The sequence below is a fragment of the Microbacterium phycohabitans genome (assembly GCF_032464935.1).
In the GTDB taxonomy this organism is placed as follows: domain Bacteria; phylum Actinomycetota; class Actinomycetes; order Actinomycetales; family Microbacteriaceae; genus Microbacterium; species Microbacterium phycohabitans.
In genome coordinates, this window is record NZ_JAWDIT010000008.1 from 1 (window position 1) to 49,469 (window position 49,469).

The window sequence follows — 49,469 nt, forward strand, 5'->3', positions numbered from 1 at the left end:
CGGGGCGGGCGCGGGGCGGGGCGGGCGCGGGGCGGGGCGGGCGCGGGGCGGGTGCGGCGCCCGGCGCGGGTCGACCGGGCGCGCGCGAAAAACGCCGTGCGTGCCGAGACACGCGGTGGGGGCGCGAGTCTCGACAGGAACGGCGTTTATCGGTGGGGGTGGGGCCTCAGGCGTGCAGGGCCTCGTTCAGCGTCACGCCGACGCCGGCACGGGCCGAGGCTTCGACGGCGCCGGTGAGGGAGTTGCGGCGGAACAGGATGCCGTTGCGGCCCGACAGCTCGCCGGCCTTGACCGTCTGGTCGCCGACGCGCACCTTGGTTCCGGCCGTGACGTAGAGACCGGCCTCCACGACGCAGTCGTCGCCGAGCGAGATGCCGATGCCGGCGTTCGCGCCGAGGAGTGTGCGTGCGCCGATCGAGACGCGGTGCGTTCCGCCGCCGGAGAGCGTCCCCATGATCGAGGCGCCGCCGCCGATGTCGGTGCCGTCGCCGATGACGACGCCCTGCGAGACGCGTCCCTCGATCATCGAGGAGCCGAGCGTGCCGGCGTTGAAGTTGACGAAGCCCTCGTGCATGACGGTCGTGCCGGGGGAGAGGTGCGCGCCGAGGCGCACACGGGAAGCGTCGGCGATGCGCACGCCTGCCGGGAGCACGTAGTCGGTGAGGCGCGGGAACTTGTCGAGCCCCTGCAGCTGGATGCCGTGACGCTTCAGCAGCGCGAGCGTGCGCGCCGCTGTGTCGGGGTGCATCGGACCGGCGTTCGTCCAGGCGACGTTCGGCAGGTGGCCGAAGATGCCGTCGAGGTTGATCTCGTTGGGGCGGACGAGCAGGTGCGACAGCGCATGCAGGCGGAGATAGGCGTCGACCGTGGAGGCGGGTGCGGCATCCGCGTCGATGGTGAGCGTCACGGTCTCGACGACGACGTCGCGCCGTTCGTCGGCGCCGGCCGAGGATTCGAGCGCCGCAGCGGCGGCATCCAGGTCGTCGGAGACTCCGAGGACGGGCTTCGGGAACCAGGCGTCGAGCACCGTTCCGTCGGTGGTCCGTGTCGAGAGGCCGGCAGCGCTGATGCGTCGTTCATTACTCACAGGCCCAGGCTACCGGCGCGACCTCGTGTGAAAGGATCGGTGGCATGACCGCGCTCGAGCTCACCTCGTCCTCCGTCGACCTCACGCGGGCCATCTGCGACATCCACAGCGAGTCCGGCGACGAGACCACGCTGGCCGACGCCATCGCGTCCGCCGTGTCGGCGTACGACCACCTCGAGGTCATCCGCGACGGCGACACGATCGTGGCGCGCACGAACCTCGGCCGCGCGCGTCGCGTCGTGATCGCGGGACACATCGACACCGTCCCCATCAATCGCAATCTCCCCGTCGAGGATCGTGAGATCGACGGCGAAGCGTTCCTGTGGGGCCGCGGGACCGTCGACATGAAGGCCGGAGTCGCGGTGCAGCTGAAGCTGGCCGCCGAGCTCACCGAGCCCGGCGTCGACATCACCTGGATGTGGTACGACCACGAAGAGGTCGACTCCTCACTGAACGGACTCGGCCGCCTCTCGCGCAACCGCCCCGACCTGTTCGAGGGCGACTTCGCGATCCTCGGCGAACCGAGCAACGGCGAGGTCGAGGGTGGATGCAACGGCACGCTGCGCGCGCTCGTGCGCACCGCGGGCGTTCGCGCCCACAGCGCCCGCTCGTGGATCGGCGAGAACGCGATCCACAAGGCGGCGCCCATCCTCGCCCGCCTCGCCGAATACCGGGCGCGCGAGATCGAGGTCGAGGGCCTGGTCTACCGCGAGGGGCTGAACGCCGTCCGCATCACGGGAGGGGTTGCCGGAAACGTCATCCCCGACGCGTGCGAGGTCGAGGTCAACTACCGCTTCGCCCCCAGCCGCGATGCGGCGGCCGCCGCCCGCGTCGTGAACGACGTCTTCACGGGCTTCGAGGTCGAGATCGTCGACATCGCCGAGGGCGCGCGTCCCGGCCTCGACGCCGAGCTCGCGAGAGAATTCGTGGATGCCGTGGGCGCCACACCCACACCCAAGTACGGCTGGACCGACGTGGCGCGCTTCTCGGCCCTCGGCATCCCGGCCGTCAACTACGGCCCCGGTGACCCGCACCTGGCGCACCACGACGAGGAGCGCGTGCCGGTGGCGCAGATCGACGCCGTGGAGCGGGGCCTGCGGGCCTGGCTGAGCGGGTCGTGACGACCGCGGCCACGATCCCCGCGCCTGTGGGGGCGTGGCGGGCACTGCCCGTGGCCGCCCGCATCGCGGTGATCTACGTCGCGGCGCGGCTGGTGACCACGGGCTTCTTCCTGCTGGCGTCGAGTCTGTCGGGTCCCGGGTCGCGGTACGGCATCTCGCCGTCGCTGGGGGAGCTGGCCCTCGGGTGGGATGCGCAGTGGTACTGGTTCGCCGCGGTGTCGGGTTATCCCGCGCACCTGCCGATCACCGCGACGGGTGACGTGGCCGAGAACGCGTGGGCCTTCATGCCGCTCTACGCGTTCCTGTCCGCCGGCCTCGGGTCGCTCCTCGGCTCCTGGGGAGCGGGGGCGGTCGCGATCTCGCTCGCGTCGGGATACGGGGCGAGTGTCATGCTCTACGCGCTCCTGCGCGAGCGCATCGGCGGGTCCGCGGCGATGTGGGCCGTCGTCTTCTTCGCGAGCGGGCCGCTCGCGGCGCTGTTCCAGGTCGGCTACGCGGAGTCGATGTTCCTCTTCCTGCTCTTCGTCGCACTGTGGTGCGTCCAGCGGCGACGGTGGGGGTGGCTCTACGTGCTCGTGCCCGTCATGGGGTTCACCCGGCCCGGCGCCCTGGCTTTCGCGCTCTTCCTGGGGCTCTACGGCATCCATCGCTTCCTGCGTCGGCGCACCGATCCGCTGCCGGTCTCGGAGATCGTGCACATCGTCGCGGTGGGCGTGCTGTCGAGCGTGGTGGGGTTCGCGTGGCAGGCCATCGCGGCGGTGGTGACCGGGCAGCCGGGCGCGTACCTCGCGACCGAGCTGGCCTGGCGTCGCAACTGGATCGCGGATGCGAGCGGTGCCTTCGTCCCCGTCGAGGGATGGGTGCAGGGCGCGCAGTTCTGGTTCACGCAGTGGGGGCTCGGGCCCCTCGCGGGGGTGATCGCCCTGGTGCTGCTGGTCGGCGGTGTGACCGCCGCGCTCGTGATGCTGCCGCAGGTGCGCACGCTCGGCGTGGAGGTGCGCCTCTGGTCGGCGAGCTATCTGATCTACCTGCTGCTGGTCTTCTTCCCGCAGTCGAGCATCTTCCGTCTGCTGGTGCCCGTGTCGCCGCTGTGGGGAGCGCTCGCGGTCCCGCGCTCTCGCGCGTGGCGTCTGGGCGTGCTCGCCGCGGCCCTGCTCGGTCAGTGGTGGTGGATCTACAACATGTACGCGCTGGGGAACACCTTCTGGCAGATCCCCTGAACGGGTCGCACAGTCCGGCAGATGACGGACGGGGACGGCGATACGACGAGCGCGCGCGCTGACACAGTAAACTACTTCACAGACCAACGAGGAAAAGGGGGCCGCGATGGCAGCCATGAAGCCGCGTACCGGCGACGGACCGATGGAGGCCGTGAAGGAGGGCCGGTTGATCATCGTGCGCGTGCCGCTCGAGGGCGGCGGGCGTCTCGTCGTCTCGGTGAACGACGCCGAGGCGAAGGAACTCTACGACGTGCTCGGTGGTGTCGTCGGCGCTGCCTGACGATCATCTCCGCACGAAGGCCGGTCCCCGCGGGGGCCGGCCTTCGTCGTATCGGTGGGACGGTGAGCGTCGTGCTCTCGGGCGCGGGACGTCGGGCCTTCCACCGCCTGGACGTCCCGGAACGTTGCCGCGGAGCGCGGCATCCGGAGTCGTTCGCTCTTCAGGCGTCGGTGGAGCGCGTCGTGAGCTGCAGCAGGCCCTCGCCGGTCGTGGAGAGGGCGCCGATGACGGCGGGGGAGGCCTGGACCTCTTGGATGAGGGAGCGGTACGCGGTCGTCACGGCGTCGCGGCGAACGGGATCGGCGACCGCTCCGCCCGCCAGCACGCGCGGGATGAGCACGGTTCCGCCGGCGCGGACGAGGCGCAGACCGTGCTCGACGTATTCGATGACGCCCTCGGGGTCGGCGTCGATGAAGACGATGTCGTACGACGCCTCGTTCATGCGCGGGAGCACGTCGGAGGCGCGGCCCGTGATGAAGCGGGCGCGAGCCGCGGGGACCCGCGCGTCGAGGAAGGCCTGACGAGCGGCGCCGAGGTGCTCGGGCTCGCTGTCGATGGTCGTGATCGTCGCGCGCGGGGATCCGTGCAGCAGCCAGAGTCCCGAGACGCCACCGCCGGTTCCGACCTCGACGATGTTGAGCGCGCGCGATGCCGCCGAGATCACGGCCGCCTGTGCACCGACCGCGGGGCTCACGGGCGCAGCGCCGAGTTCGAGCGCGTGCGCCCGAGCGCGAGCGATGTGCTCGGGCTCGACCGTCGACTCCTGCACGAACCGTTCGTTCGCCTGTTGACCGCTCACGTGGACCTCCTCGACTCAGGCTAGACGGCCGAAGGGTGCGCGCCCCCCAGGCGCGGCCGGTAATCTAATGCCATGTTCTTCGGCCTCACGATCGAGAAGCTGCTGCTGATCGGCGTGATCGCCGCGGTGCTCGTCGGTCCCGAGCGGCTCCCGCGTTACGCGGAGACGCTCGCCAAGTTCACCAAGCGCGCGAAAGAGACGCTGCAGGGTGCCCGGACGCGCATGCGCGACGAGATGGGCCCCGAGTTCGACGACGTCGACTGGAAGAAGCTCGACCCGCGCCAGTACGACCCACGGCGCATCATCCGCGAGGCGCTCCTCGACGACACCCCGACGGCGACCATGCGCGCGGCGGGCGCCGCGGCCCTCGCGGCCAAGCCCAAGCCGACGGTGCCGCCGTTCTCGCCCGGCGAGCGTCCCCCGTTCGACGACGAAGCGACCTGAGGCCCACCCTCGGGCGCCGGGGCCGGTGAGCGCGAAGGGTTCCCGACCCGGGCAGGTTCCTGAGCTCGGCGAAGGGACCGGTGCGTGGGCGGGGCCCGGTGGCTTCGACAGGCTCAGCCACCTGGCGATGTGCGTGCGCGGGACCCGGTGGCTTCGACAGGCTCAGCCACCTGGCGGTGTGCGTGTGCGGGTCTTGGGCTTCGAGGGCTCGGCAGACTGGGGGTGCGGCGTCGTCAGACGCTCAGACGCAGGGGCTTGCCCGCGAGGCCGCGGGGGCGGATCGCGAGGGCCGCGGCGGCCGCGTCGATCGCCCGCGCGGCGGGGTCGTCGGGGTTAGAGAGCACCACGGGTCGGCCGTCGTCGCCCCCCGTGCGCAGCGCCGGGCTGAGGGGCACGGATGCCAGCAACGGCACCGTCGCCTCGTCGGTCGACAGGGCACGGGCCACCTCCTCGCCGCCACCGGCTCCGAAGAGGTCGAGCACGGTGCCGTCGGGGAGGGTCATCGCGGCCATGTTCTCGATGACGCCGATCGGGCGCTGACCGGTCTGGCGCGCCACGAGACCCGAGCGCACGGCCACCTCGGCGGCGGCCGCCTGCGGAGTGGTCACCACGAGCACGTCGGCGTGGGGGAGCAGCTGGCCCACCGAGATCGCGACGTCGCCCGTGCCGGGCGGCATGTCCAGCAGCAGGACGTCGAGGTCGCCGAAGAACACGTCGGTGAGGAACTGCTGCACGGTGCGGTGCAGCATCGGCCCGCGCCACGCGACCGCGCCCGCGGCATCCTCTCCGGGTCGACGCAGGAACATGCCGATCGAGATCACCTTCACCCCGTAGGCGACGGGCGGCAGGATGAGGTCGTCGAGGCGGGTGGGTGCGGGCGGCAGGCCGTCGGTGTCGACGAGGCCGAGCAGACCCGGGATCGAGAATCCGTGCACGTCGGCGTCGACGAGGCCGACCCGCAGCCCCCGGGCCGCGAGCGCGACGGCGAGGTTCGCCGTGACGGTCGACTTGCCGACACCGCCCTTGCCGCTGGTGACGGCGATGACGCGCGTGAGGGAGTCGGGGCCGAACGGCATCTCGCGTTTCGCCCGCCCCCCGCGCAGCTTCTCGGTCAGGGCCTTGCGCTCGTCGGGCGACATGACGCCGACGCGCACGTCGACGGCGTCGATCCCCGCGACCGAGGCCGCGGCATCCCGTACGTCGCGCTCGATGCGGTCGGCGGCGGGGCACCCGACGATCGTCAGGGCGATGCCCACCTCCGCCACGCCGTCGCGCACGGCGATCTCGCGCAGCATGTCGAGCTCGCCGAGGGGGCGGCGCAACTCCGGATCGGTGACGCCGGCGACCGCGTCGCGGACGCGGGCGGTCAACTCCGCCGTCACGGGGTCGCCCGCGATGAGCTCGGACGTGCTCCCGCGTCGGGCTGGTCGTCGAGGCGCTCGAGCAGCGCCTTGAGCTCGGTGCGCAGCGTGTCTTTCGTGATGACCTCGTCGGTCAGGTCTTTCACCGCCATGCGCAGCGCAACGATCTCGCGCGCGAGGTATTCGGTGTCGGCGAGGTTGCGTTCGGCGCGCTGGCGGTCCTGCTCGATCTGCACGCGGTCGCGGTCGTCTTGCCGGTTCTGCGCCAGCAGGATGAGGGGAGCCGCGTACGACGCCTGCAGCGACAGCACCAGGGTGAGCGCCGTGAAGCCGATGGCGGCCGAGTCGAAGCGCCAGTCGTCGGGGGCGATGGAGTTCCACCCCATCCACAGCACGCAGAACATCGTCAACGACAGGAGGAAGGTCGGGGTGCCCATCGCCCGCGCGACCCACTCGGTGAAACGGCCGAACCGATCGCGCGAGGGCTGCGGCGTGCGAGGCGCGAGCACGCCCGTGCGCCCGCGAGGCGCATCGAGGGCGGGCGTCTTGTTGTTACGTGCCATCAGCGCCTCCTCGGGGTCTGCGGGATCTGGGTGGGGATGCTCTGCGTCTGCAGCGGTCTGACCGGGGTCGGGGGTTTCGGATCGTCGCTGTCGTGCGTGCGCCAGTCGTCGGGCAGCAGGTAGTCGAGCACGTCGTCGACGCTGACGCAGCCGACGAGGCGGTGGGCCTGATCGACGACGGGCAGCGACACGAGGTTGTAGCTCGCCAGCAGGCGCGCCACCTCGGCCGCCGTCGCGTCGGCGGGCACGGGCTCGAGCGTGTCGTCGATGATCGCGCCGAGGCGCTCGTGCGGGGGGTAGCGCAGCATCCGCTGGAAGTGCACCGTGCCCAGCAGACGCCCGGTGGGCGTCTCGTAGGGCGGGAGGGTGATGAACACGGATGCCGCGAGGGCCGGGTGCAGCTCGTGGCGGCGGATGAGGGCCAGGGCCTCCGCGACCGTGGCATCCGCCGACAGCACGATCGGCTCGGGCGTCATGAGACCACCGGCGGTGTCGGGGCCGTACTGCAGGAGGGCGCGGACGTCGTCGGCCTCCTCGGGCTCCATGAGCTCGAGCAGCTGCTCCGAGCGCGACTCGGGCAGCTGACCGAGGAGGTCGGCCGCGTCGTCGGGCTCCATGGCATCCAGGATGTCGGCGGCGCGCTCGTCGCCGAGCTGCTCGAGGATGTGCACCTGCTCGTCTTCCGGCATCTCTTCGAGGGCGTCGGCGAGGCGGTCGTCGCTGAGCTCCTCGGCGACCTCGATCAGGCGCTCCTCGGGCAGGTCGAGCAGGGTGTTGGCGAGGTCGGCGGGCTTGAGCTCGGAGTAGGTCGCCACGAGCTGTTCGGCGGACTGCGCCTCGCCGGGCGTCTGGTTCTCGCGGACCTCGCCCCAGGCGGCGAAGGTCGTCGCGCCCTTGGCGAAGGGCGACGCGCTCGTACGGGGGCGACGCAGGAACAGCTGCCCCACGTCCCATTCGCCGAGGCGGTTGCGTTCGATCGCGACGTCTTCGATCACGGCGCTGCCGGAGCCGTCGACGAGGCTCACGCGACGCCCGAGCATCTCGGCCATCACCCGCACCTCGCCGCCGCGCTGCTGGAAGCGGCGCACGTTGATGAGGCCGGTGGTGATGACCTGGCCGGCCTGGATGGAGGTGACGCGCCCGATGGACACGAACACATGTCGGCGCCCGGGGATCTCGACGACGAGGCCCACGACGCGCGGCGCCGCCGACGCGCGGTAGATCACCACGACGTCGCGCACCTTGCCCAGACGGTCTCCCGCCGGGTCGAACACCGTGCAGCCCGCCAAGCGGGCGACGAAAACCCTCTGCGTGCTCACCGGTCCAGCGTAGTCCGCGCCTCATGCGCAACACCTCGGAACGCTCCAGGCGCGCGTGACAGGATGGTGAAATGAGTATGTTCGCGCAGCGTCCGGGTGCCGGTCGAGACGAGGTCGGCGAGAAGGTCGCCTCGTTCCCGACGTACGAGCAGGCCCAGAAGGCCGTCTCGTCGCTGATCGCGGGAGAGGTGCCCGCCCGCGACATCGCGATCGTCGGCTCGGGCCTCCGGTCGATCGAACGCGTGACGGGGCGACTCGGTTACGCCACGGCGGCCCGCTCGGGCGCGCTGAACGGGCTCATGCTCGGCCTGCTGTTCGCGTTCATCTTCGTGCTCGGCCAGCCCACCCTGCAGATCTCGCTGTTCGTGGGAGTCCTGCTCGTCGGTATGGCCCTCGGCATGCTCCTCAGTCTCGGGACCTACTCGATCGTGCGTCGCCGACGCGACTTCGCCTCGGTGATGCAGGTCGCCGCCGATCACTACGACGTCTGCGTCGCCGCCACCAGCGTGCACAAGGCGCGGGGGATCGTCGGGCCGTCCGGAGCCGCGCGCACGGTCGTGTCGCGTCCGACCGCCTCGCCGTCCGACCCGCCGCAGTACGGCGAGCGCGTGGCCCCCGGCTCGACCCTGCCCGCCGCTCCGCCGCGGCCGCCCGCGCCGACCGTCGCGCCGTCGGACGACGAGCCGCCGCGCTACGGCGAACGCATCGCGCCGAAGGCGCCGGAGCCGCGGGGTGACGCGTCGGCGGACGGCGGAGCGCGCGATGACGCGGGGACCGCGGGCGAGTCGACTCCCCACGTGCGCCCGGACGACGCCACCGACGCCGACGACGGCTCCCGACCGACCGAGCGGTGAGCGCCGAAGCGGTTCCCTCCGTCGAGTCCGTCCGCATCGCCGTCGAGCTCCCGGCGGGTGCGACGGAGGTCTCGGGGTTGTGGTCGCCGGCATCCGGATCCATCTCGACCGTCGCGCTCGCGCACGGGGCGGGTGCGGGGATGGAGCATCCCTTCCTCGCGGGCCTCGCCGAGGCCCTCGTGGCGAGCGGGGTGTCCGTCCTGCGGTTCGTCTTCCCCTACGTCGAAGCCGGACGACGGATGCCGGGACCCGCCGCGCACGCCGTGGCGACGTGGGCGGGCGTGCAGGCGTGGCTCGCGGGGGCGGCTCCGGGGCCGTATACGGCCGTGGGCAAGTCGTACGGCGGGCGCATGGCATCCGTCGCCGCGGCCGAGGGGGTCATCGCTCCCGCCGGGCTGGTCTACCTGGGATACCCGTTGCACGCGCCGGGGAGGGCCGACAAGCCGCGCGCCGCGCACCTGCCGGCGATCGGGATGCCGCAACTGTTCGTCGAGGGGGAGAACGACCCCTTCATCGACCCGCGTGCGCAGTTCGACGAGGTCGTGGCGTCGTGCCAGGACGCGCGGGTGCAATGGATCGTCGGGGGGAACCACTCCTTCGAGGTGAAGGGCGCGCGCCGACCGGCAGATGAGATCGGGGCGGGACTGGCGCCGGTGGTCGCGGGGTTCGTGCGGTCGCTCTGACGGGCGCGGCGGCGTCTGGTGGGCATCGACCGCGCAGACCGCGCGTCGCGATGATCCGCGGGCGGCATCGCTGCGCGGATGCGTGCAGCGCGGGAGAGCTCTGCGATTCCACGGGACGCGTGGTCAGCGGCCCGCCGCGTACCCCTGCGCGCCGCGGGGATTGGCGGCGGCCCATAGCGTGCCGTCGCTGCCGCGTCCGACGGCGGTGACGCGTCCGAGCGACCAATCGCCCATGCGCCGCACGCGATGACCGCGCTGCTCGAGGCCCTCGATCACCTCAGCGCCGAGGCGGTCTTCGACCGCCGCCCCGGCGGGCGCCCACGTGCGCGGCCAGAACGAGTCGACGAGCGCCGTCGTGTGGAGGTTCGGCGCGTCGATGGCCTGCTGCGGATTGTATCCGCCGACCAGCATGCGCAGCAGGACGGTGAGCTGCCACTGATCCTGCTGGTCGCCGCCGGGGGAGCCCACGGCGATGACCTCGTCGGCCCGCGACAGCAGGGTCGGGGTGAGCGTCGTCCGCGGGCGGCGCCCGGGGGTGAGGGATGCCGGGTGCCCCGGGACGAGCCACGTCGCCTGCAGCCGCGTGCCCAGGCAGAAGCCCAGCGACGGCACGGTGGGCGAAGACTGCAGCCATCCGCCGGACGGCGTCGCCGACACGACGTTGCCCCATCGGTCGATCACGTCGATGTGGCACGTGTCGCCGCGGGTCTGGCCCGATCGATCGACGGTGGGCTCGCCCGTCGACCCGTCTCCGGACGCGTGCTCGGTGCGCAGCGGTGGAGACACCGGCGGACGCCCGTCGGGCGAACCCGGCCGCCACTCGGCGGACGCCTCGGGACCGATGAGAGCGCGGCGAGCGGCCACGTACTCCTCGGCCAGGAGAGCATCGACGTCGATGGCGCCGTCGGCGTCGCCGAACCAGGCGTCGCGGTCGGCGTACGAGAGCTTCTGCGCCTCGAGCAGGAGGTGCGCTCCCTCGACGGTCGCCGGGTCGAGTCCGGCGTCGTCGACGTCGTCGAGCAGCCGCAGCGTGTGCAGGAGCGCGGGTCCCTGCGTCCAGGCGCCGGCCTTGAAGACGTCCCACGCGCGGAAGCGCGCGGTGACCGCGGGCTCGTAGCCGGCGCGCCACGATACGAGATCGGACGTGTCGAGGATGCCGGGGTGGTCGGCGCCGTCGGCGTGCCGGTGGGGCTGTCGGAGGAACGCCGCCGCCTCCGGGAGCACCTCGACCATCCAACGCTCGCGGGCCGCGTCGATGCGAGCGGCTCGGTCGGGGAGGGCGGCGCCGACGGCCACGAGCGCGTCGAGGACGTCGGCCCACTCCGGGTTGGTCACGACGGTGCCGGGTGCGGGCGGGCCGCCGGTCGGCATCCACCTCTCGGCGGAGCTGGGCCAGTGGGCGTGGAACAGGTCGGCGACCCGCGCGATCGTCGTGGCGGCCCCCGCCACCAGGGGGTGGCCGTCGCGGGCGTAGCCGACGGCGTAGGCGAGGATGTCGCCGAGCTCCCACGTGCCGTGGTCGCGCAGCAGCAGCAGCCACGCGTCGACCGCGCCGGGCACCGCGGCGGCGAGCCCGCCGGCTCCCGGCACGAGATCCAGCCCCCGTTCCCGGAAGTGCTCGAGCGTGGCTCCGGCCGGCGCGGGGCCCTGCCCCATCAGCACGACGGGGACGGATGCCCCGGCCGGCCGCACGAGCGCGACGAGGTCACCGCCCGGACCGTTCAGGTGCGGCTCGACCACGTGCAGCACGAACGCCCCGGCGACGGCCGCGTCGAACGCGTTGCCGCCGCGCTCGAGCACGGACTGCGCCGTCGCGGTCGCCGTCCAGTGCGTGGACGCCGACATGCCGAACGTGCCCCGCAGGGTCGGCCGGGTGGTGAAGGATGCCGGGGGCGTGAAGGTCATCGCGACTGCCGGGCGATCCACTCCTCGATCTCGTCGGCGGTGCGGGGGATGCCCGCCGACAGGTTGACCGGTCCGTCTTCGGTCATGACGATGTCGTCTTCAATGCGCGCACCGATGCCGCGGTACTCCTCGGGAACGGTGAGGTCGTCGATCTGGAAGTACAGGCCGGGCTCGATCGTGAAGACCATGCCGGGCTCGAGCAGACCGTCGTAGTACATGTCGCGACGCGCCTGCGCGCAGTCGTGGACGTCGATGCCGAGGTGGTGGCTCGTCCCGTGCACCATGTAGCGGCGGTGCTGCCCGCCGGCATCGGCGTCGAGGGCCTCTTCGGCCGTGACGGGGATCAAACCCCACTCGGCCACGCGCGCGGCGATGACCTCCATCGCCGCCTCGTGCAGGCGGCGGAAGGGCACACCCACCTCGGCCGCGGCGAAGGAGGCGTCGGCGGCCTCGCGCACCGTCTCGTAGATGCGGCGCTGGATTTCGGTGAACGTGCCCGAGACCGGGAGCGTGCGCGTGATGTCGGCCGTGTAGAGGCTGTCGACCTCGACGCCCGCGTCGACCAGGATGAGGTCTCCCGGCTTCACGGCGCCGTCGTTGCGCGTCCAGTGCAGGTAGCAGGCGTGGGGGCCCGACGCGGCGATGGTGTCGTAGCCGACGCTGTTGCCGTCGGACCGCGCGCGCTGGTGGAACACGCCCTCGACCACGCGCTCTCCGCGCGGGTGCTCGATGATGCGCGGAAGCTCGGCGACGATGTCGTCGAAGCCGCGGCCGGTGACCTCGACGGCGAGGGCCATCTGCGCGAGCTCGTACTCGTCTTTCACCAGGCGCAGCTCCGACACGAAGCGCGTGAGCTCGTCGTCGGTGCCGACCGTGCGGTCGTCCTCACCCGGGGCGAAATCATCGAGGTGGGCGGTGGCGAGACCCAGGTCGGCGGCGACGCCGTCGAGGGCGGGGCGGGGGCCGATCCAGAACTCGCCGATGGTGGCATCCGAATAGAACTCCGCGGTCGTGCGATCGGCACGCTCGCGGAAGTAGAGAACCGCCTCATGACCCTCGTCGCGCGGCTCGAAGACGAGCACGGAGTCGGGCTCGGAGTCGCTGCCCCAGCCGGTGAGGTGCGAGAAGGCGGAGTGGGCGCGGAACGGGTAGTCGCAGTCGTTGCTGCGCTGCTTGAGGCCGCCGGCGGGGACGACGACGCGCTGACCGGGGAAGGCGCGCGACACGCGCGCACGACGACGAGCGGCCCAGGCGGCCTGCTCCCGCGGTTCGGGCAGAACGGCCGGATGCTCCGCCCACCCCGTCGAGATGGTGTCGAGGAATCCGCGGGGGAACGGCGCCTTGCGATTGCTCGGCGCGTCGAGGGCGACCTCGTCGGTCTGCGGCTCGGCGGTCGTGGGCTCGGCGGTCGTGGGCTCGGCGGGTGCGGTCGTGTCGCTGGTGGAGGGGGCGTCCATCGTTCCAGTCTTGCACCCGTCGCCGCGTCGTGCACGGCTGCCCGCAGGACCGGTGCGCGCGCGAGGGCTGGGGAGGAGCCGCTCAGCCCCCGGTGCGCTCCAACTGCACCACGATCGGGCGGTGATCGCTGCCCGAGCCGTCGAGGGAGCGCATCACGACCGACCCCGAGACGGTCCAGTCGGGCGTGGCCATGACGTGGTCGATCGGCGCGCCCAGGAGCGCGGGGGCATCGGTGGGCCAGGTGCCCACTCCGCCGTTGCCGCTGTCGGACGCCGCATCGTGGCACCGGCCGAGGGTGCCGCCCTCGACGCCCATCCCGGTCATGTGGTCGAGGGTCGCGTTGAAGTCGCCGGCGAGGATGACGTTGTCGCTCGCGCACTGGTCGGCGAGCCACTGCAGGTCGCTGCGCCACTGCGGCATGTACTCCTGGCGCGGCGCGACGGCGTGGGCCGCGACGATGATCGGACCGTCACCCGACACGGGCATCGCCACAGCGCTGGGCACGGTGGAGGTGTTGCTCGACCCGTCGAGGGAGGACTGGATGACCGAGTAGTCGCCCAGCTCGGGTCGGATGAGCACGGTGGTCGAGGTGGCATCCCACCCCGTGATGCCGTACTCGCCGTACTCGGCGTGATGGGCCCACATGGGCTGCCCCATGGCGCGCATGAGTTCGGCGACCTCGGCGCCGGTGTCGATGGTCGTCTCGGGAAGGGTGACGACGTCGGCCTGCATGCCCACGGCGAACTGGGCGATCGACTCCGCCGAGGTGGCCGACCCGGCGGTGTTCCACGTCATCACGCGCAGGCTCGTGTCGGTCTTCGCCGGCAGCCCCTCGGTGCCGAGTCCGCGCTGGGACAGCAGGGCGACGTTGACCCCGCCCGCGACCCCCAGGATCAGCGCCAGCACCAGAGCGAGCGCCCGGATCGGCCGGATGAGCGCGAACAGCAGCATCAGCAGCGTCGCCGCCACGAGCACCGCCGCGAGCGCGGCCCGGAACGAGATGATCTGCGCGAGCGGGAACGTCCGCTCGAGGCCGAAAGCCGACGGCCACGTCAGCACCGCAGCGCTCGCCGCGAAGACGAGCGCGACGAGGAATCCGAGCAGTCGACGCACCTGCCCGACCTTAGGCGAGCCGTCTGTGAGATCGACGGATGCCGGCAGGGCGGCGCCCGAGCGTCTCGGGTGGCGGGGGTCGCTCGCGGCGAGGAGTGCGACGCCGCGCCCGGGCGGGAGCCGGAGCGCTACGCTCGACGGGTGCCACGCGATCGTCGATTCCTCGGACCGGCCGATCTGCACCTGCACTCGTCCCATTCCGACGGCACCGAGCCGCCCGCCGAGGTCATGGTCGCCGCGCACCGTCACGGCGTGCGGACCGCCGCTCTCACCGATCACGACACGACGTCGGGCTGGGCCGAGGCCGCCGAGGCCGCCACGTCGCTCGGGATGACGTTCGTCCCGGGCATGGAGCTGTCTGCCCGGCACCGCTGGCGCAGCGTGCACCTGCTGGCGTACCTCGTCGACCCCGACGACGCGGCCCTGCGGGCGATGACCGATCGCATCCGGTCGTCCCGATTGGACCGCGCGCAGATCATGGCGGAGCGCATCTCGCACGACTACGACATCGCCTGGGACGACATCGTCGCCCAGACGACCGACGGGGCCACCGTGGGGCGCCCCCACATCGCCGACGCGCTCGTCGCGCGCGGGATCGTGGCCGACCGCACGGAGGCGTTCGCCGGCATCCTGCATCCGTCCGGCGACTACTACGTCGCCCTGTACGCCCCCGATCCCGTGACCGCGGTCGAACTCGTCGTGGGCGCCGGGGGCGTGCCGATCATCGCCCACCCGGCGGGGCGGGCGCTGCTGCCCGACGGCGTGCTGCAGGCGATGCTGGAGGCGGGACTCGCGGGCTTCGAACTCGCCCATCGCGAGAACCTGCCCGAGCCGACCGCCCTCCTGGCGGACCTCGCCGCCGAGCGCGACCTCATCGTGACCGGTTCGAGCGACTACCACGGCCTCGGCAAGCCGAACGTGCCCGGCGAGAACACGACCGCCGACGACATGGTCGCGCGCCTGTTCGCTCGCGGCCGCGGCTCGGCACCGGTCTTTCCCTGATCCGCGGACCGGACGCGTCGAAACGACGAACGGCGCCGCCCCGAGGGGAGCGGCGCCGTCTCGGCGTCTGCGGTCAGGCCACGGGGGCCGTCGGGGCGCCCGAGCTGCCCCCACCGCTGCGGCGGCGGCGACGGCGGCGCGGGGCCGCGTTGCCGTCGTGGTGCTCCTTGCCCGCTCCGTCGTGCGTGCCGGCGCCGCCCTCGGTGCGCGGGGTGCTCTCGGCGGCCGAGTCGCCCGTGGACGATCCGCCGCGACGACGGCGACGACGCGGGGCGCGGTCGCCCTCGGCATCCTGGCCCTCGGTCTTCTTCTCGACCTGCTTGGGCGCGACGGCCTTCGGCGCCGTCACCAGGCGGCCCTTGGTGCCCTCGGGGATGTTGAGGTCGGTGTAGAGGTGGGGGCTCGAGGAGTAGGTCTCGGTCGGCTCGGGCTGGCCGAACTCGAGCGCGCGGTTGATGAGCGCCCACTTGTGCACGTCGTCCCAGTCGACGAAGGTCACCGCGATGCCGGTCTTGCCGGCGCGGCCGGTGCGGCCGGCCCGGTGCAGGTACGTCTTCTCGTCGTCGGGGATCGTGTGGTTGATCACGTGGGTCACATCGTTGACGTCGATGCCGCGGGCGGCGACGTCGGTGGCGATGAGCACGTCTTTCTTACCCGCCTTGAAGGCGGCCATCGAGCGCTCGCGGGCCTCCTGGCTCATGTCGCCGTGCACGGCGGCGGCGTTGAATCCGCGGTCGCCCAGCTCGTCCATCAGCTTCTGGGCGGCGCGCTTGGTGCGCGTGAAGATGACGGCCTTCTCGCGACCCTCGGACTGCAGGATGCGGGCGATGACCTCGTCTTTGTCGAGCGAGTGCGCGCGGTAGACGAGGTGCTTGATGTTCGCCTGCGTGAGTCCCTCGTCGGGGTCGTTGGCGCGCATGTGGATCGGGTTCGACATGAAGCGTCGCGCGAGGGCGACGATGGGCCCGGGCATGGTCGCCGAGAACAGCTGCGTGTGACGCACGGGCGGGACCTTCGAGAAGATCTTCTCGATGTCGGCGAGGAAGCCGAGGTCGAGCATCTTGTCGGCCTCGTCGAGCACGACCTCGGTCGCGTGCGACAGGTCGAGCAGGCGCTGGTTGGCGAGGTCGATCAGGCGACCGGGCGTGCCGACCACGATCTGCGCGCCGGCCTTGAGCTGGTCGATCTGCCCCTCGTACGCCTTGCCGCCGTAGATCGCGACGACGCTCGTCGAGCGGTTGCTGGTGAGCATGTCCATGTCTTCGTAGACCTGCACCGCGAGCTCGCGCGTGGGGACGACGATGAGGGCCTTCACCCCGGGCTCGGGGTCGAGACCGAGGCGCTGGACGACGGGGATGCCGAAGCCGAACGTCTTTCCGGTACCCGTCTTGGCCTGGCCGATGATGTCCTGTCCGGGAAGGCCCAGGGGGATCGTCTGCTCCTGGATGGGGAAGGCATCGACGATGCCCTTGGATGCCAGGGCATCGACGATGTCCTGATCGATGCCGAGCTCGGCGAATGTCGTCATGTGCGTGCCTGTTCCGGCGGCGAGAGACCGCCTGGGGGAGTCGTATCCACGCCTCACTCGTCCACAGGCGCGGGGTCCCGATCCATCGCCGGGACCCGTCCACTCTACCCGGCGTGTCTCCGCGGGCCCCGGACGCCTAGGCTGGGGGCGTGTTCGAGTGGTTTCGTCGTCGTCAGCGCCCGGTCGGCCGCACGCTGCAGCTGCGCTCGAGGGGAGACCTCGGCGAGGCCATGCGCGTGGACTTCGCGGAGCTCGCTCCCGACATCGACACCTTCCTCGGCCAGGCGGCCTATCTGCAGCTGGGCTTCTTCGAGACCCTGAGTGAGTTGATCGCCCTCACCCCCGAGCTCGCTGAGAAGGAGTCCCTCTCGCGGGCGGCCGGAGCGGCGCTGATCAAGCACCAGGAGCTCGTCGCGGTCATCCGCGAGCGCGGTGGCGACCCGACGCAGCTCATGCTGCCGTTCCGCGAGTCGCTCGACGCGTTCCGCCGCAACACCCACGGCGTCCGTCCGCAGGAGACCATGCTCACCGTGCACATCACGGCGGGGCTCCTCGACGACTTCTACCTCGCGCTGTCGTCGAGCTACGGCGACACGGGGCGCCGCGTCGCCCGCATCCTGCGGGCCGACGACGACCGGCAGGCGATCGTCGACATCCTCGTAGCCACCATCGACAGCGATGAGGAGTGGCGCTGGCTGCTCGCGCTGTGGGGCCGCCGACTCGTCGGCGACACGCTGCTCGTCGCCCGGGCGGCACTGCGACACGGGCACCTCGACCGCGCCGAGGAGGCCAAGGTCGAACCCGTCTTCAGCGAACTGATGGGTGCGCACGCCCGTCGGATGGATGCCATGGGGCTCGCCGCCTGAGTCGACGGCATCCGACGTGCCGGGAGCTCGCGGCGCCGATGATCGCGCGAAAGCGGCAGAGGTGATGCCCGGTGCGCGGGCTCAGACGGGCAGCCGCGAGCGGTCGGCCTCGTCGCGCGACAGGCGCGCGCGAGTGACGAGGACGACCAGCAGCACTGTCGTGGCCACCGGGGCGATCACGGCGAGCACCCAGACCAGCGGGGACTCACCCAAACCCGCCCAGGTGAGCGCGGTCCACACCACGGCTGCCGACGCCGCCCCCGCGAGGGGGGCCAGCGCGGCACCGCGCAGGTGCCGGCCCGGGAGCGCGAAATGCGCCGCCAGGCCGATCACCGCACCGATGACGAGACCGAGCAGGATCTGCACGGCGAGGGGGTCAGGCGACGAAGCCGACGCGGCGCGACTCTTCGGTGCCCAGCTCGACGAAGGCGAGGTTGGCGGTCGGGATGAGGTAGGAGTTGCCCTTGACGTCGGTGAAGGTGACGTGGCTGGCAGAGCTGTCGAGGGCCGAGGCGATGGTCGACTTGACGACGTCGGAGCTCTCGTTCGTCTCGAAGTTCAGCTCACGGCCGGTGTTGATGATGCCGATGCGGATCTCCACGATGCGTCCTTTCCCCGCGGGCCGCGGTCGGCCCGGCGCGTGTTTCGACTCTAGGGCAGGCTTCCGGCACGACAGCCCGTCGCACGGGCGGCTTCGCGCACGGCGAACGCGGGGCCGCGCGGGCCGTCGCACCGGCCCCGGCCCGCACGCGACCTCGACGACCCGCCCGTGGCGCCCGGCCGATGTCGGAGGTCGCGATTAGCGTGGAGCACATGCAATCGACGGATGCCGCCGCCCCCGGTGCCGTGCGGGAGCGCGGGGGTCTCGACGCCGATCAGCGCGTCGTCGTGGCCTGGCCCGCCGACGCGAGCGGTGTGGTGGTCGGCGCCCCGGGGTCGGGGAAGACGACGACACTGCTCTCGCGTGTGCGCGAGCTCGTGGCATCCGGTGTCGATCCCGACGACCTGCTGGTGCTCACCCCGACTCGACCCGCGGCGACGGCCCTGCGCGACCCCCTCGCGCTCGCAGTCGATCGCGCCACCTCGGGCGCCCTGGCGCGCTCGGTGGCGTCGTTCGCGTTCCACCTGGTGCGCGGGGCGGAGGTGCGCCGGGGTGCCGAGCCGCCGCAGCTGCTGACCGGCGGCGACGAGGATCAGATCATCCGCGATCTGCTCGAGGGCGATGCGCTCGACGAGCTCGAGGGCGCGTCGCGCTGGCCCGACTGGCTGGGGCCGACGATCCGCGCCACGCGCGGCTTCCGCGGCGACCTCCGCGCCTTCCTCGCCGAGTGCACCGAGCTCGGCGTCGCCTCGAGCGACCTCACCCGCCTCGCCGAACGTCACGACCTCCCGGTGTGGGCATCGCTCGCGTCGTTCGCCGACGAGTACCGCGCGGTGCGCGCCGCCATGCGCGGTGCCCACCGCGACGCGGCCGATCTCGCGCGCGAGGCCGTTTCGGTACTCGACGCCGCACGCTCCGAGCGTGACCTGCTCGGGCGGTTCTCGTCGCTGCGGTGCATCCTCGTCGACGACGCGCAGGAACTGACCGCGGGCGTCATCGATCTGCTGCGGGCCTGCCGCGGCCTGGGGATCGGGGTCGTCGCCTTCGGCGATCCCGACGTCGGATCGGGAGCCTTCCGCGGCGCCACCCCCGAGAACTTCGCGCGTCTCGCCCGAGAGCTCGGCGCGACCGCCGCGCTCGGCACGCCGCATCGCGGCACGCCCGAGCAGATCGACCTGGTGCGGCAGGTGGCATCCCGGATCGGGGCCGCCGGTGTCGTCGCGCACCGGCGCGCGCCCGAGGGGGCGCCCGCGCAGGGGTCGGTACGCACGTACCTGCTGCGCTCGCCCGCGGAGGAGGCCGACGCGATCGCTCGTCTGCTGCGCGAACGCCATGTGCTCGACGGCGTTCCCTGGAGCTCCTGCGCCGTCATCGCGCACGACTCCCGGCAGGTCGCGACGCTGGAGGCCGAGTTGGCGGCGCGCGAGGTGCCGGCCCGCGCGAGCGGCCCCGGACTGGCGCTGGGGGTGCAGCGCCCGGTGCGCGACCTCGTGCGCCTCGTCGAGCTGGGTGCGAAGGATCCCGACGAGTGGGTGGCCGAGGAGGTGATCGACGCGCTGCGCGGCACCTTCGGCGGTCTGGATGCCATCGAGTTGCGGCGACTGCGCACGGCGCTGCGTCACGACGAGGTCGCGGCCGGGGGGACGCGCGCCGCGACCGACCTGCTGGTGTCGGGCGTGCGCTTCCCCCTCGAGCTCGCCGCGATCGACTCCCGCGAGGCGCGCCGCGCGATCCGCCTCGGCGAGACGCTGGGCGCTCTGCGCAGCCAGGCCCTGCGGCAGGCCACCGCGCACGAGCTGCTGTGGACGGCGTGGGAGCGCAGCGCCCTCGCGCGCACCTGGCGCGAGGCGGCGCGCGGACACGGCGCGGTCGCCGAACAGGCCGACCGAGACCTCGACGCGGTCGTGGCGCTGTTCCAGGCGGCGAAGCGTTTCACCGAGCGCGAACCCGACGGAGAGGCGTCGGTGTTCCTGCGGTCGGTGCTCGACAGCGACGTCGCCGAAGACCGCATCGAGCAGCCCGCCGTCGTCGACACCGTGCGGGTGCTCACCCCGGCCGCCGCCGCCGGGACGGCCTTCGACACCGTCGTGATCGCCGGAGTGCAAGACGGGGTGTGGCCGAACACGCGGCTGCGCGGGGGTCTCCTCGAGACGTGGCGCCTGGCCGACGCCGTGCAGAACCCCGACCTCCCCGCCGCCGGCATGCTCGACCGTCGCCGCGCCGCGATGCACGATGAGCTGCGGTTGTTCGTGCGCGCGATCAGTCGGGCCGACGCCCTGCTCATCGTGACGGCCGTCGACGACGACGACACCGGGCCCAGCGTGCTGTTCGAGATGCTCCCCACTCCCGAACCCGCCGCGGCCATCCCCGAGCATCCGCTGTCGCTGCGCGGGCTCGTCGCCCGGCACCGCCGCTCCCTCACCGCTGCGCGCGTCCCCGCGGGTGAGCGAGCGCACGCCGCCGCCCAACTCGCGATCCTCGCGGGCGCCGGAGTCGCCGGTGCCGCCGTCGAGGAGTGGTACGGCGTCGCACCGCCGAGTTCCACCGCGCCGCTGCGCGACCTCGACCGCGAAGACGTGCGCGTCTCGCCGTCGCGCCTGCACGCGCTCGAGGAGTGCCAGCTCGACTGGGTGATCGCCGATCTCGGCGGCGATCGCGGCGGCACGACGGCCGGCATCGGGACCATCATCCACGCGGCGCTCGAGACCGCGGCATCCTCGTCCGAAGACGATCTGTGGGCCGTGGTCGACGAGAGGTGGGGGGAACTCGTGTTCGACGCGCCCTGGCGCGACCGCGCGGAGCGGACCCGGGCCCGCGACCTCGTGCGGCGGCTCGCCGCGTACCTGCGACGCTTCGACGACGCCGGCGGCCGACTCATCGGCGCGGAGCGGCACTTCGAGGTGCCCATCCCGATCCCGGATGCCGGCGAGCACGGTGCCGTGCTCAGCGGTGACATCGATCGGGTGGAGCTGACACCGTCCGGCGAGGTCGTCATCGTCGACCTGAAGACGGGCAAGAGCGAACCGCAGACCGACGCCAAGGTCGCCGACAACCCGCAGCTCGCGGCGTACCAGCTGGCGTTCTCGTCGGGCGCGATCGAGCAGGTGGCGGGGCTGGCATCCGGCGGGGCGAAACTGCTCGTGCTGCGTCCGACCGCCGCGACGAAGGACTACGCCGAGCCGACGCAGAAGCCCTTCGACGACGAGCAGCGCGCAGCTTTCGTCGCGCGGGTGCGGGGAGCGGTCGACATCATGCGCGGCACGTCGTTCGCCGCCCCCTACGAGGTGCACTGCCGTGACGAGTTCTCGTACGGCCTGTGCCGCATCCACACGGTGTCGGCGGTGAGCGCGTCATGAGCGAGATGCTGTCTGCGGCGACCATCGCCGCCGCCCTCGGGCAGTTCCCTCCCACCGCCGAACAGACCGCCGTCATCGAGGCGCCGCTCGCGCCCGCCCTCGTCGTCGCGGGCGCCGGCAGCGGCAAGACCGAGACGATGGCCGGTCGGGTGGTGTGGCTCGTCGCGAACGCCCTGGTGCGCCGCGACGAGGTGCTGGGCCTCACCTTCACGCGCAAAGCCGCGGGGGAGTTGGCCGAGCGCATCCAGCGTCGGCTGCAGCGCCTGTCGGAGTTCGAGGCGCGCGGGCTCCTGCCCTTCCTTCCGCGTCTGCACGCGGCCGGTCGCCTCGCGGTCTTCGCGGAGCTGGCCGGTGTCGAGGGCGCGCGAGGCGACGCGGCGCGCCGCGAAGCCCTCGATGCGCTGGTGGCGGAGACCGGCGCCGAGGTGCCGGGTGCGCGCGACGACGATCAGCTCCTGCACCGACCGACAGTGTCGACGTACAACAGCTTCGCCGACTCGATCGTGCGCGAGCACGGCCTGCGGATCGGTCGGGATGCCGAGGCCGCGGTGCTGTCGGAGTCGGCCGCGTGGCTGCTCATGCGGCGCGTGGTGTTCGCCTCCGACGATCCGCGCCTCGAGGAGCGTCAGGAGTCGCCCCGCACGCTGATCGACGCCGCGTTGCGCATCGCACGCGATGGCGTCGACAACCTCGTCGATCTCGACGAGCTCGCCGCATTCCCCGAGCAGTTCGGACGGATCGTGGAGCGGCCCTCGACGTCCGCACGGGTGAGCGTCTACAAAGAGGTCGGCGAGGCCGCGGCGAAGGTCTCGGCGCTGTCGCTGCTGGCGACGCTCGCCGCCGCCTACGACCGCGAGAAGGCCCGCCTCGGGGTGATGGACTTCGCCGACCAGGTGGCCGGTGCCCTGCGCATCGCGCGGGAGCATCCGGCCGTCGTCGCCGAGCTGCGCGCCCGCTACCGCGTGGTGCTGCTCGACGAGTACCAGGACACCTCCGTCGTGCAGACCGACCTGCTGGCGACGCTGTTCGGCGGCACGGGCGTGATGGCGGTGGGCGATCCCCACCAGGCCATCTACGCGTGGCGCGGAGCGAGCGCGGGCAACCTGGGCGGATTTCCCGAGGCGTTCGCGCCCGGCGCCGAGTGTCAGCGCTTCGCTCTGCTGACGAGCTGGCGCAACAGCGCGCAGGTGCTCACCGCGGCGAACGCGGTACTGGCCCCGCTGGCGCCCCGGGCGGCGGTGGCTGTCGAGGAGCTGCGTTCCCGGCCGGGAGCGCCAGAGGGACTCGTCGAGACGGTCTTCGAGAACGACCTCGACGCGGAGGCCGACCGGGTGGCGGCGTGGTTCGTCGGCGTCCGTGCCGCCCGTGCCGCTCACGGGCGCTCCACGACCGGGGCGCTGCTCTTCCGCAGCAAGAAGCACATGGTGCGTTTCGGCGACGCCCTCGGGCGACGCGGGATCCCGCACCGCATCCTCGGACTCGGCGGCCTCCTCACCACGCCCGAGGTGGTCGACGTGGTGTCCGTCCTCCGGGTGATCAGCGACCCCGAAGCGGGCTCGGCGCTGATCCGCTTGCTCTCCGGCCCGCGATGGGCGGTGGGTCTCGCCGATCTCCGCGCGCTGGCCCAGGTGGCCCGGCGACTCGCCACGCACGACGTGGCTCTGCAGCCGTTGGCCCCCGACGTCGTCGATCGACTGCGGTCGACGCCGGGCGCCGACCGCGCCTCGCTCGTCGATGCGCTCGATTTCGTCACGCGACAGAGCGACACCCACGGGTGGCTGGCCGACATCACCCCCGACGGCCGCGCTCGGCTGCGCGAGGCGGGGGCGGTGTTCGCGGGGCTGCGCCGCAGCGTGGGCGCTCCGGTGCCCGAGCTCATCCGCTTGATCGAGACGGAGCTTCGGCTCGACATCGAGCTCGCGGCGAACGAGGCACGCGGTCCCGCGCGCATCGCCTCGGCGCAGCTGCGGGCCTTCGTTGACGAGATCCGCGGGTTTCTGGCCGCCGACGAGTCCGGATCGGTGTCCAGCCTGCTCGCCTGGCTCGACCACGCGGAGCAGGCCGACGAGTTCGCTCCGCGGACCGAGCCGCCCGAAGACGACGTCGTGCAGCTGCTCACGATTCACGGGTCGAAGGGTCTCGAGTGGGATGCCGTGGCCGTGGTTCGCCTCGTGACCGACGAGCTGCCCTCTCTCGCGCGCGACACCAAGGGGTGGCTGGGTTTCGGCATCCTGCCCTCGGAGTTCCGTGGCGACTCTGCCTGGCTGCCGGTGTTCGCGTGGCGCGGCGCCGAGACGCAGCAGGACCTGAAGGCCGCGATCGAGGCCTTCGTCGCCGACAATCGCGCGCGCCAGCTCGACGAGGACCGTCGCCTGGCGTATGTCGCGTTCACCCGGGCTCGCGACCATCTGCTGCTGTCGGGGTCGAGCTGGTCGGGAACGAAGCGGCCCCGACGTCCGAGCGTCTTCCTCGACGAGGCCGTAGAGGCTCTCGGCATCGATTCGGTGATCGATGAGCCGGGTGACGATCCCTACGACGGCGAACGGCGCCTGCTGCACTGGCCGCTCGACCCGCTGGGTTCACGCCGCACGGCGGTCGCGGCCGCCGTGACGCAGGCGCAGGCGGCCAGGGCGCAGCCGGCGGCCGACGCGGACCCCGACCTCGAGCTGCTGCTGGCCGAGCGGGCCGATCGGCTGCGCCCGGCGCACGCGCCGGCCCCCACGCGCATCCCGGCATCGAAGTTCAAGGACTTCATCGCCGACTACGGGGACGCCGTCGAAGACCTGCGTCGCCCGATGCCGGAGCGTCCCTATCGGCAGACACGCCTCGGCACGCTGTTCCACGCGTGGGTCGAACAGCGCTCGGGACTCGTCGGATCGGGGATCGGTCTCGACGACGACGCGCTCTGGGACGACGATGAGGCGGGCGCGTCGACCGCCGACGCCGCGGAGCTGCAGCGCCTGCGCGACTGCTTCGAGCGATCGGAATGGGCGCCGCTGCGGCCGCTCGAGGTCGAAACAGAGATCGATTTCGTCACCCGACGGCTCGACGGGCGCGATCACGTCGTCATCTGCAAGCTGGATGCCGTGTACCGACGCGGCGACCGGTACGAGATCGTCGACTGGAAGACGGGCCGCCCTCCCACGAGCGAGGCCGAGCGCCGCGCGCGCATGGTGCAGCTGGAGCTGTACCGGGAGGCGTACCACGCGAAGCACGGCATCGACCTCGACCGCATCGATGTCGCGCTCTTCTACGTCGGTGACGAGCTGGTGCTGCGCGGCTGACTCGCGATCGCCGCGCGGACGGGTCGCGGATGCCGGACTGGGTGCGGCATGACGTGCGGCCGCCGGGTTCGGGGCCTGATGCTCTCTTCGGGGCGTACGACTCGCGCCCCGAGGGGAGATACGCGCCCCGAAACGAGATCCGCGCACGCCGGTGACCTGCGCGCACGCCGGTGACCTGCGCGCCCGCCGGTGAGCTGCGCGTACGCCGGTGGGCTGCGCGCCCGCCGGTGGGCTGCGCGTACGCCGGTGGGCTGCGCGTACGCCGGTGAGCTGCGCGTACGCCGGTGAGCTGCGCGCACGCCGGCGAGCTGCGCCCCCGAGGTGAGCCGCGCGCCCCCGGGTGATGAGATGCGCGCCTCGAGGTGAGGTGCGCGCCTCGAGGAGTTATAGGCGTCCCAGGGCGAGATCCGCGCCTCGAACCGCCGGGGTGAGGTTCGGCTTCCGCCTCAGGCGTTGTCGCCCGCCACGCCCCAACGGCGCAGCGCCGCGCGGCTCGCGCGCGCGGCGTCTTCCTCGTCGTCGACCGCCGAGTCGCCGCGCGGTGAGTCGCCGTGCGGTGAGTCGCCGTGCGCCGAGTCGCCGATCGACGACCCGTGGACCGGCGCGCCGCTGACCGGTGCGCCGCTCACCGGCGAGTCGCGGACCGGCGAGTCGCGGAAGGACGATCCGCCCAAGGACGAACCCTGCGCGCCGGACGGTTCCGAGCGCTCGCGATTCACGGGCTCCGCGCCGGACGAGCCCCACGACGCGTCCGTCTCCGTCTCACCGCGAGACTGCGGAGCGCGGGCGACGTCGTCGTCCCACCCGTCGAGGTCGATCGGCGCGGTCTCCTCGGGATCGATGTCGTCGCGCGCGGGCAGGTCATCGACGTGGATGGCGCCGGTTTCGGCATCCGGTCCGGGGGATTCGAGCGCCTCCGCGAGTGCTTCGGCCGCAGCCACGCGATCGCGCTCCGCGGAGAGGTAGAGCGACAGGGCCTCAGGGTCGTAGGCGTCGGTCTGCATCGACGTGTCGACGACGGCGGGGGCGACGACGGGCGGGACGGATTCGACGAGGGCCAGGGCGTCGTCGATGTCGCTGCGTGAGTCGGGCACGATGTGGTCGCCGCGCACGCCGTCCGCCAGGGCGTCGAGAAGGGCGACCGCGTCGGCGACGACCTCGCTCTCACCGGCGTCGTGACCGTGGACGAGCCAGCGGGCGAATTCGAGCTCCGCGTACAGGCGGGCGCGTTCGCGCAGCAGCGGGTCGGGGGAGCGTTCGCCGGCGGCGGCGTACCCCGCGTGAACGTCGTCGGCCGCCAGCGGCGCCGAGGCCAGCCAGCGGAGGTCGACGGCGGGGTCGCCGACGCTGAGTCCCGCCCATTCCAGGATGCCGATCACGTGCGGCACGCCGTGCTCGTCGTCCGCGAGCACGACGGAGGAGCTCGTCGCCCCGCCGAGGATGACGGCGGACTCGAAACGCCAGAGGTCGTCGACCTCGACCGCACGCCGCCAGCGCATCATGAGATCGTCGCCGACCCGGCCGGTGGCGTCGGCGCGGTCGAGGAGGCGCGTGACGTCGTCGCGCACCTGCTCGGAGGAGCGTACGGGGAGACCGTCGGTGCGCACGATCGATACGGGGAGCGCGTGCACCGCGGCCAGCGCCGCACCGATCGCGGGGGCGTAGCCCGGGCCCTTGGGCAGGTGCGCGGGGTCGATGCGGTACCCGTCGATGTGATCGACGACGAGGACGCGTTGGATGCCGGAACCGGCCTCGCCGAGCACCTCCGGCACCGCGAAGGGCAGCAGGGCACGCACACCCGCGGTGAGCGCGTGGAGCGCTCGGGCCTCGGCGGCGAGATCGGCCGAGGCCTCCTCGCTCGCCGGCATGCGCACGACGACCTCGCGTCCGTCGTCGGTTCGAGCGAGGGCGGAATCGAAGCGTCCACCGGTGTTCTCCGTCAGCACGCTGACGTTGGTGATGGCGGTGCGCGGCAGGGCCGCCGTCGCCGACGCGGCTAAAATGAGGGGCGAGCGTGCCATGCCCCCCAGGGTAGGTCGGGCTTTCACCCGTCCGCCCGCGCCACGCCCTTCTGCGGTGAGGTCGGGCCGTTGATCCGTCCGTCCGCGTCCGCCCGTCAGAGAGGTGTCAGATGCCGCATTCCGCGCCCGCCCCGGTCGAACCCCCGCTCCCGTTGCGCCTCGACCGCTCCGGCGCGGAGCGCGACGATGATCTCCTCGTCGAGCGCGTGCGCGCCGACGCCTCGACCCGTGTCCTGGTCGTGCGTCGCGACGCCGCACCGGTTCGCGCGGGTCGCCTCGTGCTCGTCGACGTGGGGCACCTGGCATCCGGTCCGCCGGCCGTCCGCGAATGGGCGTTCCTCGGTCGAAGCGCCGACGGCGCGGCGATCCTGCTCGCGGTGGTGCCCGACGACGCACCCGACGACCTCGTTCCGGATGCCGAGTGGGCCGCACTGCGTGCGGCCGGGGGCGGTCTGCCCGAATCGGAGGCGGAGGTCTTCACCACCGCCGTCGCTCTCGCGGGTTGGCTGCGTGACGCGCCGTTCTGCCCGGCATGCGGCTCGCGCACCGACCTCCGGCACGCGGGATGGTCACGGCATTGCCCGTCGTGCGGTCGCGAGCACTTCCCTCGCACCGACCCGGCGGTGATCGTGCTGGTGCAGTCGGCGGGATCGGACGATCGCATCCTTCTGGGGGCGAATGCCGCGTGGGGCGGCGATCGGTACTCCTGCTTCGCGGGATTCGCCGAAGCCGGGGAATCGCTCGAAGACGCGGTGCGTCGCGAGGTCGGCGAAGAAGCCGGTGTGCGGCTCGACGGCATCTCGTACCGCGGTTCGCAGGCGTGGCCGTACCCGCGTTCGCTGATGCTCGGCTTCCGCGCGCGCGTCGTCGCCGACGACGAGGCCCGCGCCGACGGCGAGGAGATCGTCGAGGTGCGCTGGTTCGACCGCGACGAGATCGGCGCGTCGCTGCGTGGCGAGGGGCCGGTGCAGCTGCCCGGGCCGGCATCCATCGCCCGCAGGTTGATCGATGACTGGTTCCGGGGCGTCGTATGACCGGGCCCCTCGACGGACTCGACGAGCACCAGCTCGAGGCGGCGCGCGCCCTGCGGGGGCCCGTCTGCGTGCTCGCGGGAGCCGGCACGGGCAAGACCCGCGTGATCACGCGGCGCATCGCGCACGGCGTCGACACGGGCGCCTATTCGCCGCAGCGAGTGATGGCGGTGACCTTCACCGCGAAAGCGGCGGGCGAGATGCGCGGCCGACTGCGCGCTCTCGGCGTGTCGGGGGTGTCGGCGCGCACGTTCCACGCCGCAGCCCTGGCCCAGGTCAACTTCTTCTGGCCGACGCTCGCGGGCGACCAGGCCCCCTCGATCATCGACAACAAGGTGCGGATGCTCGCGCACGCCGCCGATGGGGTGGGACTCGCGCCCGACACCGCGACCCTGCGCGACGTGGCGGCGTCGATCGAGTGGCGCAAGGTCACCCTGCGCTCGATCGAACAGTACGCGGCCGATCGCCCCGAAGGGGTCGGCCGACTCGGCGTCGACCAGGTGGTCGCTTTGCAACGCGCCTACGAGAAGCTCAAGGACGAGCGTCGGCAGATGGACTTCGAAGACGTCCTGCTCACGTGCGCGGGCATGATCGAGGCGGAGCCGCGGGTCGCGGCGGCGGTGCGCGAGCAGTACCGGCATTTCACGGTCGACGAGTACCAGGACGTCTCGCCCCTGCAGAACCGTCTGCTCGAGCTGTGGCTCGGCGATCGGCGCGACCTGTGCGTCGTCGGCGACGCGAGTCAGACGGTCTATTCCTTCACCGGAGCCGACGCGCGCTACCTGCTCGAGTTCGAACGCACCCACGACGACGCGCGGGTGGTGCGCCTCGAGCGCAACTACCGCTCCGCCGCGCCCGTGCTGGCCGTCGCCAACGACCTCATGCGGGGCCGCGCGGGTGCCCTCGAGCTGGTCGCGGCCCGCGCCGACGAAGCGCCCGTGCCGACGGTGCGCGCGTTCGACGACGACGAGGCCGAGGCCCAGGCCGTCGCGCGCTCGATCGCGGAGGCTCTGGCCCGCGGTGTCGATCCGCACGACGTCGCAGTGCTCTACCGCTCGCACGCGCAGTCCGCCGCGGTGCTGACGGCCCTCGCCGCGGTGGGGATCGCGGCCTCCGTGCTGGGGGGACGCAAGTTCTTCGACCTGCCGGAGGTGCGTCAGGCCCTCATGGCGTTGCGGGCCGCCTCGGTGGCTCCGATGCAGACCGGGTTCCTCCCGACGGTGCGAGACGTGCTGCGCAGCGTGGGGCTCACCGATGATCCGCCGGAGGCGGGCGGTGCCCTGCGCGAGGCCTGGGAGGCGCGCGCGGCGCTGCTGCGCCTGGCCGAGGAGGCGCCGGAGGGCACCGACCTGCGCGGCTTCACCGACGACCTGCAGGCACGCGCGCGCGACCAGCACGAGCCGACGACCCGCACGGTCACTCTGGCGACGCTGCACGCCGCGAAGGGTCTCGAATGGGACCACGTCTACCTCATCGGTGTCAGCGAAGGGCTGCTGCCCATCTCGTACGCGAAGACGTTCGAGGCGGTCGACGAGGAACGTCGTCTCGCCTACGTCGGGGTCACGCGCGCGGCGCGGACGCTGTCGGTCAGCTGGGCTCGCGGCTTCGGGCGCATGGAGCGGTCGCCGTCGCGCTTCCTGCGGGAGATCGGCAGTGGCAGTCTGCACTCGGCCGATGCAGCTCCCAGACCCGCGGGAACGAATCGACGTCGAGGCGCAGCGACCGCGTCGTCGCCCCGCTCGGCGCGCTGAGCAGGAAACGCGCGGCGCGCCCCGCCTCTGCGGCGAGGGCGACGTCGACGTCGGGTCGGGGGCGTCCGACCAGCTGCGCGGCCACCACCGGCCAGTGCGGATCGTCGCGACGGCGGTCGGCGTCGAGGCACGCCAGGCACGCCGTGCGGCCCGGCCGCACCACGGGCCCGATCCGCGCCCGCCCTCCGTCGAGCGTGAGCGGCAGGTGCGTGACGTCGTCGCGCATGTACGTCGCCGCCCGACGCGGGTCGACGCGGAACGCGCCGAGCATCACCACCGCGGCGCCCGGTGGAGCCGTCTCTCCCGCCGGTCCGGCCCACGGAAGGACGCGGCTGCGCGCGGGAAGGGCGGCCTGGACGGCGCGGACGACGCGCGGCGGCAGGTCGTCGGCGGTCTGGAGCACGATCGGGGGATGCCGCCGGCGGGCGCGGAGCGCCGGGGCGATCTCCGCGAGCAGCTCGTCGGCCGCGCCTGCGGGCGCCCCGTGCAGGCGCGCCAGGCTGCGCACGGCCGCGCGCGTGGTGCCCTCGACGAGAGCGCTCACGACGACGTCCACCCACTCGGCGGCGAAAGGCGTGACGGCGAGGGCCGGAGCACCGAACTGCACGCGACCGTCGTCGTGCCAGAGAGGCACGGCGGAGGGGGAGAGGCGGATCATGGCCCGATCATCGCGCGTCAACCGTCCGCGGATGCCGTTGTCCACACGCACCCGTCCGCGGAGACGGGGTGGGGAGGAGGCGTCCTCCGCACGGCCGGCAGCATTCCCGGCGACCGATCAGCCCAGGTGAGAGACCGTGACGACGGGCTCCCACCCCGGACACGCGACGCCGCGTGGCCTCCGCCCCGGGAGTAATCGCGACAAGGGCCTCCACCCCGGACACGCAACACCGTGTGGCCTCCGCCCCGGGCGCGCAATCGCGACAACGGGCCTCCACCCCGGACACGCAAGACCGTGTGGCCCCCGCCCTGAGCGCGCAATCGCGACAACGGGCCTCCGCCCCGTGCACGAAAAATCGTGGCGAGGAGCCTCCGCCCCTCGCCACGATCACCGTCGTCACACCGGTCGCTGGTCTCCCGGCGCGGCGTCGTCGTCGGGGTCCGCCTCGGGGCCCGAGCCGTCGGCATCCGTCGGTCCGCGTCCGTCCGCGTCGGCGGAGGGCGCCTCGGACTCGGCATCCGCTCGTCCGCCGCTGGCTTCCTCAGCCAGCAGCTGGGCGAGTGCGTCGTCCATGGCGTCGGAGGGGGCCGCCTCGCCGCGGGAGGTCGCGGTGACACGCGCGATCAGCGCGGCCGGGTCGTCGATGTCGTCCGACGAGGGCATGAGGTCGGGGTAGTCCCACAGTGCGTCGCGCCCCTCGACGCCGACGGCCGCGGTCACGGCCCGCCACATGGCCGCGGCTTCGCGCATGCGGCGAGGACGCAGCTCGAGCCCGACGAGCGAGCCGAGGGCCTGCTCGGCGGGACCGCCCACCGCGCGGCGACGCCGCACGGCCTCGGCGATGCGGGCGGCCGAGGGCAGGCGCGAGGTGGCGTCCTCCGTCACGACGTCGACCCAGCCCTCGATCGTGGCGAGCAGGTTCTCGAGGCGCGTCAGGGCCGCCGTCTGCTCCTCGGAGCGCTCGGGCAGCAGCGCGCCGCTCTCGAGCGCACCGCGGAGCTCGTCGGGCTGCGACGGGTCGAAGCGCGAGGCGAGCTCCTCCAGAGCGTCGGTGTCGACGCGGATGCCGTGCGCGAAGTCGCGCACCTGCGAGATGACGTGCAGACGCAGCCAGCGCGCGTGCCGGAAGAGGCGCGCGTGAGCGAGCTCGCGCGTGGCGAGGTAGAGGGCGAGCTGGTCGTCGGGGATCTCGAGGTCGCGGCCGAAGTCCGCGAAGTTCTGCGGCAGGATCGCGGCGTCGCCGTCGGGCATGAGCGGGATGCCGACGTCGCCGCCGCCCACGACCTCGGTCGACAGACGCCCGACCACGTGGCCCAGCTGCGTGGCGAAGAGGGACCCGCCGACGGTGCGCATGAGTCGGCCCGCGCCCGCGATCATCTCCTGCATGTCTTCCGGTGCCTGCTGCCCGAGGGCGGCGGTCAGCGCGTCGGCGATGCTCGTGGCCACCGGCTCGGCGAGCTCCTGCCACACCGGCAGGGTCGCGCTCACCCAGGCGCCGCGCGTGACGGCGCGCGGCGGGCGCGGGAGGTCGCTGATCGTGGTCGCCTCGCCCAGCCAGAGCCCGGCGAGGGTGAAGGCCTGATCCAGATCGGTGCGCTGGCCCGTGGTCACCCCGAGGCCGTCCTGATTGGCGATGTGCAGGGCCTGCCGCTCGGCGAGGCTCCAGTCGACGCCCTCCTGCGTGCCGGCGAACGCGCCCTGGAGCTGGTTCATGACCTGCTGCAGCATCGCGGGGTCGATCTGCATGCCCGACAGGCGCGAGAGCTGCTCGGGGTCGATGCCACTGGTGTCGCCCGACATGAGGCGACGCATGAGCTCCTGGAACTCGTCCTCGGGGCTCCGGTCGTCGTCGTCTGCCACTTCAGCCGCCTTTCAGCCAGGTCTGGGGGAACGAGATCTACGCTAGTCGCACGTTTCCCCGCAACAGTCGGCCCGGCCCCTCGCCGCTTACGCCGCGCGCGAACGACCACGACGAAGGACTCCCCACTGTGACGCTGTTCGATGAGAACGTCTCCCACGCGCCCGCGCCCCGACAGCGCTGGTGGCGCGGCTCCGTCGTCGGCATGTGGTCGCTCGCGGTGGCGTTCGTCATCCTGTTGGTGATGTCGCTGCTGCCCTCGGCCTACGTCATCCAGCAGCCCGGGCCCGTCTTCAATACCCTCGGCAGCACCACGACCGCCGACGGTCAGGAGGTGCCGCTCATCACCGTGCCCGAGGAGAAGGACACCACGACGACCGGTCAGCTCGACCTGCTCACGGTGCAGGTCAGCGGCAACCGCGAGCGCACGCCCTCGTGGTTCGAGTTGGCGCAGGCGTGGTTCGACCGCTCCCGAGCCGTGGTGCCGATCGACCGCATCTTCCCGGCCGGTCAGACGACCGAGCAGCGCAACACCGAGAACGCCGCCCTGATGAGCGACTCGCAGCTCGAGGCCAGCGCCGCGGCCCTGCGCGAGCTGGGGTACGACGTGCCCGGCGAGATCGCCGTCGGAACGGTCGACGACGCCGGAGCCGCCGCGGGCGCGCTGCAGGTGGGCGATGTCATCACCTCGGTCGACGCGGTCGCCGCGGCCAACGTCGACGCGGTCCGCGCCACGGTGCAGGCCGCCGCGGGCGCTCCGGTCACCGTCGGCTACACCCGCGACGACGCCCCGGGCACGGTCACGGTCACGCCGAAGCAGACGGAGGTGGACGGTCAGCAGCAGTGGCTGCTCGGCATCGGGCTGCAGGAGTCCTTCGATCTGCCGGTCGACGTCAAGATCCAGCTCAACGACGTCGGCGGACCGAGCGCGGGCATGATGTTCGCCCTCGGCATCATCGACAAGATGAGCGAAGGCGACCTCACCGGCGGCCAGCACATCGCCGGCACCGGCACGATCGACGCCGACGGCAACGTGGGCCCGATCGGCGGCATCCGCCAGAAGCTCTACGGAGCACGGGATGCCGGGGCGACGGTGTTCCTCGCCCCGGAGGCGAACTGCAACGAGGTCGTCGGCCACGTGCCCGACGGCATCCGGGTGTTCTCGACCTCGACGCTCGAGCAGTCGATGACGGTGCTGCGCACGATCCGGGAGGGCGGCGATCTCGACGCGCTGCCGACGTGTGGCTCGGGAACGTAGCATTCACGGCGAACCCCCGGAAGGCCGCGCCTAGGATGAAGAGGTGACCACGACCTCAGCGCCGAACCAGGCCACGCCCCCGAACCGCTCTCGACGGATCATCTCGATCACCCTGGCGGTGATCGCAGCGCTGGTCGTGGGGTTCTTCGTCTTCGCGAACCTGTACTCCGATTGGCTGTGGTTCTCGCAGCTGGGATTCACGGGCGTGCTGACCACCCAGTGGATCGCACGGACCGTGATGTTCGTCGTCGGCTTCCTCGCCATGGCGATTCCGGTCTGGGGCGTCATCCAGCTGGCCTATCGCCTCCGCCCCGTCTACGCGCGTCTGAGCTCGCAGCTCGACCGCTACCAGGAGGTCGTCGAGCCTCTTCGCCGCCTCGCGATGTGGGGCATCCCGATCTTCTTCGGCTTCTTCGCCGGCTTCGCGGCCTCCGCGCAGTGGGAGACCACGTGGCTCTGGGCCAACGGCGTCGCGACCTCGACGACCGACCCCCAGTTCGGCCTCGACACGGGCTTCTACCTGTTCGGGATGCCGTTCTACGCCGCCGCCCTCGGATTCGCGTCGGCGGTCGTGCTGGTGTGCCTGCTGCTGACCGGCGTCGTGTCGTACCTCTACGGTTCGGTGCGCATCGGTCAGCGCGAGCTGCGCATCTCCAAGGCCGCGCGCATCCAGCTCGCGGTGCTCGCCGGCCTCTACCTGCTCCTGCAGGGGGCGAGCCTGTGGCTCGACCGCTTCCGCCAGCTCGTGGAGCCGTCGGAGCGCATCACCGGTCCCGGCTACGTCGGCGCGAATGCCGTCATCCCCGGTCAGACGATCCTCGCGATCGCGGCGGTCATCGTGGCCCTGGCGTTCTTCGTCACGGCGTTCATCGGACGCTGGCGCTACCCGCTCATCGGAACCGCCCTGCTGGTGGTCTCGGCGATCGTGGTGGGGGCGGCCATCCCGTGGGCGGTGACCACGTTCCAGGTGCGCCCCAACGAGCTCACGCTCGAGAGCCAGTACTACCAGCGCAATCTCGACGGCACGAAGGCCGCCTACGGCATCGACAACGTCGAGAAGGAGAACTTCCAGGCCACGACCGAGGCCGAGGCCGGCCAGCTGCGCAACGACGCCGAGTCGACCGCGCAGCTGCGCATCATGGACCCGGCGATCATCGGCCCCACGGTCCGCCAGCTCGAGCAGTACCGGGCGTACTACCAGTTCACCAACCCGCTCGACGTCGACCGCTACACGATCGACGGCAAGACGCAGGACACCGTGGTGTCGCTGCGCGAGCTGAACATCGGCCAGCTGGGCGACGCCGCGTCGTGGCAGAACACGACGCTCGTCTACACCCACGGGTACGGCATGGTCGCGGCCGCCGGCAACGAGCGCACCGCCGACGGCGACCCGGTGTTCCTGGAGCAGGCGATCCCGGGCACGGGCTTCCTCACCGACCTGAACTACGAGCCGCGCGTCTACTTCGGCGAGAGCTCGCCCCCGTACTCGATCGTCGGCGCGCCCGAGGGCACCGACCCCGTCGAGCTCGACTACCCGCTGGGAGCGGACGGCGGCACCGAGACCCGCACGACGTTCAGCGGTGACGGCGGACCGAGCGTGGGCAACGTGTTCAACCGCCTCATCTACGCGCTGAAGTTCCAGTCGGAGCAGATCCTCTTCTCCGACAGCGTCAACGCCGACTCGCAGATCCTCTACGACCGCGACCCGAAGGAGCGCGTGCAGAAGGTCGCGCCGTACCTCACCCTCGACAGCGACCCGTACCCCACGGTCGTCGACGGTCGCATCAAGTGGGTCATCGACGGTTACACGACGAGCTCGAACTACCCGTACTCCACGGGCGTCTCGCTCTCGCGCGCCATCGCCGACTCGAACAACCCGGCCCCGACCTATGCACTGGATGACATCAACTACATCCGCAACTCGGTCAAGGCCACGGTCGACGCCTACGACGGCTCGGTCGACCTCTACGCCTGGGACGACCAGGACCCGCTGCTCCAGGCGTGGCAGAACATCTACCCCTCGTCGCTCAAGCCGTGGACCGAGATGTCGGCCGACCTCATGAGCCACGTGCGCTACCCGACCGACCTCATGAAGGTGCAGCGTTCGATGCTCGGCGTCTACCACGTCGACGACGCGACGTCGTTCTACCGCCAGGACAACCGGTGGACCACTCCGAACGACCCGCAGGATCCGGCGACGTTCCAGCCGCCGTACTACCTGACGATGAAGATGCCGAGCCAGGACGAGCCGACGTTCTCGATGTTCACCAGCTTCATCCCGGCATCCCAGGGTGGTCAGGCGCGCAACGTGCTCACCGGCTACCTGGCGGTCGACGCGAACGCCGGCGACGTGAAGGGCACGAAACGGGAGGACTACGGGCGATTGCGCATGCTCGTGATCGACTCGGCGACCACGGTGCCCGGACCGGGTCAGGTGCAGAACACCTTCGACTCCGATACGAACGTGTCGTCGCAGATCAACATCCTCCAGCAGGGGCAGTCGCAGGTGCTCCCGGGCAACCTGCTCACGCTCCCCGTCGGCGGCGGTCTGCTCTACGTGCAGCCGGTGTTCGTGCAGTCGTCGGGCGACACCAAGCTCCCGCAGCTGCGACGGGTGCTGGTCGCCTTCGGCAACAAGATCGCGTTCGAGAACACCCTCAGCGAGGCCCTCGACACGCTCTTCGGCGGCGACTCCGGAGCGAGTACCGGCGACTCGACGGTGACCCCGACCGATCAGAACGCGGGCGACGGAACGACGACGAACCCGTCGGTTCCGGCGGGTGACTACGCGGCCGCGCTGCAGGAGGCGCGTGACGCGCTGAGCGCACGCCAGGCGGCGTTGACGAGCGGCGACCTCGCCGGGTTCGCCACGCAGGACGCCCGCCTGACCGCGGCCGTGCAGCGTCTGCTCGACCTCGAGAGCCAGGGCCAGGGCGGCACGGCGACGCTGTCGCCGACCCCCACCCCCACCCCGGAGGCCACGCCCGCGGGCTGAGCGCAGCCCTCACGTCGACGCCGGCGTCCCGCACCGCGCGGGGCGCCGGCGTCGACGTTCCGGCGCTCCGCGCGAGGTGGCTGAGCTTGTCGAAGCCACCGGCTCGCCACGGGATCGGTCCCTTCGACGGGCTCAGGGACCTGCGTTGCGGTTTCGATCGGTGATCCAGTCGAGGTGGCTGAGCTTGTCGAAGCCACCGGGTCGTGGCGGGATCGGTCCCTTCGACAGGCTCAGGGACCTGCGTCGCGGGTCCTCAGGGAGCTCCGTTGCGGCTCCAGCCCTACGCAGCGCGTCACGCGCTCAGGAACCACCACCAGATCAGCAGCATCGTCGTGCCGAAGCCCGCGATCTGGTTGAGCCACAAGAAACGGTTCCAGCCGGCGGTGGCGCGGTCGCTCTCGGCATCCGTCACGTTGCGGTACGGCCAGCACACCACGAGGTACGGCACGACGAGCACGGCGGCCAGCGGCCCCGGCCACGCGGTGAAGAGCATCGCGACCCCCGCCAGCGCATAGGCGGCCAGGGCGAAGCGCACGGTCCATCGCGCCCCGCGGGCGGTGGCGATCGACGAGATGTCGGCGGCGCGGTCGGCCTCGACGTCCTGCACGGCACCGAAGGCGTGCGAGGCGACCCCCCACAGCGCGAAGGCCACGAACACGAAGACGAGCTGCCAGGTCCACACCGCGCCCGCGAGCACGAGGCCGTAGACCGCGGGGGAGAAGAAGTGGATGCTGCTGGTCATCGAATCGAGGAACGGGCGTTCCTTCAGTCGCAGCGGGGGTGCCGAGTAGAACACGACGAAGAACAGGCTGAGCGCCAGCACGAGCCACGACAGCGGCGAGCCGACGATCACGAGGTAGACCACGAAGGGCACGCACGACAGCGCCGAGGCCCACAGCGTGATCGGGTGCATGCGCTTCGCGAGCACGGCGCCGTGGGTGCCGCCCTTGCGCGGATTGCGCAGATCGGACTCGTAGTCGAACACGTCGTTCACGCCGTACATCGCGAGGTTGTACGGCACGAGGAAGAACACGATGCCCACGATGAGCGTCACGTCGATCTGCCGCGTGGTGAGCAGGTAGGCCGCGGCGAAGGGGAAGGCGGTGTTGATCCAGCTCACCGGGCGCGACGAGACGAACAGTTCGCGGACGATGCGCCCGGGGGTCAGGGCGGGCGTGGTCATGCGGTGTCCTTCTGGGCGGGAAGAGCGGAACGGGATGCCGTGGGCGTGAGGAGCGTGAAGAGAGCCGGCACGAGGAACGCCGCGCACAACGGGTAGGCGAAGTCCTCGATCGGGGCGAGACCGAGCTTGAGTCCGCTGAGGTGCTGCTCGGGGTACGAGAACAAATCGACGGCGATCATCAGGTTGTCGAAGACGAGGGTGAGGCCCACCAGCACGAGGGCCGTGAGTGCGGAGGATGCCATGCGCTCGGCGAATCGCGGACGCCGACGCGTCGCGAGCGTCACGAGCACCGTGACGACCACGAAGGGGACGACGATCAGCGGATAGGTCACGCCGACTCCTCGAGCGGGGCCCGGTGGGTCGCGCTCCGCCCTCCACCGTGCCGGCGTCGGGCGGCGGCCCGGCGCTCGAACACCGCGACCATCACGACCGCGAGGTAGCTCAGGAACAGCAGGAAGAAGACCTCCTCCAGCGGCAGGTGCGGGGCGAGGGTCACCCCCACGAACAGCGGACTATCGCCCTTCACGAACACGCCCGTGGCGATGCCGACGAGGTCCCACGCGAGGAAGAACGACGTGGAGATCAGCACCGTCAGCGTCGTGCGCACCGGGGCGACCCGCAGCGCCAAAGAGTACTTCAGGTCGATGAGCATCATGCCCACCAGCGAGAAGAGGATGGCGCCCAGGTAGATCCCCGGCACGTCAGACCGCCGCGCGCGTGGGTTCTGCCAGGGGGCCGGGGGTCGTGTCGCCGGTCATGCGCTTGACCACGAGCTCGGCCGAGATCAGGCACATGGGAAGACCGATGCCGGGGAGCACCGAGGTGCCCGCGTAGTAGAGGTTGTCCACCTTGCGCGAGCGGTTCTTCGGACGGAAGATCGCGCTCTGGTTCAGGGTGTGCGCCAGCCCCAGCGAGTTGCCGTGCCAGGCCTTGAGGTCGTGGGCGAAATCCTCGGGGGCGATGGTCTTGCGCACGACGATGCGGTCGGCGAAGTCGGGGATGCCGGCCCATTCGCCGATCTGCGCGATGACGCGGTCGGCGGCCGCTTCGATGCGCTCGTCGCCCGCGCGATCGACGCCTCCGCGTCCGCTGACGGGGTCTGCCGGCACCGGGACGAGCACGAACAGGTTCTCGTGGCCCTCGGGGGCGACGGAGTCGTCGGAAGCGCTCGGGCGGCACACGTAGATGGATGCCGGATCGGGGATGCGCTTGTCCTCACCGAAGATCGCGTCGAAGTTCGTGTGCCAGTCGTCGGTGAACAGCAGCGTGTGGTGGGTGAGCTGAGGCAGCTCTCCCTTCACGCCGAGCAGCAGCAGGAGGGCACCGGGGCTGGGCACCTTGTCCTTCCACCACTTCTCGGGGTACTGGCGGTCCTTCTCCTCGAGCAGGTCGTTCTCGGTGTGGTGCAGGTCGGCGCCCGAGACCACGGCATCCGCCGAGATGACCCGTCCGTCGGCCAGGCGCACGCCGCGGGCGGTACCCGACTCGGTGATGATGGCATCCACGGGAGACGACGTCTCGATGCGCACCCCGCGCTCGCGCGCGAGCTTCTCGATCGCCGTGATGATCTCGGTCATGCCGCCCTTGGGGTACAGCACGCCGTCGCCCAGGTCGAGGTGGCTCATTAGGTGGTACAGGCTCGGCACCTCGAACGGGGAGCCGCCCAGGAACACCGCGGGGTAGGCGAGGATCTGCTGCAGGCGCTTGTTCGAGAAGTCCGTCGTCACGCGCTTCCACAGCGTGCGGGTGAGCAGCGGGATGAGCGTGGGCAGGCGCTTGATGAGCGCGGGGTCGCGCAGGCCCTTCGTCGAGGAGTACGGGTCGTAGAGGAACTTCGACGTCGACAGCTCGTAGGCGTCTTTCGCGGAGTCGAGGTACGCCTCGAGGTTCGGTCCGGAGCCGGGCTCGTGCTCCTCGAACAGGGCCCGCACGGCCTCGCGGCCCGAGACGATGTCGATCGGGTCGCCCTTCCCGGGAGGGCCGTAGACGCGATACGCGGGGTCGAGTCGTACGAGGTCGAGCTGCTCGTCGGCGCTCGTGCCGAGCAGGCGGAAGAAGTGGTCGAACACCTCGGGCATGAGGTACCAGCTCGGGCCGGTGTCGAAGCGGAAGCCGCCGCTCTCCCACGATCCGGCCCGACCCCCGAGCGCGTCGCGCGCCTCGAAGAGCTGGACGTCGTGGCCGCGGTCGGCCAGAAGGGCGGCGGTGCCGAGACCGGCGATGCCGCCACCGACGACGACGATGCGCTGGGCGCTCATGAGCGGGAACCTTTCGGGGGACGCCCGAGGAGGGCGCGGGCGGCGAGGGTGGCTTTGACACCGTCGGGGACGCGGACGCGGGGTGCGCCGGCGGGGGAGAGACGCAGACGCCGGGACAGCTCGGCGAACAGGTCGTGAGCGCACGTGACGGCCGCACGGCAGTCCGGCGGGAGGTGCGGGATGACGGCTGCTGCCGCCGCGAGGTCGGCGTCGATGCGGTCGAGCACCGCGGTGCGCCGCTCGTCGTCGGCCGCGCCGTCGAGGTAGTCGCGCCCGAGGCGGTCGGCGTCGTCGGAGAGGTCGCGCAGGAAGTTCACGTCTTGGAAGGCCGCCCCGAGCCGCCGGGCGCCGTCGACGAGGTCGGCGGCGGGCTTCGCGGGGGCCGACATCCCGGCGTTCAGGAACACCTGCAGGCACATGAGCCCGACGACCTCGGCCGAGCCGTACACGTAGGCGTCGTGCGACATGTCGTCGTGGGCGGTGGTGTCGAGGTCGGTGCGCATCGAGGCGAAGAACGGGGCGATGAGGTCGTCGCCGATCCCGCACTCGCGGGCCGTTCGCGCGAAGGCGTGTACGACGAGGTTGGCGCTGAAGCCGCTCGCGATCGCCTCCGCCACCTCGGCCTCGAGGCCGTCGAGCACCGCGCGTTCGCGTTCGGGGTCGAGGCCGGCGTCGTGCGCGGGTCCGTCGACGATCTCGTCGGCCACCCGCACGAGGGCGTAGATGTTGCGCACGTGCGGTCGCGGGCGCGGCCCGAGCAGTCGCGCGGCGATGCCGAAGGAGGTGGAGTACCGGGAGATGACGGCGGCGGCGACGTCGTCGGCCGTCTGCGAATACAGCTCGAGACCCGTGGGGGCGTTGCTCACGGAATGCGCTCCTGCACGGCCTCGACGAGCTCGATGAGCATGAGGCGGCACTCGGTGGGCAGTGTCGAGGCCTCCACGATCGCGACGGCCTCGTCGAGCGTCTCGCACACGAGCACCTCGAGGCGCGAGCGGGCCCCCGACTTCGCCAGCGCCGTCTGCGCCGCACGCACGGCGACGGGGCCGGTGTGGGCCTGGGCGAGGGCGGCGCTCACCTCGGGCCAATCGGCGCTCTCGCGCGCGAGGGAGATGAGATGCGTCTTCTTCGCCTCGCGCAGGTCGCATCCCTCGTCCTTGCCGGATGCCGCGGCCGTGCCGAACGCGCCGATGAGGTCGTCGACGAGCTGGTAGGCCAGGCCCAGCCGCTCGCCGAAGCGCTCGAGCGCCCACTGCGTGGACCGCTCGGCCCCGGCCATCACGGCCCCCGCCTGCAGGGGAGCGGAGAACGAGTACACGGCGGTCTTGTCGTGCGTGGTGCGCAGCACGGTGTCGGGATCGACGTCACCGGGGGAGACGGCGTTCTCGACGTCGGCGAGCTCTCCGGCGGCCGAGACGAGCACGGCGTCGTCGACGAGCTGCAGCAGCTGTTCGCGGAGGGATGCCGGGATCTCGGCGACCGCGATCATGCGTCCGGCCTCGTGCAGCAGCAGGTCTCCGGCGAGGATCGCGGCGGCGTCTCCGAGAAGCGCCGCGCCGCCGGCATCCGCGCCCTTGTCGAGTCCGCGTCGGCGGAACTCGCCGCCGATGTTGGGGACGCCACGGCGCTCGACGTCGTGGTCGATGACGTCGTCGTGCACCACGAAGGCGGTGTGCAGCAGCTCGAAGGCCGCGGCGACCTCGTACAGGGCGGGCCGCGCGATCGCCGGGCCGTGCAGCGTCTCGAACGCGGCGACGACGAGGAGGGGTCGGAAGCGCTTGCCGCCGCTCGCCGCACGACGGATCGAGGCTGCCAGGGCGCGCGCGCCGTCGCCCAGGGGGGCCACGCGTCGATCGAGGCGTTCCAGGGCGAAGTCGACGGCGGCGTCGATGCCCTGTCGAGCGAGGGGGGTGGAGTCGAGGGTGATCATGATGCGCGCCTGACCGCGGGCGGCATCTCGAAGAGGTGAAGCTGCTGCGCCTGGAGCACGAGCCAGGGGCTGAACGCCCACGGCGTCGCCTCGAGGGATGCCGCGAGGTCGAGCGGGTCGACCCAGCGGTACTCGGCCACCTCGTCGGGGTTGGGCTGCGGCTCGTCGTCGGTGTGCGCGACGTAGACGGGGCAGATCTCGTGCTCGACGATGCCGGTGGCGTCGACGGCACGGTAGCGGAAGAGCGGGAGCGCGAGCTCGACGTCGCGCACCGCGAGACCCACCTCGAAGTCCGCGCGCCGGTGCACGGCCGAGAGCACGGGCTCCGCGGGAGCGGGGTGACCGCAGAAGGAGTTGGTCCAGACGCCGGGCCACGTCTTCTTGTGCAGGGCGCGGCGCGTGACGAGCACTTCGCCCCGACTGTTCATCACATGGCACGAGAACGCGAGGTGCAACTGCGTGTCGGTGCCGTGCACGCTCGCCTTGGGCGCCGTGCCGATCTCGTTTCCGAAGTCGTCCAGGAGGACGACATATTCGGTCTCGCTCATCGTGCCTCCCGTTTGCTAGTTTAGCTAGCGATGTGAGCCCGACTATACCCAGCGCGAAAGGGGGTGTCCACTGTGGACAAGGCCGTGTCGACCTCTGGTACAAGGCCCGCCGTCGCGCATACGCTTCGCGCGGTGCAGACCCTCAGCGACGCCCTCGATCGCATGCACAGCGGCATGAAGGGCGACATGGCGATGAACGCCAGCGACCTCGCGACGCTGCGCATGCTCACCATCCGCGAGAGCCGCGGGCAGATGGTCAGCCCGCACGACGTCGCCACGCATCTGCGCATCTCGACGGCGTCGACGACGAAACTCATCGACCGCCTCGTCGCGTCGGGTCATCTCGAGCGAAGACCGCATCCCTCCGACGGCCGGGCCCGCGTCGTCGTGCTCACCGACAAGTCGCGGCGCGAGTTCTTCCAGCACTTCGGCGCCCACCTCGGCGCGATGCGCGACATGGCCGCGCACTTCGACGACGCGCAGCTCGAGACGGTGGCGTCGTTCATGGACCAGCTGACCGAGGCGATCTCGACCGAGGACTGACCTCACCCGGCAGGTGACCTGGGCCGGGGTGGTCGGCCGGCGGAGGACGCGGAGCTCGCGGATGGGTCCGGTGGCTTCGACAGGCTCAGCCACCTGGCCCGCGGGGCTTAGCGACCTGTGCCGCGGGGCTCAGCGACCTGTGCCGCGGGGCCCGGTCGCACGACGGAGGACCCTGAGCTCGTCGAAGGGTCCGGGACCCCGCGCCTCAGCTCCGCGACGGCAGCGGACCCCGCGCCACGCGCACCCCGACGTCGTCGAACGCGTCGCGAGGCCGCCCGCCGCGCCGCGCTGCGGCTCGCACGAGCGCCGGCGCATCCGACCAGCCTCCACCGCGGAACACTCGCGCGTCGCTCTCGCCCTCGGGGTCGTAGAGGTCGCTGCACCACTCCCACACGTTGCCGAGGGTGTCGAACAGCCCGTGCAGGTTCGGCATCCGGGCTCCGACATCGACCGGACCGCTGAGCCCGTCGCCCGCGGTCCACGCGACCTCGCGCACGGGCCCGTAGGCGGTGCCGGTCGAGCCGGCACGGCACGCGTACTCCCATTCGTCCTCGGTGGGGAGGCGGAATCCGTCGGCGTCGGGATCCGGGGTCACCACCTCGCCGTCGAAGGAGTAGAGGGGGTCGAGCCCCTCCCACTCGCTCAGGGCGTTGCAGAGGCGGATGGCCCGCAGCCAGCTGAGCTCGGTGGCCGGACGACGCGGATGCCGAGAGGGGATGCCGAGCAGTTCGGCGAGCTGTTCCTCGGTGACGGGGTAGACGCCGATCTCGAAGGAGGCCACCTCGATCTCGCGACGTTCGGCGCCCCGCTGGTCGCCGCGCAGCACGCGTCCGGCGGGGATCCGCGCCATCTCCACATCGCTCACGCGAGTTCCACCATCCACAGATCGCTGTCGCCCGTGATGAACAGGCGCTTCTCGTCGGCGTCGAAGGTGCAGTTGCTGACGACGTGCGGGGTGGGGATCACGCCGAGGCGCTGCCCGTGGTCGTCGACGATGACGACACCCGCTTCGCTCGAGATCCAGAGCCAGTCGCGGCTGTCGACGGCGAATCCGTCGGGGATGCCGGCATCCACCGTCGCGAAGGTGCGCGGAGCGCCGAGCGTCTCTCCGTCCCAGCTGCACGCGACCACGCGGGGGAGCGCGGTGGCGTTCGACTCGGCGACGTAGAGGGTGCGCTCGTCACGGCTGAAGGCGAGACCGTTGGGCTGGTCGAGGTCGATCATGCGGGCGAGGCCCGTGTCGTCGTGCCACCGGTACACGCTCTGGTGGGGGAGGGCGGGCTCGGCGGGGTAGCCCTCCCGCGGATCGGAGATGCCGTAGGTGGGGTCGGTGAACCAGATCGCCCCATCGGAGGCCACGACCAGATCGTTCGGCGAGTTCAGCGGCGCGCCCTCGAAGGCGTCGACGAGCAGACGCGTGCCCTCGGAATCGGTGCGGCTCACGCCCCGTCGGCCGTGCTCGGCCTGCACGAGGCGTCCCTGGTCGTCGAAGGCGTTGCCGTTGGCGAAGTCGCTGCGGTCGCGCACCGTGACGATGCTGCCGTCCTCCCGGCGGGCGAGCGTGCGACGACCGATCACGTCGCTGAAGACGACCGCGTTCTCGGCCGGCCACCACACCGGCCCCTCGGCCCAGGTCGCGTCGTCGTAGAGCGAGAGCAGACGAGAGGATGCCGGAAGCACGGCGGCGAGACGTTCGTCCCACACTCGCGGGCGTGCGACGTCGACGACGCGGGGCTCGCGGGGCGGTTGCAGGACACGTCCGTCGATGGGGATCTGGGGCATGCCGACAGTCAACCCCGTGCACAGGTCGCGCCGGGGCGGGTTGACGGGGCTCAGCCGAAGGGGTGGGGCGTGGGGGCGGCGGGCGAGGCGGCGAACTGGATCAGCACCTGCAGGCACGGCTCGTCGCCGACGGTGCCGGAGAGGTGACCCGTCTTCCCGTCGATCGCGGCCGTGTCGGTGTCCTGCCCGAAGTGGACGTCGCCGGGGCCCATCTCCACGCGCGAGCCGTCCTGCGTCTCGAGGAACCAGCGCCCGCGCAGGGGGATCACCCACTGCGGATGGGGCGAAGGATGCCACTGACCCACCCATCCGACCGGCAGTGCGGCGAAGAGCACGGCCGAGACCTCCCCGGGGAACGGCCGCATCCACTGCGGGTCGGCACCTCCGCCCACGCTCTGCAGTCCGAAGCCGCGCAGCGTGGACTCGTCGAGGCGGCTCGTGCCGTCGACGTCGGTCCACATGTGCACGAAGGGCAGGGTCGGGGGAGTGGAGGCGTCGCGACCGTCGTTGTCGAGCGGCGCGGTCGTGGTGGTGTGCATGGGACCGAGTCAACTGCGCCGGGGGCGCGCGGCGTTCGCTCTTGACGTCGGCAGGGGGCGACGTGCTACTTCGCCGAGTCCGTCTCTTTGCGCATGCGCCGCACCTTGACCGAGACGAGCACCGCCGCCGTCGCGAGGGCCAACGCGCCGCCGCCCACCCAGAATGCGAGCAGCGTCGACGCGTCGACGCCCGACGGGCGCAGAGCGTGCGCCGCCGACGTGGGGGCGATGACCGACCCGTCGGTGGTGAGCGGCAGCGTCTCGACGCCCGACTGCGACGACGCGGCCTCGAACGCGGATGCCGTCACGGCGGCGTGCGCACCCGTCGAGGTGGCGGCGGCGGAGGCGCCGGCCGAAGCACCCACCGCGAAGAGGGTCGCGAGCGCCAGCGACACCGCACCGTGCGTGAACAGACGTCTCACGAGTGCCTTCTTTCGAGGGAGTCCGCGACCGGGGGGTGCGCGGTGACCTGTGGCTTCACACATCGTTGAGCGAAATCAATCACTTCCCTCAGTATCTCCCGGGTGGACGCGATGCACAACGCACAGCGCCGCGACCGACGCCGCGAGGCGCGTGGCTCGAGAGGATCGACGCGCACTCCGGGGGAAGGCAGAAGGCCCCGGATCTCGCGATCCGGGGCCTTCTTCTTGTTGCGGGGACAGGATTTGAACCTGCGACCTCTGGGTTATGAGCCCAGCGAGCTACCGAGCTGCTCCACCCCGCGGCACAAGAGAAAACATTACGCCGAGATGAACGACATGGCAAATCCGGACGGACCGCCCGGGAGTGTCGCGGCAAGATGGGCCGGTGAGCAACACTTTCGACGATGTCGCCGACGGACGCCCTGAAAGCCCCGCGCAGCGCGCCGACCGCAATTGGAACGAGATCCTGCAAGAGCTCCGCGTGCTGCAGACGGGCACGCAATTGCTCACCGGCTTCCTCCTGGCCCTCGCCTTCCAGGCGTCGTTCGCCGATCTGTCGACGGCCCAGCGCACGTTCTATCTGGTGCTGATCTGTCTCGCCGCCCTCAGCTCCGTGCTGGCGCTCGCACCGGTCGCGCTGCATCGCGCGGTGTTTCACCTGCAGGTCAAGCCGTCGCTCGTGCGCGTCGGGCACAACTGCCTGCGCGGTGCTCTCGCCCTCGTGTCGATGCTGCTGGTGGGAGTGGTGGTGTTCGTCTTCGACGTCGTCGTGAGCCTCGGCGCGGCGGTGACGGCCGGAGTCGTCCTCGGGCTCGTGATCCTCGTACTGTGGGTCGTGGTGCCGGTATTCGTCCGACGCCGGGGGAGAGGGGCCGCTGAATGAGTCACGACACCGTCGGAGTCGCCGTGGCGCAGTTCGCCCCCGCGGCGTCGCGCGAGGCCAACCTCGCCGACATCACGGATGCCACCCGCACGGCCGCTGCGCGTGGAGCTCGCGTGGTGGTGTTCCCCGAGTACTCCAGCTACTTCGTCGACCCGTTCGACGCCTCTCTCGCAGACAACGCCGAAGACCTCGACGGACCCTTCGTCCAGGCCCTCACGGCGCTCGCGGGCGAGCTCGACGTCGTGGTCGTCGCAGGGCTGCTCGAGCGGGCCGACGACGGCCGGCGCGTGCGCAACACCGTCGTCGCGGTGGCGGGCGACGGCATCCGAGCGGTCTACCGCAAGCTCCACCTGTACGACGCCTTCGGCCAGCGCGAGTCCGACTGGGTCGAGCCCGGCGAGATCGCCCCGCCGCAGACGTTCGAGACCGCGGGGCTGCGGTTCGGGCTCATGACCTGTTACGACCTTCGCTTCCCCGAGGTGGCCCGCACGCTCGCCGATGCCGCGGTCGACGTGGCCCTGATCCCCGCCGAGTGGGTGCGCGGACCGCTCAAGGAGCACCACTGGCGCACCCTCGTGCAGGCCCGGGCGATCGAGAACACGTTCTTCGTCGCCGCCGCCGACCACTCGCCACCGCTCGGGGTCGGTCACTCGATGGTCGTCGACCCTCAGGGTGTCACGATGGCCCAGATCGGCACGGCGACCGACGTCGCGGTCGCCCACCTCGATCCGGATGCCATCGCCCGCGTGCGGCGCGTCAACCCCGCGTTGGCGCTCCGCCGGTTCCGCGTCACGCCGCGCTGACCTGACGGTCGCCCCGTCCACCGACGCCGGCCCTCGGCGTTCACCCGATCGACGCCGTCCAATCGCTATGCGGCGGTGCACGGGGGCTCCCTAGCATGTGCGGTATGACCGACCACAGCGAGACCCCCTCGTCCCCGATGGCCCCGGTGCGGCGTCTGCTGACGGCGATCACCGACGGCGATCTCGAGACGGCCGTGCAGGCGTTCGCCGACGGGGCGCGCGTCATGCGGGTGCGCTACGTCGACGGCCGAGCCGCCGGCGGCCAGAGCCTCGCGGTGGGGCGCGCCGACATCCGGCGGTGGCTGGCCGAGATCATCTCGCGCGAGGTCTCGGTGGACATTTTGGAGGACCATCTCGAGGGTGAATCGCTGGTCGTGCGGACCGCGTGGTCGATGCGGGGGTTCGACGGCGAGCGCGTGCACTCGTCGAGCCTCGGCGTATACGAGGTCGTCGACGGACGGATCACGCTGCTGCGGGCGACGTCGAGCGAGGAGGAGGGCGCGGGCCGACCCGTCGCCCGCGTCTGACGGGCGTCAGTCGCGCCGCATACCGGCCAGTCGTTCCGCGGCCTCGGCGAGCACCTCCACCCGCTTGCACGCCGCGAACCGAACGAGCGTGGCGTACCGATCGCGGTGCGCGGGCGAGACGAAGGCGGTCAGGGGGATGCCGACCACCCCGGCCCGGGCGGGCAGCTCGCGGCAGAACGTGTCGGCGTCGGTGGCGCCGAGCGGGGCGGCATCCACCACCGTGAAGTACGACCCGCCCGGGGTGGACACCTCGAACCCGGCCGCACGCAGGCCCGTGCCCAGAAGTGCGGCTTTGGCGGCCATCTCGGAGGCGACCGAGGCGAAGAACGCGTCGGGCAGGCGCAGGCCCACCGCGATCGCCGGCTGGAAGGGCGAGCCGCCCACGTACGTGAGGAACTGCTTCACAGCGAGCACGGCCGACACGAGCTCTGCGGGTCCGGTGACCCAGCCGGTCTTCCACCCGGTGAGCGAGAAGGTCTTGCCGGCCGACGAGATCGACACCGTGCGCTCGGCGGCTCCGGGGAGGGTGGACAGGGGCACGTGGGGGCCGTCGAAGACGAGGTGCTCGTACACCTCGTCGGTGACGATGATCGCGTCGTGCCGGTGCGCCAGGCGCACCACCTCGTCGAGCACCTCGCGCGTGAACACCGTGCCGGTGGGGTTGTGCGGGTCGTTGACGAGGATCACGCGCGTGCGGTCGGACACGGCGGATGCCAGCTGCTCGAGGTCGGGCTGGAAGTCGGGCCACCGCAGGGGCACCGGTACCAGCGTGGCGCCGGAGAGGGCCACGCACGCGGCGTAGGAGTCGTAGTAGGGCTCGAACACGACGACCTCGTCGTCAGGCCCGTCGATGAGGGCGAGCAGGGTCGCGGACAGCGCCTCGGTGGCTCCCACGGTCACCAGCACCTCGCGAGCGGGATCGAGCTCGATCCCGTAGAAGCGGCGCTGGTGCTCGGCGACGGCGGCGAGCAGGTCGGGGAAGCCGCGCCCGGGGGCGTACTGGTTGAGCCCGTCGGCGATCGCGCGGCGAGCGGCCTCGAGCACGGCCTCGGGGCCGTCTTCGTCGGGGAAGCCCTGGCCGAGGTTGAGCGCTCCGGTGGTCGCGGCGAGCGCGCTCATCTCGGCGAAGATCGTGGGGACCGAGGAGCCGTCGGCGGCGAGGAGTCCCGCGCCGCGGGCCGTACGCTGCCAGGCGCCGGGAATGTGCTGCATGCATCCAGGATGCCGCACCGTGCGCGGCGCAAGCGGGAATGCCGTCACGGGGCGACGTGCTACATCTCAGGAGGGGGCGTCCCGCTCCTCCGACCGCTCGCGGCGGCCTGCTGCGAGACCCATAGAGGCGACTCACGCTCGTCATAGGTGACCCACAGGATCCGCGGTCATCGTAGAAGCACCTGGTAGAAGGAGCATCCCATGAGCGACACCACGGACAACCGTCCCGAGGGTAACGACAACAGCCACAACGCTGAGGCGCCCACGTCGTCGCAGCACCACACCCCGACCTCCGCCGGCACCGACGCCGCGCACACCCCGGCCGCGCCCGCCGCCGACGCGAACGTCGCGCCCCGCGCCGACGTCCCCCCGGTGCCGACGCGCTCGACCGCGGCCGCGGCCGCCTCGTGGCCGCCGCCGGCC

General features: G+C 71.9%; 43 protein-coding genes, 1 tRNA gene and 1 pseudogene. 19 read left to right on the forward strand and 26 right to left on the reverse strand.

Annotated features, from left to right (window positions below):
* Positions 1-166 precede the first annotated feature (166 nt).
* Positions 167-1,087 (reverse strand): 2,3,4,5-tetrahydropyridine-2,6-dicarboxylate N-succinyltransferase, encoded by a 921-nt coding sequence (gene dapD / locus RWH44_RS15845; RefSeq protein WP_316005321.1) that lies wholly within the window; start codon positions 1,085-1,087, stop codon positions 167-169.
* Positions 1,088-1,131: 44 nt separating this feature from the next.
* Here dapD and dapE point away from each other — a divergent pair, with 44 nt between their 5' ends.
* The 3 genes from dapE to RWH44_RS15860 all read left to right on the forward strand — a co-directional run bounded on the left by dapE (position 1,132) and on the right by RWH44_RS15860 (position 3,708).
* The gene (gene dapE / locus RWH44_RS15850) at positions 1,132-2,208 is read left to right on the forward strand and encodes a succinyl-diaminopimelate desuccinylase (protein ID WP_316005322.1); all 1,077 of its coding nucleotides are present in this window, start codon (positions 1,132-1,134) and stop codon (positions 2,206-2,208) included.
* Positions 2,205-3,428 carry a hypothetical protein gene (locus RWH44_RS15855; protein WP_316005323.1) on the forward strand — a complete coding sequence of 408 codons (1,224 nt, stop codon included), beginning with the start codon at positions 2,205-2,207 and terminating at the stop codon, positions 3,426-3,428. The genes dapE and RWH44_RS15855 overlap by 4 nt, the downstream gene beginning before the upstream one ends.
* Positions 3,429-3,534: 106 nt before the next feature.
* Positions 3,535-3,708, forward strand: a complete 174-nt coding sequence (locus RWH44_RS15860; RefSeq protein ID WP_076490128.1) for a DUF3117 domain-containing protein — start codon at positions 3,535-3,537, stop codon at positions 3,706-3,708.
* Positions 3,709-3,868: 160 nt separating this feature from the next.
* On the opposite strand, the gene RWH44_RS15865 is transcribed toward RWH44_RS15860, so the two are convergent.
* Positions 3,869-4,507, reverse strand: a complete 639-nt coding sequence (locus tag RWH44_RS15865) for an O-methyltransferase (RefSeq protein ID WP_316005324.1) — start codon at positions 4,505-4,507, stop codon at positions 3,869-3,871.
* Positions 4,508-4,579: 72 nt separating this feature from the next.
* On the opposite strand from RWH44_RS15865, the gene RWH44_RS15870 reads away from it, so the two are divergent.
* Positions 4,580-4,951 carry a twin-arginine translocase TatA/TatE family subunit gene (locus RWH44_RS15870; protein ID WP_298871954.1) on the forward strand — a complete coding sequence of 124 codons (372 nt, stop codon included), beginning with the start codon at positions 4,580-4,582 and terminating at the stop codon, positions 4,949-4,951.
* A gap of 233 nt (positions 4,952-5,184) precedes the next feature.
* On the opposite strand, the gene RWH44_RS15875 is transcribed toward RWH44_RS15870, so the two are convergent.
* Genes RWH44_RS15875 through RWH44_RS15885 form a run of 3 tightly spaced genes read right to left on the reverse strand, consistent with a single transcriptional unit; the run spans position 5,185 to position 8,194 of the window.
* Positions 5,185-6,333 (reverse strand): Mrp/NBP35 family ATP-binding protein, encoded by a 1,149-nt coding sequence (locus RWH44_RS15875; protein WP_316005325.1) that lies wholly within the window; start codon positions 6,331-6,333, stop codon positions 5,185-5,187.
* Entirely contained in the window at positions 6,330-6,875 is a 546-nt protein-coding gene (locus RWH44_RS15880) for a DUF1003 domain-containing protein (protein WP_298871959.1), read from the reverse strand. Before RWH44_RS15880 ends, RWH44_RS15875 begins: the two co-directional genes overlap by 4 nt.
* Positions 6,875-8,194 (reverse strand): magnesium transporter, encoded by a 1,320-nt coding sequence (locus RWH44_RS15885; protein ID WP_316005326.1) that lies wholly within the window; start codon positions 8,192-8,194, stop codon positions 6,875-6,877. The genes RWH44_RS15880 and RWH44_RS15885 overlap by 1 nt, the downstream gene beginning before the upstream one ends.
* A 71-nt stretch (positions 8,195-8,265) precedes the next feature.
* On the opposite strand from RWH44_RS15885, the gene RWH44_RS15890 reads away from it, so the two are divergent.
* Positions 8,266-9,048: a YflT domain-containing protein gene (locus tag RWH44_RS15890; protein ID WP_316005327.1), complete on the forward strand. Its 783-nt coding sequence runs from the start codon at positions 8,266-8,268 to the stop codon at positions 9,046-9,048.
* Complete coding sequence (locus RWH44_RS15895; protein WP_437127311.1) at positions 9,045-9,731, forward strand: alpha/beta hydrolase family protein; 687 nt, start codon at positions 9,045-9,047, stop codon at positions 9,729-9,731. The genes RWH44_RS15890 and RWH44_RS15895 overlap by 4 nt, the downstream gene beginning before the upstream one ends.
* Before the next feature lie 123 nt (positions 9,732-9,854).
* On the opposite strand, the gene RWH44_RS15900 is transcribed toward RWH44_RS15895, so the two are convergent.
* The 3 genes from RWH44_RS15900 to RWH44_RS15910 all read right to left on the reverse strand — a co-directional run bounded on the left by RWH44_RS15900 (position 9,855) and on the right by RWH44_RS15910 (position 14,207).
* Positions 9,855-11,636, reverse strand: coding sequence for a gamma-glutamyltransferase family protein (locus RWH44_RS15900; RefSeq protein WP_316005356.1), 1,782 nt, complete (start codon positions 11,634-11,636; stop codon positions 9,855-9,857).
* The gene (locus tag RWH44_RS15905) at positions 11,633-13,093 is read right to left on the reverse strand and encodes an aminopeptidase P family protein (protein ID WP_316005328.1); all 1,461 of its coding nucleotides are present in this window, start codon (positions 13,091-13,093) and stop codon (positions 11,633-11,635) included. Before RWH44_RS15905 ends, RWH44_RS15900 begins: the two co-directional genes overlap by 4 nt.
* An 82-nt stretch (positions 13,094-13,175) precedes the next feature.
* Complete coding sequence (locus tag RWH44_RS15910; RefSeq protein WP_316005329.1) at positions 13,176-14,207, reverse strand: endonuclease/exonuclease/phosphatase family protein; 1,032 nt, start codon at positions 14,205-14,207, stop codon at positions 13,176-13,178.
* 141 nt (positions 14,208-14,348) lie between these two features.
* Between RWH44_RS15910 and RWH44_RS15915 the strand changes: the two genes are divergently transcribed.
* Positions 14,349-15,209, forward strand: a complete 861-nt coding sequence (locus tag RWH44_RS15915) for a PHP domain-containing protein (protein WP_316005330.1) — start codon at positions 14,349-14,351, stop codon at positions 15,207-15,209.
* Positions 15,210-15,282: 73 nt separating this feature from the next.
* Here the strand turns inward: RWH44_RS15915 and RWH44_RS15920 are convergent, their stop codons facing one another.
* Complete coding sequence (locus RWH44_RS15920; protein WP_298871975.1) at positions 15,283-16,737, reverse strand: DEAD/DEAH box helicase; 1,455 nt, start codon at positions 16,735-16,737, stop codon at positions 15,283-15,285.
* Positions 16,738-16,886: 149 nt separating this feature from the next.
* Here RWH44_RS15920 and RWH44_RS15925 point away from each other — a divergent pair, with 149 nt between their 5' ends.
* Complete coding sequence (locus tag RWH44_RS15925) at positions 16,887-17,603, forward strand: ferritin-like fold-containing protein (protein ID WP_316005331.1); 717 nt, start codon at positions 16,887-16,889, stop codon at positions 17,601-17,603.
* Between the two features lie 81 nt (positions 17,604-17,684).
* Here the strand turns inward: RWH44_RS15925 and RWH44_RS15930 are convergent, their stop codons facing one another.
* Together RWH44_RS15930 and RWH44_RS15935 are read right to left on the reverse strand one after the other, a co-directional pair.
* The gene (locus RWH44_RS15930; RefSeq protein WP_316005332.1) at positions 17,685-17,969 is read right to left on the reverse strand and encodes a hypothetical protein; all 285 of its coding nucleotides are present in this window, start codon (positions 17,967-17,969) and stop codon (positions 17,685-17,687) included.
* Positions 17,970-17,979: 10 nt separating this feature from the next.
* Positions 17,980-18,204, reverse strand: coding sequence for a DUF3107 domain-containing protein (locus RWH44_RS15935; protein ID WP_298871982.1), 225 nt, complete (start codon positions 18,202-18,204; stop codon positions 17,980-17,982).
* A gap of 212 nt (positions 18,205-18,416) precedes the next feature.
* Here RWH44_RS15935 and RWH44_RS15940 point away from each other — a divergent pair, with 212 nt between their 5' ends.
* Both RWH44_RS15940 and RWH44_RS15945 read left to right on the forward strand, forming a co-directional pair.
* Positions 18,417-21,560: an ATP-dependent helicase gene (locus tag RWH44_RS15940; protein ID WP_316005333.1), complete on the forward strand. Its 3,144-nt coding sequence runs from the start codon at positions 18,417-18,419 to the stop codon at positions 21,558-21,560.
* Positions 21,557-24,844 (forward strand): ATP-dependent helicase, encoded by a 3,288-nt coding sequence (locus RWH44_RS15945; protein WP_316005334.1) that lies wholly within the window; start codon positions 21,557-21,559, stop codon positions 24,842-24,844. The genes RWH44_RS15940 and RWH44_RS15945 overlap by 4 nt, the downstream gene beginning before the upstream one ends.
* 446 nt (positions 24,845-25,290) lie before the next feature.
* Here RWH44_RS15945 and RWH44_RS15950 read toward each other — a convergent pair whose 3' ends face one another.
* Entirely contained in the window at positions 25,291-26,865 is a 1,575-nt protein-coding gene (locus RWH44_RS15950; protein WP_316005335.1) for a phosphotransferase, read from the reverse strand.
* A 110-nt stretch (positions 26,866-26,975) separates the two neighbouring features.
* On the opposite strand from RWH44_RS15950, the gene nudC reads away from it, so the two are divergent.
* Positions 26,976-27,899, forward strand: coding sequence for an NAD(+) diphosphatase (gene nudC / locus RWH44_RS15955; RefSeq protein WP_316005336.1), 924 nt, complete (start codon positions 26,976-26,978; stop codon positions 27,897-27,899).
* The gene (locus RWH44_RS15960) at positions 27,896-29,647 is read left to right on the forward strand and encodes an ATP-dependent helicase (RefSeq protein WP_316005337.1); all 1,752 of its coding nucleotides are present in this window, start codon (positions 27,896-27,898) and stop codon (positions 29,645-29,647) included. Before nudC ends, RWH44_RS15960 begins: the two co-directional genes overlap by 4 nt.
* A 1,054-nt stretch (positions 29,648-30,701) precedes the next feature.
* Here RWH44_RS15960 and RWH44_RS15965 read toward each other — a convergent pair.
* Positions 30,702-32,165: a zinc-dependent metalloprotease gene (locus RWH44_RS15965; RefSeq protein ID WP_316005338.1), complete on the reverse strand. Its 1,464-nt coding sequence runs from the start codon at positions 32,163-32,165 to the stop codon at positions 30,702-30,704.
* A gap of 128 nt (positions 32,166-32,293) precedes the next feature.
* Here RWH44_RS15965 and RWH44_RS15970 point away from each other — a divergent pair, with 128 nt between their 5' ends.
* Complete coding sequence (locus RWH44_RS15970) at positions 32,294-33,421, forward strand: YlbL family protein (protein ID WP_316005339.1); 1,128 nt, start codon at positions 32,294-32,296, stop codon at positions 33,419-33,421.
* Positions 33,422-33,464: 43 nt separating this feature from the next.
* Positions 33,465-36,416 (forward strand): UPF0182 family membrane protein, encoded by a 2,952-nt coding sequence (locus RWH44_RS15975; RefSeq protein ID WP_316005340.1) that lies wholly within the window; start codon positions 33,465-33,467, stop codon positions 36,414-36,416.
* A gap of 292 nt (positions 36,417-36,708) precedes the next feature.
* Here RWH44_RS15975 and RWH44_RS15980 read toward each other — a convergent pair whose 3' ends face one another.
* Genes RWH44_RS15980 through idi form a run of 7 tightly spaced genes read right to left on the reverse strand, consistent with a single transcriptional unit; the run spans position 36,709 to position 42,335 of the window.
* Positions 36,709-37,599 carry a prenyltransferase gene (locus RWH44_RS15980; protein ID WP_298872005.1) on the reverse strand — a complete coding sequence of 297 codons (891 nt, stop codon included), beginning with the start codon at positions 37,597-37,599 and terminating at the stop codon, positions 36,709-36,711.
* On the reverse strand, positions 37,596-37,931 hold the full coding sequence (locus RWH44_RS15985) for a lycopene cyclase domain-containing protein (RefSeq protein ID WP_316005341.1): 336 nt from the start codon (positions 37,929-37,931) through the stop codon (positions 37,596-37,598). The genes RWH44_RS15980 and RWH44_RS15985 overlap by 4 nt, the downstream gene beginning before the upstream one ends.
* Positions 37,928-38,299 carry a lycopene cyclase domain-containing protein gene (locus tag RWH44_RS15990; protein WP_316005342.1) on the reverse strand — a complete coding sequence of 124 codons (372 nt, stop codon included), beginning with the start codon at positions 38,297-38,299 and terminating at the stop codon, positions 37,928-37,930. Before RWH44_RS15990 ends, RWH44_RS15985 begins: the two co-directional genes overlap by 4 nt.
* Before the next feature lies 1 nt (position 38,300).
* A complete protein-coding gene (crtI, locus tag RWH44_RS15995; protein WP_316005343.1) occupies positions 38,301-39,857 on the reverse strand; it encodes a phytoene desaturase family protein in 1,557 nt (518 codons plus the stop codon).
* Positions 39,854-40,723 carry a phytoene/squalene synthase family protein gene (locus RWH44_RS16000; RefSeq protein ID WP_316005344.1) on the reverse strand — a complete coding sequence of 290 codons (870 nt, stop codon included), beginning with the start codon at positions 40,721-40,723 and terminating at the stop codon, positions 39,854-39,856. Before RWH44_RS16000 ends, crtI begins: the two co-directional genes overlap by 4 nt.
* The gene (locus RWH44_RS16005) at positions 40,720-41,787 is read right to left on the reverse strand and encodes a polyprenyl synthetase family protein (RefSeq protein ID WP_316005345.1); all 1,068 of its coding nucleotides are present in this window, start codon (positions 41,785-41,787) and stop codon (positions 40,720-40,722) included. The genes RWH44_RS16000 and RWH44_RS16005 overlap by 4 nt, the downstream gene beginning before the upstream one ends.
* Positions 41,784-42,335 carry an isopentenyl-diphosphate Delta-isomerase gene (gene idi, locus RWH44_RS16010; RefSeq protein ID WP_316005346.1) on the reverse strand — a complete coding sequence of 184 codons (552 nt, stop codon included), beginning with the start codon at positions 42,333-42,335 and terminating at the stop codon, positions 41,784-41,786. Before idi ends, RWH44_RS16005 begins: the two co-directional genes overlap by 4 nt.
* A 132-nt stretch (positions 42,336-42,467) precedes the next feature.
* On the opposite strand from idi, the gene RWH44_RS16015 reads away from it, so the two are divergent.
* Positions 42,468-42,878, forward strand: coding sequence for a MarR family winged helix-turn-helix transcriptional regulator (locus RWH44_RS16015; protein WP_316005347.1), 411 nt, complete (start codon positions 42,468-42,470; stop codon positions 42,876-42,878).
* Between the two features lie 205 nt (positions 42,879-43,083).
* On the opposite strand, the gene RWH44_RS16020 is transcribed toward RWH44_RS16015, so the two are convergent.
* The 5 genes from RWH44_RS16020 to RWH44_RS16040 all read right to left on the reverse strand — a co-directional run bounded on the left by RWH44_RS16020 (position 43,084) and on the right by RWH44_RS16040 (position 45,923).
* Positions 43,084-43,743, reverse strand: a complete 660-nt coding sequence (locus RWH44_RS16020) for a formylglycine-generating enzyme family protein (RefSeq protein WP_316005348.1) — start codon at positions 43,741-43,743, stop codon at positions 43,084-43,086.
* Positions 43,740-44,660, reverse strand: a complete 921-nt coding sequence (locus RWH44_RS16025; RefSeq protein ID WP_298872029.1) for an SMP-30/gluconolactonase/LRE family protein — start codon at positions 44,658-44,660, stop codon at positions 43,740-43,742. Before RWH44_RS16025 ends, RWH44_RS16020 begins: the two co-directional genes overlap by 4 nt.
* A gap of 50 nt (positions 44,661-44,710) precedes the next feature.
* Positions 44,711-45,199 carry a cupin domain-containing protein gene (locus tag RWH44_RS16030; protein ID WP_316005349.1) on the reverse strand — a complete coding sequence of 163 codons (489 nt, stop codon included), beginning with the start codon at positions 45,197-45,199 and terminating at the stop codon, positions 44,711-44,713.
* A gap of 65 nt (positions 45,200-45,264) precedes the next feature.
* Complete coding sequence (locus RWH44_RS16035; protein ID WP_316005350.1) at positions 45,265-45,621, reverse strand: hypothetical protein; 357 nt, start codon at positions 45,619-45,621, stop codon at positions 45,265-45,267.
* Positions 45,622-45,849: 228 nt separating this feature from the next.
* A tRNA-Met gene (locus RWH44_RS16040) sits at positions 45,850-45,923 on the reverse strand.
* Positions 45,924-46,006: 83 nt separating this feature from the next.
* Here RWH44_RS16040 and RWH44_RS16045 point away from each other — a divergent pair.
* The 3 genes from RWH44_RS16045 to RWH44_RS16055 all read left to right on the forward strand — a co-directional run bounded on the left by RWH44_RS16045 (position 46,007) and on the right by RWH44_RS16055 (position 47,834).
* A complete protein-coding gene (locus tag RWH44_RS16045) occupies positions 46,007-46,504 on the forward strand; it encodes a DUF6328 family protein (RefSeq protein ID WP_316005351.1) in 498 nt (165 codons plus the stop codon).
* Entirely contained in the window at positions 46,501-47,307 is an 807-nt protein-coding gene (locus RWH44_RS16050) for a carbon-nitrogen hydrolase family protein (RefSeq protein WP_316005352.1), read from the forward strand. The genes RWH44_RS16045 and RWH44_RS16050 overlap by 4 nt, the downstream gene beginning before the upstream one ends.
* 104 nt (positions 47,308-47,411) lie before the next feature.
* Positions 47,412-47,834 (forward strand): nuclear transport factor 2 family protein, encoded by a 423-nt coding sequence (locus RWH44_RS16055; protein ID WP_316005353.1) that lies wholly within the window; start codon positions 47,412-47,414, stop codon positions 47,832-47,834.
* A 6-nt stretch (positions 47,835-47,840) separates the two neighbouring features.
* Here RWH44_RS16055 and RWH44_RS16060 read toward each other — a convergent pair whose 3' ends face one another.
* The gene (locus tag RWH44_RS16060) at positions 47,841-49,046 is read right to left on the reverse strand and encodes an aminotransferase class I/II-fold pyridoxal phosphate-dependent enzyme (protein WP_316005354.1); all 1,206 of its coding nucleotides are present in this window, start codon (positions 49,044-49,046) and stop codon (positions 47,841-47,843) included.
* Positions 49,047-49,247: 201 nt separating this feature from the next.
* On the opposite strand from RWH44_RS16060, the pseudogene RWH44_RS16065 reads away from it, so the two are divergent.
* Positions 49,248-49,469, forward strand: a pseudogene (locus RWH44_RS16065) (serine protease); the annotation flags it as partial.

Excerpts from the sequence above, each read along its gene's own strand:
- RWH44_RS16060 (WP_316005354.1), bottom strand. The coding sequence starts at position 49,046 with ATGCAGCACATTCCCGGCGCCTGGCAGCGTACGGCCCGCGGCGCGGGA.
- RWH44_RS16030 (WP_316005349.1), bottom strand. The coding sequence starts at position 45,199 with ATGCACACCACCACGACCGCGCCGCTCGACAACGACGGTCGCGACGCC.
- RWH44_RS15950 (WP_316005335.1), bottom strand. The coding sequence starts at position 26,865 with ATGGCACGCTCGCCCCTCATTTTAGCCGCGTCGGCGACGGCGGCCCTG.
- RWH44_RS16005 (WP_316005345.1), bottom strand. The coding sequence starts at position 41,787 with ATGATCACCCTCGACTCCACCCCCCTCGCTCGACAGGGCATCGACGCC.
- RWH44_RS15905 (WP_316005328.1), bottom strand. The coding sequence starts at position 13,093 with ATGGACGCCCCCTCCACCAGCGACACGACCGCACCCGCCGAGCCCACG.
- idi (WP_316005346.1), bottom strand. The coding sequence starts at position 42,335 with ATGAGCGAGACCGAATATGTCGTCCTCCTGGACGACTTCGGAAACGAG.
- RWH44_RS15900 (WP_316005356.1), bottom strand. The coding sequence starts at position 11,636 with ATGACCTTCACGCCCCCGGCATCCTTCACCACCCGGCCGACCCTGCGG.
- RWH44_RS16025 (WP_298872029.1), bottom strand. The coding sequence starts at position 44,660 with ATGCCCCAGATCCCCATCGACGGACGTGTCCTGCAACCGCCCCGCGAG.
- RWH44_RS16055 (WP_316005353.1), top strand. The coding sequence starts at position 47,412 with ATGACCGACCACAGCGAGACCCCCTCGTCCCCGATGGCCCCGGTGCGG.
- RWH44_RS15880 (WP_298871959.1), bottom strand. The coding sequence starts at position 6,875 with ATGGCACGTAACAACAAGACGCCCGCCCTCGATGCGCCTCGCGGGCGC.
- RWH44_RS15870 (WP_298871954.1), top strand. The coding sequence starts at position 4,580 with ATGTTCTTCGGCCTCACGATCGAGAAGCTGCTGCTGATCGGCGTGATC.
- RWH44_RS15860 (WP_076490128.1), top strand. The coding sequence starts at position 3,535 with ATGGCAGCCATGAAGCCGCGTACCGGCGACGGACCGATGGAGGCCGTG.
- RWH44_RS15960 (WP_316005337.1), top strand. The coding sequence starts at position 27,896 with ATGACCGGGCCCCTCGACGGACTCGACGAGCACCAGCTCGAGGCGGCG.
- RWH44_RS15945 (WP_316005334.1), top strand. The coding sequence starts at position 21,557 with ATGAGCGAGATGCTGTCTGCGGCGACCATCGCCGCCGCCCTCGGGCAG.
- nudC (WP_316005336.1), top strand. The coding sequence starts at position 26,976 with ATGCCGCATTCCGCGCCCGCCCCGGTCGAACCCCCGCTCCCGTTGCGC.
- RWH44_RS15980 (WP_298872005.1), bottom strand. The coding sequence starts at position 37,599 with ATGACCACGCCCGCCCTGACCCCCGGGCGCATCGTCCGCGAACTGTTC.
- dapE (WP_316005322.1), top strand. The coding sequence starts at position 1,132 with ATGACCGCGCTCGAGCTCACCTCGTCCTCCGTCGACCTCACGCGGGCC.
- RWH44_RS15890 (WP_316005327.1), top strand. The coding sequence starts at position 8,266 with ATGAGTATGTTCGCGCAGCGTCCGGGTGCCGGTCGAGACGAGGTCGGC.
- crtI (WP_316005343.1), bottom strand. The coding sequence starts at position 39,857 with ATGAGCGCCCAGCGCATCGTCGTCGTCGGTGGCGGCATCGCCGGTCTC.
- RWH44_RS16050 (WP_316005352.1), top strand. The coding sequence starts at position 46,501 with ATGAGTCACGACACCGTCGGAGTCGCCGTGGCGCAGTTCGCCCCCGCG.
- RWH44_RS15920 (WP_298871975.1), bottom strand. The coding sequence starts at position 16,737 with ATGACGACATTCGCCGAGCTCGGCATCGATCAGGACATCGTCGATGCC.
- RWH44_RS15940 (WP_316005333.1), top strand. The coding sequence starts at position 18,417 with ATGCAATCGACGGATGCCGCCGCCCCCGGTGCCGTGCGGGAGCGCGGG.